At 59.1% G+C, this 50,079-nt stretch carries 49 protein-coding genes and 1 pseudogene; 20 read left to right on the top strand and 30 right to left on the bottom strand.

All coding sequences use genetic code 11. The features are described 5' to 3' along the window. Positions 1-119 precede the first annotated feature (119 nt). The 3 genes and pseudogenes from MHZ97_RS20215 to MHZ97_RS20205 form a co-directional block, all read left to right on the top strand. Positions 120-431, top strand: a pseudogene (locus tag MHZ97_RS20215) (phenolic acid decarboxylase); the annotation flags it as partial. A 599-nt stretch (positions 432-1,030) separates the two neighbouring features. Beyond that, positions 1,031-1,438: a DUF2382 domain-containing protein gene (locus MHZ97_RS20210; protein ID WP_103797008.1), complete on the top strand. Its 408-nt coding sequence runs from the start codon at positions 1,031-1,033 to the stop codon at positions 1,436-1,438. Between the two features lie 24 nt (positions 1,439-1,462). Beyond that, a complete protein-coding gene (locus tag MHZ97_RS20205; RefSeq protein ID WP_239315524.1) occupies positions 1,463-2,440 on the top strand; it encodes a YsnF/AvaK domain-containing protein in 978 nt (325 codons plus the stop codon). 480 nt (positions 2,441-2,920) lie between these two features. Here MHZ97_RS20205 and MHZ97_RS20200 read toward each other — a convergent pair whose 3' ends face one another. Further along, on the bottom strand, positions 2,921-3,478 hold the full coding sequence (locus tag MHZ97_RS20200; RefSeq protein ID WP_239315525.1) for a thioredoxin domain-containing protein: 558 nt from the start codon (positions 3,476-3,478) through the stop codon (positions 2,921-2,923). Positions 3,479-3,764: 286 nt separating this feature from the next. Between MHZ97_RS20200 and MHZ97_RS20195 the strand changes: the two genes are divergently transcribed. The 3 genes from MHZ97_RS20195 (at position 3,765) to MHZ97_RS20185 (ending at position 5,777) form a co-directional block, all read left to right on the top strand. Beyond that, positions 3,765-4,034, top strand: a complete 270-nt coding sequence (locus tag MHZ97_RS20195; protein ID WP_239315526.1) for a hypothetical protein — start codon at positions 3,765-3,767, stop codon at positions 4,032-4,034. 116 nt (positions 4,035-4,150) lie between these two features. Beyond that, on the top strand, positions 4,151-4,732 hold the full coding sequence (locus MHZ97_RS20190) for a flavin reductase family protein (RefSeq protein WP_239315527.1): 582 nt from the start codon (positions 4,151-4,153) through the stop codon (positions 4,730-4,732). Positions 4,733-4,760: 28 nt separating this feature from the next. Beyond that, complete coding sequence (locus tag MHZ97_RS20185; RefSeq protein WP_239315528.1) at positions 4,761-5,777, top strand: NAD(P)-dependent alcohol dehydrogenase; 1,017 nt, start codon at positions 4,761-4,763, stop codon at positions 5,775-5,777. 32 nt (positions 5,778-5,809) lie between these two features. Here MHZ97_RS20185 and gstA read toward each other — a convergent pair whose 3' ends face one another. Next, a complete protein-coding gene (gene gstA, locus MHZ97_RS20180; protein WP_103797014.1) occupies positions 5,810-6,412 on the bottom strand; it encodes a glutathione transferase GstA in 603 nt (200 codons plus the stop codon). A 269-nt stretch (positions 6,413-6,681) separates the two neighbouring features. On the opposite strand from gstA, the gene MHZ97_RS20175 reads away from it, so the two are divergent. After that, positions 6,682-7,215, top strand: coding sequence for a sterol desaturase family protein (locus MHZ97_RS20175; RefSeq protein ID WP_239315529.1), 534 nt, complete (start codon positions 6,682-6,684; stop codon positions 7,213-7,215). Here the strand turns inward: MHZ97_RS20175 and crtB are convergent. From crtB to MHZ97_RS20140, 7 genes are all read right to left on the bottom strand, one after another. Continuing rightward, a complete protein-coding gene (gene crtB, locus MHZ97_RS20170; RefSeq protein WP_103797016.1) occupies positions 7,154-8,083 on the bottom strand; it encodes a 15-cis-phytoene synthase CrtB in 930 nt (309 codons plus the stop codon). The two genes, MHZ97_RS20175 and crtB, sit on opposite strands and share 62 nt — an antisense overlap. Beyond that, positions 8,076-9,557: a phytoene desaturase gene (locus MHZ97_RS20165; protein ID WP_239315530.1), complete on the bottom strand. Its 1,482-nt coding sequence runs from the start codon at positions 9,555-9,557 to the stop codon at positions 8,076-8,078. Before MHZ97_RS20165 ends, crtB begins: the two co-directional genes overlap by 8 nt. Next, entirely contained in the window at positions 9,554-10,717 is a 1,164-nt protein-coding gene (gene crtY / locus MHZ97_RS20160) for a lycopene beta-cyclase CrtY (protein WP_239315531.1), read from the bottom strand. The genes MHZ97_RS20165 and crtY overlap by 4 nt, the downstream gene beginning before the upstream one ends. Continuing rightward, complete coding sequence (locus MHZ97_RS20155; RefSeq protein WP_239315532.1) at positions 10,701-11,990, bottom strand: glycosyltransferase; 1,290 nt, start codon at positions 11,988-11,990, stop codon at positions 10,701-10,703. The genes crtY and MHZ97_RS20155 overlap by 17 nt, the downstream gene beginning before the upstream one ends. Continuing rightward, complete coding sequence (gene fni, locus MHZ97_RS20150) at positions 11,987-13,021, bottom strand: type 2 isopentenyl-diphosphate Delta-isomerase (RefSeq protein ID WP_103797020.1); 1,035 nt, start codon at positions 13,019-13,021, stop codon at positions 11,987-11,989. Before fni ends, MHZ97_RS20155 begins: the two co-directional genes overlap by 4 nt. A gap of 34 nt (positions 13,022-13,055) precedes the next feature. Then, entirely contained in the window at positions 13,056-13,913 is an 858-nt protein-coding gene (locus tag MHZ97_RS20145; protein WP_224481418.1) for a polyprenyl synthetase family protein, read from the bottom strand. Between the two features lie 278 nt (positions 13,914-14,191). Further along, entirely contained in the window at positions 14,192-14,779 is a 588-nt protein-coding gene (locus MHZ97_RS20140) for a YtfJ family protein (protein ID WP_103797022.1), read from the bottom strand. Between the two features lie 184 nt (positions 14,780-14,963). Here MHZ97_RS20140 and MHZ97_RS20135 point away from each other — a divergent pair, with 184 nt between their 5' ends. Further along, positions 14,964-15,176 (top strand): hypothetical protein, encoded by a 213-nt coding sequence (locus MHZ97_RS20135; protein WP_103797067.1) that lies wholly within the window; start codon positions 14,964-14,966, stop codon positions 15,174-15,176. A gap of 33 nt (positions 15,177-15,209) precedes the next feature. Here MHZ97_RS20135 and MHZ97_RS20130 read toward each other — a convergent pair whose 3' ends face one another. The 5 genes from MHZ97_RS20130 to glsB form a co-directional block, all read right to left on the bottom strand. Beyond that, entirely contained in the window at positions 15,210-15,914 is a 705-nt protein-coding gene (locus tag MHZ97_RS20130) for a pirin family protein (protein WP_103797023.1), read from the bottom strand. Positions 15,915-16,309: 395 nt separating this feature from the next. Beyond that, positions 16,310-16,669 (bottom strand): hypothetical protein, encoded by a 360-nt coding sequence (locus MHZ97_RS20125; protein WP_103797024.1) that lies wholly within the window; start codon positions 16,667-16,669, stop codon positions 16,310-16,312. A 396-nt stretch (positions 16,670-17,065) separates the two neighbouring features. Continuing rightward, a complete protein-coding gene (locus MHZ97_RS20120; RefSeq protein ID WP_239315533.1) occupies positions 17,066-18,793 on the bottom strand; it encodes a DUF2534 family protein in 1,728 nt (575 codons plus the stop codon). A 75-nt stretch (positions 18,794-18,868) separates the two neighbouring features. Next, a complete protein-coding gene (locus tag MHZ97_RS20115; RefSeq protein ID WP_239315534.1) occupies positions 18,869-19,288 on the bottom strand; it encodes a DUF2946 domain-containing protein in 420 nt (139 codons plus the stop codon). Positions 19,289-19,409: 121 nt separating this feature from the next. Beyond that, complete coding sequence (gene glsB, locus MHZ97_RS20110) at positions 19,410-20,330, bottom strand: glutaminase B (protein ID WP_103797027.1); 921 nt, start codon at positions 20,328-20,330, stop codon at positions 19,410-19,412. Between the two features lie 113 nt (positions 20,331-20,443). Here glsB and MHZ97_RS20105 point away from each other — a divergent pair, with 113 nt between their 5' ends. Further along, positions 20,444-20,794 carry a cupin domain-containing protein gene (locus MHZ97_RS20105; RefSeq protein ID WP_239315535.1) on the top strand — a complete coding sequence of 117 codons (351 nt, stop codon included), beginning with the start codon at positions 20,444-20,446 and terminating at the stop codon, positions 20,792-20,794. Positions 20,795-20,803: 9 nt separating this feature from the next. On the opposite strand, the gene MHZ97_RS20100 is transcribed toward MHZ97_RS20105, so the two are convergent. Continuing rightward, on the bottom strand, positions 20,804-21,991 hold the full coding sequence (locus MHZ97_RS20100) for an MFS transporter (protein WP_239315536.1): 1,188 nt from the start codon (positions 21,989-21,991) through the stop codon (positions 20,804-20,806). Between the two features lie 458 nt (positions 21,992-22,449). Here MHZ97_RS20100 and MHZ97_RS20095 point away from each other — a divergent pair, with 458 nt between their 5' ends. The 3 genes from MHZ97_RS20095 to MHZ97_RS20085 are packed head-to-tail and all read left to right on the top strand — an operon-like array spanning position 22,450 to position 24,453. Then, on the top strand, positions 22,450-22,926 hold the full coding sequence (locus MHZ97_RS20095) for a ferritin-like domain-containing protein (protein WP_033749031.1): 477 nt from the start codon (positions 22,450-22,452) through the stop codon (positions 22,924-22,926). Between the two features lie 57 nt (positions 22,927-22,983). After that, a complete protein-coding gene (locus tag MHZ97_RS20090) occupies positions 22,984-23,490 on the top strand; it encodes a ferritin-like domain-containing protein (protein WP_199187355.1) in 507 nt (168 codons plus the stop codon). A gap of 60 nt (positions 23,491-23,550) precedes the next feature. Continuing rightward, on the top strand, positions 23,551-24,453 hold the full coding sequence (locus MHZ97_RS20085) for a manganese catalase family protein (protein ID WP_103797031.1): 903 nt from the start codon (positions 23,551-23,553) through the stop codon (positions 24,451-24,453). A gap of 94 nt (positions 24,454-24,547) precedes the next feature. Here the strand turns inward: MHZ97_RS20085 and MHZ97_RS20080 are convergent, their stop codons facing one another. From MHZ97_RS20080 to fucO, 4 genes are all read right to left on the bottom strand, one after another. Continuing rightward, positions 24,548-24,721, bottom strand: coding sequence for a hypothetical protein (locus MHZ97_RS20080; RefSeq protein WP_193390062.1), 174 nt, complete (start codon positions 24,719-24,721; stop codon positions 24,548-24,550). A gap of 138 nt (positions 24,722-24,859) precedes the next feature. Further along, complete coding sequence (locus tag MHZ97_RS20075) at positions 24,860-25,033, bottom strand: GhoT/OrtT family toxin (RefSeq protein WP_239315537.1); 174 nt, start codon at positions 25,031-25,033, stop codon at positions 24,860-24,862. A gap of 218 nt (positions 25,034-25,251) precedes the next feature. After that, positions 25,252-25,764 carry a 5'-3'-deoxyribonucleotidase gene (locus MHZ97_RS20070; protein WP_239315538.1) on the bottom strand — a complete coding sequence of 171 codons (513 nt, stop codon included), beginning with the start codon at positions 25,762-25,764 and terminating at the stop codon, positions 25,252-25,254. 194 nt (positions 25,765-25,958) lie between these two features. Further along, a complete protein-coding gene (gene fucO / locus MHZ97_RS20065; RefSeq protein WP_239315539.1) occupies positions 25,959-27,104 on the bottom strand; it encodes a lactaldehyde reductase in 1,146 nt (381 codons plus the stop codon). Positions 27,105-27,338: 234 nt separating this feature from the next. On the opposite strand from fucO, the gene MHZ97_RS20060 reads away from it, so the two are divergent. Next, positions 27,339-28,373 carry an NADP-dependent oxidoreductase gene (locus MHZ97_RS20060; protein ID WP_239315540.1) on the top strand — a complete coding sequence of 345 codons (1,035 nt, stop codon included), beginning with the start codon at positions 27,339-27,341 and terminating at the stop codon, positions 28,371-28,373. Positions 28,374-28,408: 35 nt separating this feature from the next. Here the strand turns inward: MHZ97_RS20060 and MHZ97_RS20055 are convergent, their stop codons facing one another. Together MHZ97_RS20055 and MHZ97_RS20050 are read right to left on the bottom strand one after the other, a co-directional pair. After that, the gene (locus MHZ97_RS20055) at positions 28,409-29,476 is read right to left on the bottom strand and encodes an SDR family oxidoreductase (protein ID WP_239315541.1); all 1,068 of its coding nucleotides are present in this window, start codon (positions 29,474-29,476) and stop codon (positions 28,409-28,411) included. A gap of 89 nt (positions 29,477-29,565) precedes the next feature. Next, on the bottom strand, positions 29,566-34,158 hold the full coding sequence (locus MHZ97_RS20050) for an ATP-dependent helicase (RefSeq protein ID WP_239315542.1): 4,593 nt from the start codon (positions 34,156-34,158) through the stop codon (positions 29,566-29,568). Positions 34,159-34,347: 189 nt separating this feature from the next. On the opposite strand from MHZ97_RS20050, the gene MHZ97_RS20045 reads away from it, so the two are divergent. Next, positions 34,348-34,905 carry a YbhB/YbcL family Raf kinase inhibitor-like protein gene (locus MHZ97_RS20045; RefSeq protein ID WP_103797038.1) on the top strand — a complete coding sequence of 186 codons (558 nt, stop codon included), beginning with the start codon at positions 34,348-34,350 and terminating at the stop codon, positions 34,903-34,905. 45 nt (positions 34,906-34,950) lie between these two features. On the opposite strand, the gene MHZ97_RS20040 is transcribed toward MHZ97_RS20045, so the two are convergent. From MHZ97_RS20040 to MHZ97_RS20010, 7 genes are all read right to left on the bottom strand, one after another. Continuing rightward, the gene (locus MHZ97_RS20040) at positions 34,951-35,808 is read right to left on the bottom strand and encodes a PfkB family carbohydrate kinase (protein WP_239315543.1); all 858 of its coding nucleotides are present in this window, start codon (positions 35,806-35,808) and stop codon (positions 34,951-34,953) included. 2 nt (positions 35,809-35,810) lie between these two features. Then, on the bottom strand, positions 35,811-36,668 hold the full coding sequence (locus MHZ97_RS20035; RefSeq protein WP_103797040.1) for a MurR/RpiR family transcriptional regulator: 858 nt from the start codon (positions 36,666-36,668) through the stop codon (positions 35,811-35,813). Beyond that, positions 36,668-37,639 (bottom strand): ABC transporter permease, encoded by a 972-nt coding sequence (locus MHZ97_RS20030; RefSeq protein ID WP_239315544.1) that lies wholly within the window; start codon positions 37,637-37,639, stop codon positions 36,668-36,670. Before MHZ97_RS20030 ends, MHZ97_RS20035 begins: the two co-directional genes overlap by 1 nt. A 36-nt stretch (positions 37,640-37,675) precedes the next feature. Further along, positions 37,676-39,175, bottom strand: coding sequence for a sugar ABC transporter ATP-binding protein (locus tag MHZ97_RS20025; protein WP_103797041.1), 1,500 nt, complete (start codon positions 39,173-39,175; stop codon positions 37,676-37,678). A 16-nt stretch (positions 39,176-39,191) separates the two neighbouring features. Beyond that, positions 39,192-40,232 carry a substrate-binding domain-containing protein gene (locus MHZ97_RS20020; RefSeq protein WP_239315545.1) on the bottom strand — a complete coding sequence of 347 codons (1,041 nt, stop codon included), beginning with the start codon at positions 40,230-40,232 and terminating at the stop codon, positions 39,192-39,194. Between the two features lie 56 nt (positions 40,233-40,288). Next, positions 40,289-41,269: a TIM barrel protein gene (locus tag MHZ97_RS20015; protein WP_103797043.1), complete on the bottom strand. Its 981-nt coding sequence runs from the start codon at positions 41,267-41,269 to the stop codon at positions 40,289-40,291. Positions 41,270-41,925: 656 nt separating this feature from the next. Next, positions 41,926-42,111 carry a general stress protein gene (locus MHZ97_RS20010; RefSeq protein WP_103797044.1) on the bottom strand — a complete coding sequence of 62 codons (186 nt, stop codon included), beginning with the start codon at positions 42,109-42,111 and terminating at the stop codon, positions 41,926-41,928. A 420-nt stretch (positions 42,112-42,531) separates the two neighbouring features. On the opposite strand from MHZ97_RS20010, the gene MHZ97_RS20005 reads away from it, so the two are divergent. The 4 genes from MHZ97_RS20005 (at position 42,532) to gap (ending at position 46,894) form a co-directional block, all read left to right on the top strand. After that, positions 42,532-42,711 (top strand): hypothetical protein, encoded by a 180-nt coding sequence (locus MHZ97_RS20005; protein WP_146053854.1) that lies wholly within the window; start codon positions 42,532-42,534, stop codon positions 42,709-42,711. Between the two features lie 607 nt (positions 42,712-43,318). Next, complete coding sequence (locus MHZ97_RS20000; protein ID WP_103797069.1) at positions 43,319-45,244, top strand: methyl-accepting chemotaxis protein; 1,926 nt, start codon at positions 43,319-43,321, stop codon at positions 45,242-45,244. Positions 45,245-45,468: 224 nt separating this feature from the next. Continuing rightward, positions 45,469-45,699 carry a hypothetical protein gene (locus MHZ97_RS19995; RefSeq protein WP_103797045.1) on the top strand — a complete coding sequence of 77 codons (231 nt, stop codon included), beginning with the start codon at positions 45,469-45,471 and terminating at the stop codon, positions 45,697-45,699. A 193-nt stretch (positions 45,700-45,892) separates the two neighbouring features. Further along, a complete protein-coding gene (gap, locus tag MHZ97_RS19990; RefSeq protein ID WP_103797046.1) occupies positions 45,893-46,894 on the top strand; it encodes a type I glyceraldehyde-3-phosphate dehydrogenase in 1,002 nt (333 codons plus the stop codon). 15 nt (positions 46,895-46,909) lie between these two features. Here gap and MHZ97_RS19985 read toward each other — a convergent pair whose 3' ends face one another. Then, complete coding sequence (locus MHZ97_RS19985; RefSeq protein WP_103797047.1) at positions 46,910-47,797, bottom strand: LysR family transcriptional regulator; 888 nt, start codon at positions 47,795-47,797, stop codon at positions 46,910-46,912. 123 nt (positions 47,798-47,920) lie between these two features. Here MHZ97_RS19985 and MHZ97_RS19980 point away from each other — a divergent pair, with 123 nt between their 5' ends. Then, positions 47,921-48,646, top strand: coding sequence for a pirin family protein (locus MHZ97_RS19980; protein WP_103797048.1), 726 nt, complete (start codon positions 47,921-47,923; stop codon positions 48,644-48,646). A 106-nt stretch (positions 48,647-48,752) separates the two neighbouring features. Here MHZ97_RS19980 and MHZ97_RS19975 read toward each other — a convergent pair whose 3' ends face one another. After that, positions 48,753-49,430: a hypothetical protein gene (locus MHZ97_RS19975; RefSeq protein WP_239315685.1), complete on the bottom strand. Its 678-nt coding sequence runs from the start codon at positions 49,428-49,430 to the stop codon at positions 48,753-48,755. 561 nt (positions 49,431-49,991) lie between these two features. Between MHZ97_RS19975 and MHZ97_RS19970 the strand changes: the two genes are divergently transcribed. Continuing rightward, the coding region (locus MHZ97_RS19970) for a hypothetical protein (RefSeq protein WP_239313698.1) at positions 49,992-50,079 on the top strand (88 nt) is incomplete at its 3' end.

The following is a 50,079-nucleotide window of genomic DNA, read 5'->3' as shown; positions in this document are numbered from 1 at the left end:
ATGGTGCGTGCGCTGAATAAAATAACGAAGGCTGGTATGCCAGAAAGCGTGCGTATTGCCTGAAAACCCGGTCAGCTACAGAGTCACTCGTCCTGAAGCTGATTTATTCAACAAAGCCGGTGGACTGGCATGAGCCGACCGGCACCTGCGTTAGCCTGCTGTTTGATTTGAACCGCAAACTGCTGCACGGCACCATCTTCTTTCCGCAGTGGATCGCCGGCGAAGGCCAGCATCCAGAAAAAACCATCTGCTACCAGAATGAGTTTATCGACGATATGCATCGCTTCAGAGATGAAGGCCCGGCCTATCCCTATGTCATCATTCCCGAGTTCGCCGAAGTCACCTATATGAAAAATGAAGGGCCGGATAACGACAGCATTATCAACTGCGCGCCAGGCCAGCTGCCTGAAAATTTCTTTGAAGGGAAATAGTACGTCGATCTGCCGCGATGCGTCGCGGCAGATCGCCTTTAGCCTCTGTCCCTGAGCCAGGCTCTCTTTCACCTCCGCTCCCCCTGCACCCGCTGCTGGCCTGCGATAGCACCGCAAAGGCTCAGCCTCTGGTTTTCACTGGCATAAAATTAGCCGCCTCTTTACGCGGCTGGTCCCAGACGCCTTATTTAAACCCGCGCCTCGACGGGTGATGTGCTGACATAGTTTTACATATTTACCCGCGCACTTTTTTTCATATAAATATGAAACCAATGCATATCAGCGCGTTAAAGATAATAATCCCTGCTGCATAGTTAAATTTAATTTTTTTGCCGCCAGGAATCGTCCTGAATTAACAGTGCGCGCGATTAACAGCAAATCCTTCAATAAGTGACTGGCTGTGCAGGATAAATTCTATTTGTGTAAAGCGGTGAATTTATAACCGCGCGCTTTTCGCATGTTTAATTTTATTTTTTTTCACCGCTTGGCTTGCAACGGCTGTGTTTTGATTCACAATTAAATTTCATTAGTTGTAAATGCTTTTGATTTGATTATATCAGGGTGTTTATTTCAACCGGGCATTTCATTAAGGGTGAAATATGGCTTCTTCTTCAAACAATGACGAACATCCAAATGCAGAAGAGGAAATACTGCATCTGGCTGAAGAAAAGCTGACCGTATCGCGGGAAGAAGTACTGGATGGTTATGTCACCGTAAAACGCCAGACTTCAACTCACAGCGAGCCAGTAAGTCTACTGTTGCGCCGTGAAAACGTCGAGGTAACGCATGTGCCGAAAAATGAGCGCATTGCGTCTATGCCGGATATCAGGGAAGAAGAGGGCGTCCTTATCGTTCCGGTCGTAGAAGAAGAGGTTGAGGTCATTCGCAGGCTGGTTTTGAAAGAGGAGTTGCATATCCGGCGAACGCATGAAGAGGTTCCCTGGGAAGAGACCGTTTCATTACGCAAACAGCATGTCGAGATTAACCGGAAAAAAGATGACACCTAAGCCATCATCACGCAGGAGGAAATCATGGCACACGAAAAGATCGTAACGATGTTCAGTACCCTGGCTCAGGCAGAAGGGGCTAAGCGTAGCCTGATCAAGGCGGGTTTCGCCGAGCATGATATTGATGTGATTTCTGGCGAACGTTTGAAATCTGAAGGACATGAGGCTCGTCATCCCAGCTTCTGGCAGCGCCTGTTCGGCAGTACGCTGGACGAAGAGCAAAGCGGCGTCTATGAAGATGCGATTAACTCAGGCAGCGTGGTGTTAACCCTGCGCGCTGAAGAGGATAAGCTGCCGCGCGCTTACAGCATTCTGGATGCGCATGACACCGGCGAACTGCCGGCTGGCAATACCCTGTCGCAGGATGACGGCTATACCGTCTCTACCGCGCAAAGCACCACCGGCGTAAACAGCGTCGCCGACAGCGGCCTGACGCAGCCGGTTCGCACCTCGCTGACCGGCGACGAAAGCGAAGAGGAAGTGCTGCGCCTTGCCGAAGAGCGTCTGGAAGTGGGTAAACGTCTGGTGAGCGAAGGCACAACGCGCGTCCGCCGTTACACCGTGACCGATCAGGTGTCCGAAGACATTTCCCTGCAGGAACAGCATGCGGATATTTTCCGCCGCTCCACTAACGATCTCGCTGCGACGGATAACGTTGACTGGGAAGATAAAACCATCGAAGTGGCAGAAACCCATGAGCAGCCGGTGATCAACAAAACCGCACATATCAAAGAAGAAGTGGTGGTGCGCACAGATCAGAGCGAGCGGGTAGAAAATATCACCGACTCGGTGCGTCGTCAGGAAGTGGATATCGATCACGCAGATAGCCATCTTGCCGCAGATACCCCGCTGAGCGGCACCGGCAGCGCCACGGCCAAACCGGCAGGCGCGTTTAATACCGCCGGAACCACAACCGGCGTAGACGATGATATCGTTGAGCGAAGCGGCGTTTCAGGCGTTGAGGATAAGGATAAAGTCGATCCTCTGCTGAAGCGTCCATAAGGTTCCCTCAGCCTGGCGCAGACTCGCCGGGCTTGCAGGAGAACTGCTGCAGCGGGGAAGTTGACGCGGTTGCCCTGGTGTTGGCTCGCGGCCAACCTCCCCGACTGCACGCATCAATTTATCGGCATCGCCCCAGTTTTCAGTAGTTTAATATATTGCCAGATGTTACCGAAAAGTTGCAGCGCGCTTCGCCTGATGCCCAATATTGCTAACCCTATGATTGACCAGCCGTTGACGCAGATAAGCGCAACAGGTAACCGGCAAACAGACAGGGTTGCTCCTTTTTTGGCTTAAAGGCGTCTGAAAGCCGCGCCGATGTAGCGATATGCTATGTTTTTCATCGCCCTCCACAGGAGCTTTATGATGTCAGAACGCCCCGATACCGAACCGCTGCCGGATGATGCAGAAATACCTGCTTACGAAGATGACGAGACCGACCAGTAATTCACCTCGCCTGCTTCCTTAGCAGGCGAATTTATATCAGGCCATCAGGCGCTTCGCCCATGCTGTTATCTCATCACCACTGCCCATATCGGCTTGAATCAGGCCGTTGATCATAAAGGTTGGCGAAACGTGTACGCCATTCTGGCGCGCATACTTGCAGTGCCACTTTATTTCATTTTGCAGCTCTGCCCGGTCGAAAGCGGCGCGGGCGTCAACACCGCTATAGCGCTGCAGGCGTGCCAGGATCTCTTCCGGCGTCGTCTGCATATTCGGCCCGCGGCAGTGATCGGTAAATTCGAACTCTTCGCGATGATCGGCCACCGCTTTCAGCACCGCTCTGGCGGCGTGCTTGCCCTCAGGTAAGGTTGAGGCGGCAAGGATATAGCGCACAATCAGCCCTGAATAGAGATGCCACGGCTGCGACTGCAAACGAATTTTAAGCGTCATCTCTTTTTCGCCCACATAGTCCAGCAGCGCGTCGAGCTTATTAAAAGCGCGCACGGAAAAAGGGCAGGTGGGTTCCAGAAAAATTTCGAAAACGCGCGGCCCCTCACCCCAGACCAGCGCATCAGCCGTTATACCTTCTTTCTGCACAGATGCTCTCCTGTTTTATCCTGCACGTCTGATATTAAAAAAAGCGGCCTGTCTCAGTCCCTTACCGAAGGCTGGTAAAACCCTGACAGGTACGCTTTTACCCCACATTAACGGCTTTTTTGAAAACGCTTCCACAGAAATAATTCCGCTATGTAAAAGTCGCCGAAAGCCCGTCAGTCCAGCTATAGTTAATGCCATGTTAATATTATCTCACCCGCGCAGGTTTCGCCTGCGTGGGAAAAGTTATAACAGTTCCGGAGCCGGAAAGCGCTAGAAGAGGTTGATTTTGCTTACTAATCTTTCCTGGAAAACGATCCATGACGTCATCATCAAAACCATCGAAGAGATGCTCGACGAGCAGCAAACGCTGAATGTGCCGACGCTGCGGGCGCGGCTAAAAGAGCTGGCGGAAAGCGAAACCGATGAGGTGATGGTGTTGTGCTACTGGCAGGCGAGCAAAGTGCTGACCAGGCTACCGCCCACTGTTACGGCGGAGCAGCTAATGAGCGCTGCGCGCCATGCTTTTCGCACGCCGCTCAATCACGAACTATTATAAAAGCGGCTCGGCACGCAGCTGCAAATGGCTGTGGACGAAAACGCGTAAAGTAAAACGTTTACAGCAATTTATGACGCGCAAAATAGCGTGCGTCGATTTCCGTAAGGAACCGCTCTATGTCGCATTTCCGCCCGGTAGCGCTGCAACATGCCAGCCGTCTGCTTAACCACGGTCCTACCATTTTGATTACCAGCCAGCATCCGCAAACTCAGCGCCGCAACGTCATGGCCGCCGCCTGGTCGACCCCGGTAGAGTTTACCCCGCCGCGCGTGGCGATCGTGGTCGATAAAGCCACATGGTCGCGCGAGCTGATTGAATCGAGCGGCACCTTTGGCGTCTGCGTACCGGCTGCCGCCTTCGCCGATCTGACCTATGCCGTCGGCAATACGTCAGGACGCGAGAGGGATAAATTCGCCGACTATAATATTCAGGCGATTAAAGGGCCGGAGCTGGGCGTGCCGCTGCTGGAAGAGAGCTGCGTCGCCTGGCTGGAGTGCCGGCTGCTGCCGGCAACAGAAGCGCAGCAAAATTACGACACCCTGTTTGGTGAAGTCGTGGCGGCGGCGGCTGACAGCCGGGTGTTTTATGACGGTCGCTGGCATTTCAGCGACGAAAACCGCGCGCTTCACACGTTGCATCATCTTGGCGGCGGGCAGTTCGTGACGGTTGCGAACAGCTTCAGCGCCAAAATGCTTTAGCGCATTTATAACCTCAGCGAGGAAAAGCATGAAATTCAAAAGTTACGCGGCCATGACGGCCGGAGAAGCGCTTCAACCCTATGAGTACGATCCCGGCCCGCTGGCTGCGGAGGATGTTGAAGTAGAAGTGGATTATTGCGGCGTGTGCCACTCCGATCTCTCGATGATCGACAATGAGTGGGGCATTTCGGCCTATCCGCTTATCGCCGGTCACGAAGTGATTGGTCGCGTGGTCGCGCTGGGCGACAGCGCCAAAAACAAAGGTTTGAGCATGGGCCAGCGCGTCGGCATCGGCTGGACGGCGAAAAGCTGTCACTACTGCGACGCCTGTATTAACGGCGAGCAGGTTAACTGCGTCAACAATAACGTTCCCACCATCAGCAATCACGGCGGCTTCGCCAGCCACCTGCGCGCCAACTGGCAATGGGTTATTCCGCTGCCGGAAAATCTCGACGCGGCTACTGCTGGCCCGCTGCTGTGCGGCGGCATCACCGTCTTCAAACCGCTGCTGATGCATAACATTACCGCCACCAGCCGGGTAGGGGTGATTGGTATCGGCGGTCTTGGCCATATGGCGATTAAACTGCTGCGCGCGCTGGGCGCGGAAGTCACGGCGTTTAGTTCGTCGCCTTCCAAAACTGAAACCATTAAACAGATGGGCGCCGATCATGTGGTTAACAGCCGCGATCCAGAGGCGCTGAACAAGCTGGCCGGCCAGTTTGATCTGATTATCAGCACCGTCGCGGTCGATCTCGACTGGCAGCCCTATTTCCAGGCGCTGGCGGCGAAGGGGCGTTTCCACACCGTTGGGGCGGTAATGAAGCCGTTTGAAGTACCGGCGTTTAGCCTGATCCTTGGCGATCGCGGCGTTACCGGCTCTTCTACCGGCTCGCCTGGCCAGCTGCGCTCGCTGCTTCGCCTGGCGTCGCGCGCAGATGTCGCGCCGACCGTGGAATATTTCCCGATGTCAAAAATCAATGACGCGCTCGATCACCTGCGCGCCGGTAAGGCGCACTATCGCATCGTGCTGAAGGCGGACTTCTGATCGAACAGCGCGCCCTCGGGCGCGCTGTTTTATTACATCAGGCCTTCCGATTTCATCGCGGCGATCACCGACGGACGCTGCGCATGCGTCGCCGCAAAGCGCTGCAGTGCCGGCCAGCGATCCAGGCTGAAATCAACCACGCGGAACCAGCTCAGCACGTTGAACAGATAGGCATCGGCAATGGTGAAGTGGTCAGCGTGCAGATAGCGGTTTTCGCCCAGCGCTTCCGCCAGCCAGTCAAGGCGTTTAGTCAGGGTTGCGGTTGCTGCCGCCTTCCACTCCGGCGTAATGGCCGGGTTGAAAAAGGCACCGATGCCCTTATGCAGTTCAGTTGAAATAAAGTTCATCCACTCCAGCACCGCATAGCGTGCTTCGCCGCTTGCCGGCAGCAAATGACTCTCCGGCTTTAAATCCGCCAGATACTGAGCGATAACCGCGCCCTCGGTCAGCACATGGCCATTATCCAGCTGCAGCGCTGGCACATAGCCTTTGCTGTTGATCGCCAGAAAATCGTCGCCTTCCGCGGTACGTTTGGTTTTTAAATCCACCGCGACGGAGGTATGCGGCAAACCGGTTTCATGCAGAATAATGTGGGTAGTCAGCGAGCAGGCGCCCGCTTTGTAGAACAGCTTCATGTGGTTGTAATCCCTGTTTTTGCTTTGTGCCGCCGCAGTCTACGGCAGCGCGGGCGGCTTGCGCCATTGCCTTTTGTGCTAACGGCTGGAAGGCGCAACATTATTCAGTGGCCTTCAGGTCAGTCAGCGGCTGGAACTTGCCCGATCTTCCGTTTAAACGCTGCGGCGAATTACAGGCTATAGCCTAGACTTAAGGTTCGCCTGCGGCGTGCCGCAGCTGATGATGGCCAGCCTGCGCTGGCTGGCAGGATGCACTGACGGGAGAAGATATGCTGTGGTTGTGGAATGCTGGGATCGTATTACTGACCGTCGTAGCGATGGAGATTACCGCCGCGCTGTCGCATAAATATATTATGCACGGCTGGGGATGGGGCTGGCACCGGTCGCATCATGAACCGCACAGCGGCTGGTTTGAAGTGAACGATCTCTATGCTGTGGTGTTCGCCGGGCTGGCGATTCTGTTGATCTACCTGGGCAGCCGCGGCGTCTGGCCGCTACAGTGGATAGGCGCAGGCATGACGCTTTACGGCCTGCTCTATTTTATTGTGCATGACGGGCTGGTACACCAGCGCTGGCCTTTTAAGTACATACCGCGTCGCGGCTACTTTAAACGACTCTACATGGCGCACCGGCTGCACCATGCGGTGCGCGGCCGGGAAGACTGCGTCTCCTTCGGCTTCCTCTATGCGCCGCCGCTGGAGAAATTACAGGCGACGCTGCGTCAGCGTCACGGACGTCGGCCTAACGCGGACGCTGCCAGAGCTCGGCAGGACGCGGCGGAGAAGCAGCCGCCCGAGACCTGATCGCCTGCGCCGCCCCCGCCGCCAGCAGCAGAAGCTTCTCCTGTTTGCTGGTGGACTGGCGGCGATCCCAGGCCGTTTCCCCCGCGCCGTAGACCTTAACCCCAATGCGGCGATAAACCTCTTTCGCCGTGGCGATCGCCCACGCAGAGCGCAGCGGCAGCCCGGCCAGCCCGGCCGACGCAGAGGCGTAGTAGGGCTCCGCCTCGCTCACCAGCCGCCGCGCCAGATTCGCCAGCGCCGGGCGATGAGCGCGATCGGCAAAGTGAAGACGATCCAGCCCGGCCTCCTCCAGCCAGCTTTCCGGCAAATAGCAGCGGCCGACTCGCGCATCTTCAACGATATCGCGCGCAATATTGGTCAGCTGAAAGGCGAGGCCGAGATCGCAGGCGCGATCCAGCACCGCCTCGTCGCGCACCCCCATAATTTGCGCCATCATTAATCCCACCACGCCCGCCACGTGGTAGCAGTAGCGCAGCGTATCCTGAAAGGTTTCATAACGCGCGCCGCGGACGTCCATTGCAAACCCTTCCAGATGGTCGAAAGCGTAAGCGGGAGAGATATCGTGGGCGATCGCCACCTCCTGAAAGGCGGCGAAGGCGGGTTCATGCATTTGCGCGCCCGCGTAGGCCTGGCGGGTTTTGCGCTCCAGATTTGCCAGACGCTGCTGCGGGGTCTGCGCCGAAGGAACCTCGCCTGGAAAGCCAAGCTGCTGGTCATCGATCACATCATCACAGTGGCGGCACCAGGCGTAGAGCATCAGCACGCTGCGGCGCGTTTTCGCGTCGAACAGCTTTGAGGCGGTGGCGAAACTCTTCGAACCGACTTCCATCGTCTCTACGGCATGGTGCAGCAGCGTCGGATTATGCATGCAGATCCTCCAGCATCAGGCTTGCGGTGGCTTTGGCGGAACCGATCACGCCGGGGATGCCCGCGCCTGGGTGCGTACCCGCGCCGACCAGATAGAGATTGCGGATATGGCTGTCGCGGTTATGGGGCCGGAACCAGGCGCTCTGGCGCAAAATCGGCTCAACGGAAAACGCAGAGCCCTGATAGGCATTAAGCTGGTCGCGGAAATCGAACGGCGTGAAGATGCGGTGAGTGACCAGCTGGCTGCGCAGGCCGGGCATATAGTGCTCTTCGAGATAGGCGAAAATGCGATCGCGCAGGCGCGGCCCCTCAACGTTCCAGTCGAGATCGGCGGTGCCAAGATGGGGAACCGGTGCCAGCACGTAGTAGCTGCCGCAGCCCGGCGGCGCCAGCGAGGGATCGGTCACGCAGGGCGCATGGAGATAAAGCGAGAAATCTTCCGCCAGCCCGTCGCGGTTAAAGATCTCGTCAATCAGCTCACGGTAGCGCGGCCCGAAGCAGACGGTGTGGTGCGCCAGCTGATCGTGATGATGGTTCAGGCCAAAATAGAGCACAAACAGCGAGTTGCTCATGCGCTTGCCTTTCAGCTTTTTGGCCTGTGCGGCGGCGGCGGGGTGCCTGCCGAGCAGATCGCCATAGGTATGCACCACATCGGCGTTAGAGGCGACTGCGCGGGTTTCAAATACCCGACCATCCTCCAGATGCACGGCGGAAATCGCGGCCTCTTTCGCCTCGATATGGCTGACGCGCGCGTTAAGCTCCAGCGCGCCGCCTAAATCCTGGAACAGCTTCAGCATGCCCTGCACCAGCGCGCCGGTGCCGCCACGCGGAAACCAGACGCCCCATTCGCGCTCCAGCGCGTGGATCAGCGTATAGATCGACGAGGTGGCGAAGGGGTTGCCGCCGACCAGCAGCGAGTGAAACGAAAAGGCCTGCCGCAGCTTATCATCCTCGATAAAGCTCGCCACCTTGCTGTAAACGCTGCGCCACGCCTGCAGGCGCGCCAGCTGCGGTGCGGCGCGCAGCATATCGCGGAACGACAAAAAGGGCACGGTGCCGAGCTTCAGGTAGCCTTCGGCGAACACGGCGCGCGAATAGTCGAGGAAGCGCTGATAGCCCGCCACGTCGGCTGGATTAAATTTGCGGATCTCCGCTTCCAGCCGAGCCTGATCGTTATCGTAGTTAAACACCTCGCCCGTCTCCCAGCAGAGCCGGTAAAAAGGGGTCACCGGCAGCAGCTCGACATAGTCGCGCATCGATTTTCCCGCCAGGGCGAACAGCTCTTCAATAGCGGACGGATCGGTGATCACCGTCGGGCCCGCGTCAAAGGTAAAGCCCTGATCCTGATAAACATAGGCGCGGCCGCCCGGCTTGTCGCGCTGCTCCAGCAGCCGCGTTGGAACGCCTGCTGCCTGGAGGCGAATTGCCAGTGCCAGCCCGCCAAATCCTGCGCCAATTACCGTGGTGTGCTTCATCGTGATGCTCTTCGTCCAGAAGGGTGGGTGAGAATAGCCTGCAGCGCCGCCAGCACCGGGACCGGCGGCTTGCCGCTAAGAATGCGCGCGCGGTCGGCCAGCGTCAGCCGTCCGGCGTAAAACCGGGCGATCAGCCCCTCGGGCAGGCCGTAAAAGCGCTGCATTACGCGCCAGCGCCGATCGCCCTCGGCCGCCAGGAACAGCATGCGGTTAAGCATGCGGAAAAAGCCCTGTTTACGCCACGCCGCCTGCGCAAAGCGGTGAATACGCGGCGCGAGCGCCTCAGGGGAGAAGTCCGCCTCTGCGGCGAGCGCGTCCGCCAGCGTCGCCGCCAGCGGCAGGGAGTAGCCGGTCGTGGGGTGAAAAAGCCCGGCGCGCAGGCCGACGCAGGGGGCGCGATGATGCCAAAAGCGGTCGAAATCGCCCGCCAGCGTAATCGGCAGCGCGCCGCGCTCTTCGCGCAGCAGCGTCTCCAGCTGCCAGCCCTGGCGGGTGGCGTAGTCGCAGATATTCTGCCGCGCCTGCGCCGTCGCCAGCGAGGCGTTGTTAATATAGTGGGTATCTTCAATCAGCAGACGCGTCGGCGAGAGCGGCAGGGTATAGACGAAGCGATAGCCCCCCTGCTGATCCACGGCCGCGTCCATCAGAATCGGCCCCTCCAGCTGATGCGGCTGGCTCAGGCGCCACTCCTGACCGACAAAGGACTGAAAGCCAATCTGCAGGGCGGCGTCGGGCTGATAGCCGCGGCCGTCAATGACGGCGCGCGCGCGCAGCACTTCGCCGCTGGCGAGCTGCACGTGATCGGGGCCGCTGCTGGCGACGGTGTGGTTAAGCCGCAGCGCGTCGCCGAGCGTCGCGCGCAGCACCTCGTCAAAGCGCGCGGAAGTGACGCAAAAATAGCCGCTGTTAAGCTGGCGCGTCAGCGCGGGAAAGCGTACCTCGTAGTGCGGCCAGCGGTGCGCCACCAGCGGCGCAATCCACTGATGCTGCGCGGCGCTGAGATCCTCTTCGTGAAAGCACCAGGTGTGATTGCCACCGGCGTGGGCGTGGGCATCAAGCACCAGCACGCGCAGCTGCGGCTGGAGCGCTTTCAGCCGCAGCGCCAGCAGCCCGTTCGCCAGACCGGCGCCGAGCAACAGCAGATCATACTGCGATGTCATAGTACTTCTCCGCGCGCACCGGCTGGCGCGTCAGCAGCGCGCGCTCGGTAATCTCAGCCGCGCGCTCGACGCCGCCGCAGGCGGCCAGCTGCGGCTGCAGGCGCGTCATGCGCTGCTTAACCGCACCATCGTCCAGCAGGCGACGCAGGCGACGCGCAATCTGATGGCTGGTGGAGAAGCGCGACGCGCGCATCCCCAGGCCATGGTGCGCCAGCCGCGCGGCAATGCCGGGCTGATCGAATGCCAGCGGAATCGCCAGCAGCGGCGTGCCATAGGTTACGGCGTCGAGCACCGTATTTAAGCCGCCGTGGGTAATGGCCACGTCCGCCTGCGCCAGCGCGGCGCGCTGATCGACAAAGGCGGCTACCTGCGCCGCCCCGGCGCGCAGCAGTTTACGCGCCTGAAAATCGCTCAGGCCGCCGCAGTGGGCGATCAGCAGCTCCGCCTCCAGTTCGCGGCAGGCTTTCGCCAGCGTTTTAAACAGCCCGTAACGGCCGCCCTGCAGCGTGCCGAGCGAGGCGAAAACGCGCGGCTGGCCGCGGTTACTGAACAGCGGCGCTGCGGCAGCGGCGGGCGGTTCGCGCAGCGGGCCGGTGGCGTGGAAATGGGCCGGCAGCTCGCGGCGCGGAAAGTCGAGGGCGTGCGGCAGCTGGCTGATTTGCGCCAGCGGCGACAGGCACTGGTGCGGCTGACGGCGGTCGGCAAGGCCAAAGGCGTCGGCATGGCGCGCCAGCACGCGATCGTGGCTGCGCATCAGCCAGTCATAAATTTTTTCGCTGGAGGCGAACCGCTCGCGCGCGGCGCTGCTGGTGCCCCACAAAAAAGGCATGACCGGCAATGGAAAATGGGCTTCACGATTGACCGGCAGGGCGCAGGCGACCGAAACGAAGGGCAGCCGCAGCGCCTCCGCCACCAGCCCGCCCGCTGGCGCCATCTGATCGACGATCACGCCATCTACCGCCAGCGCCCGCAGCGCCTCCGGCAGCTCGCGGCACAGCATATCGGTGCTGCTGGCCATATCGCGGATCAGGCGCAGAATGCCCAGGCCGCCGGGATGGGCCGCCAGCGCCAGCGTACGGTCGAGCGTGCCGACAGGATGCGTTTCCAGGCCGATGGCGTGAAAGCCGATAGCGGCGTCGCTGAGCAGGGTGGCAACCTCCGCCTGCTGAATAAAGGTCACCCGATGGCCGCGCGCTATCAGGCTCTGCGCCAGCGCCTGAAGCGCGCGCACGTGGCTGTAAAAGGGAGGGGCGATCGCGGCGAAATGGCTCATAGCGTTTCTCCGGCGCGATGCAGCGGCGCAAGGCGCAGCTGGCGCAGATTAGCGCTGCCGGTGCAGAAACAGGCGACGCGCAGCTGTTCAATCAGCGTGTTAAAGTGCGCGACTACCGCATCCGTAGAGTGCAGGGCGCTGCTGAGCACCGCCGCCGCCTGGCCAACGATATCCGCACCGAGCCGCAGCGCCTTCGCCGCGTCGATGCCGTCGCGGATGCCGCCTGAGGCGATAAGCGGTATGGCAGGCAGTCTGTCGCGCACCGCGCGTAAGGCTTCATCTGTGGGAATACCCCAGCTGGCAAAGGCCATCGCCACCGCGCGCTGCTGCGGGGTGCTGGCGCGTTCGCCCTCTACCGCCGCCCAGCTGGTGCCGCCCGCACCTGCGATATCGATCATGCTTACGCCCGCCTCGGCGAGCCGCTGCGCAACCTCGGCCGAGATACCCGCGCCAACCTCTTTCACCACCACCGGCACCTCCAGCGACTTCACCAGCTGCGCAATCGCCTGCAGCACGCCGCGCCAGTCGCGATCGCCGCCGCGCTGCAGCGCTTCCTGCAGCGGATTAAGATGGACGATCAGCGCATCCGCCTCGATCATGCTTACCGCATTCCGCGCCAGCCTGCGGCCCTGTTCGCCCAGAATCTGCGCCGCGCCGAGGTTCGCCAGCAGCGGAATATCCGGGGCGATACGGCGTAAATCGCGCGTCAGGCCAGAATCGTTGTCGCTTTCCAGCGCCACGCGCTGCGAACCGACCCCCAGCGCAAGACCCAGCGTCTGCGCCGCTTCGGCAAGATGATGATTAATCGAGAGGGCGCGCGCCGCGCCGCCGGTCATTGAGCTAATAAGAAAGGGCGCCTGCATGGGGCGATTGAACAGCCGCGTGCGCAGATCGATCTGATCCAGGTGCAGCTCCGGCAGGGCGCAGTGGGTAAAGTGCCAGCGGGCGAAGCTGCCCGACGCCGGCGCGGTATTACGCAGAACAATGTCCAGATGATCGTTTTTGCGTTTCGTCAGGTCCGTGTCCTTCATTGCTGCTCCATATACTCAGACAGGAAACGCGCGGTCAGCCGACCATAGCGAGTTTTTTATCGAACCAGGCCTGCACGAAGTGCCGGGTGGCGTAGCCGCTGTCGCAGGCCGAAGCGAGGTGGCGATCGGCGCGTCGCAGATGGTCGCGCAGGCGCTTCTCTACCGCTTTGCTGCCCAGCATGTTCACCAGCGTCGATTTCCCCACGTCCTGATGGGCATCTTTTCCCGTGTCGCTCTGGCCGTCGGTCAGGTCGTCCAGCAGCTGAAAGGCCTGGCCGAGATCCCGCGCGAAGCGGTGCAGCTTTTCACGCGACGCCAGCGGCGCGCCGGCGATAATCGCGGCCATCTGCATCGCCGCGCTGAACAGCGCGCTGGTTTTAAAGTGGTTGGTCAGCTGAATGGCGTCGGCGCTGCGCGGCTGGCCGCCTTCGGTCAGATCGAGAAACTGTCCCTGCACCAGCCCCTGAATGCCGACTGAATGGGAAAGCTCCGCCACGGCCTGGGTCTTCGCCTGGCTGCTAATGCCGTCCGCCAGCGCAATTACGCCGAAGGCGCGGCTCAGCAGGGCGACGGCGGCGAGAATCGCCACCGGCTCGCCGAACTGGCGATGGATTGTCGGCCGGCCGCGCCGCAGTTCGGCATCGTCCATGCAGGGAATATCGTCGAGTATCAGCGAGGCGGCATGCACCATCTCGACGGCGCAGGCGAAGTCGAGCAGCCCGCTGAGTTCGTCGCGGTAGCCAAGGTCGTGAGCGGCCAGCATCAGCAGTACCGGCCGGATGCGTTTGCCCGGCGCCAGCGCGCCTTCGCGCATGGCGAGCCCCACGCAGTCGCGTTCGCTTTCTACCGGCAGCAGTCGGTCAAGACGCTGTTCAATAATCGCCAGTAACATCAGGGGATCGCTGTAGATGAGAGTAGAGTCTCTTTCAGCAAAAATGGTCATAATGGCAGTCCTTACTTGCAGGTGAGCGTCGGCCTGTCGTAATTGCAAATGAACAAAGTGGCGCAGAAAGAGCCATCTAATAATTAACGTCGAACCTGTTATTTTTAGCGTCGTCGCAGATCAGCATTGTTGTTTGGTTTTGGCGAGACGGTGAAATAAAGCGTAGTCGAGAATTCGCCTGCTGACGGGCAAAACGGAGATAAGTGATAATAAAATAATAATTTTATTCACGAACTAAGTGCCGGGTCGGATGGCGCCGCGGCAGTGGAAAGCAGCTGGTTAAGCAAAGCAATAGCCTGCCTGACCTCCTGCGGCGTCAGCGCGCCATCTCTGGCGAAGCGCACCACCCCCTGTGCGTCCAGCAGCATCACGGCGGAGCCGTGCGGCGTCAGCTGCCAGCTGTTGCGCGCCACACCGCTGCTGTCGATCACGAAATGCTGCCAGGGCGCGTCGCGCTTGCTCGATTTAATGCTGCGCTCGACAAAAATGGCGCTGCCTGGAATGGCGTCGTCGGTATTGACGATAGTGGTGGTCTGAAAGCGGCTGCGCGGAAAGTTTGCCTGCTGGACGGCGGCGATCAGCGGCGCGTTTTGCTCTTTGGCCGACAGCCGCCCGGCGACGTGGATCACCATGCGGACTTTGCCGGTCAGCGACTGGCTGCTCCAGCGCTGATAGCCCAGCATCTCATGCTGCATCACCAGCTCGCCCTCGTTGGCGATAAAGACCGGCGGAAGAGGTTTTCCCGTTTCAACGCTGTGTGCAGCGGCAAGGAGAGGAAACAGCAGGCTGATAAGCAGCAGTGGGTAAAGTTTCACGCATCCTCGCACGCAGAAGGAAAGAGCCTCAAGCCTGGGTGAAAATCTGCCGCTTCGCCAGTTAAGAAATGATGAATTTTTACGCCTTGCTCAAAATTTAATCACTGGTTCAATGCGCCAGATCAAACAACGCGCGGTGAAAGGAATCGAAGATGCAGTGAATCGCTCGCAAAAGGAGATGGGTATGAAAAGTGAATTGATGACGCTGTCTGATGTTGCGCGCTACCTGGGGGTCTCTCCGCTGAGGCTGGTGCGTGCCTACTGCAATCGCGGATCGCTGGATGGGGTACCACTGCCGGCGCCGCTGCAAAACGTAGCGTTCAGAGAACGCTGCTGGTCGCGCGAAGAGGTACGTCAGTTCCGGCACCGACTACAGCGCGCCCGTCACCACGCCTGATAAAAAAGGGAAGGTGTTCACCTTCCCTTATTATCAACTGCCGCTAACGGTTCCGCTCATTACGCCGGTCGCTTCCGCATCCACCAGAAAACAGATCAGCGTGGCGTCGCGCTCGGCGGTTACCTCTGGCAATGCGTCGGCGTCACCGGCCACGTCCCCTTTATGCAGACGCTGTCCCTCCAGATTCACCACGCCGTCCAGCACCGCCAGCCAGGGCGCGAAGCCGGGCAGCGCGGGCACCGCCAGCGTTTTGCCGCGCTCCAGCCGTACGTCGTAGATATGCACCGCCTGACGCAGCGTCAGCGGCGCGGCACTGCCTTCCGGCCCCGCCAGCCATGTCCAGGCGTTATGGGCGACGCCGTCAGCGCGCTCCAGCAGCTGGGTTTTCGCTTCGCCTCCGGCGCGCGCCGGGCGGATAAACGCCTGCAACAGTTCAGCTTCAATCAGCGGTGCGGACTCTTCATGCCGCAGACCATCACCCGCATTTACCACCATTACCCGTTTAGCCGACAGCGGCGTGCGCTCGCCCTGCGGGTCGGTATGCTGCACCGAGCCGCGCCAGACGTAGCTGAGGATGTCATCGTTCACATGCTCATGCATCGGAATGCGCGCGCCGAGCTTGAGCGTTGTCATATCGACAATCGCCAGCGGCCCAAAGCGTTCGCCGGGGCGAAGACGGCGAATGGTAAAGGGACCATATTCAAACAGCTGGCCGCGATGGGCACGCACAATGTTCATCATCTTCTCCTGTTATGAGCTTACAGAGGGATAATAAACCTGCTGGAAAAGAAGAGAAGGAGGGGGAATTGCTGAGAGAGTTCAGTTTTTTTGAACAAGCCGCCCGCCACGGCGGGCGGGCAGCCTGCGCCTTTACTTACCCTGTTCGTCGCTCTCGCCGGGTAAGTCACCAGCTATTTAATCAATCAAAATTCAGAGGCTTAACGGTGGTACAGCAACGTTATTCTGCATTCGCGCTAAGCATCAAACCACTCTTTACCTCTGCCCGCTGTGTACTTATTTGTTATGGAGGGTGACGTGTGCCCTTTTAGCAAAGCGCTTTCCATGTTGCCAGGCATAAAGCCTGCCGGGCAGTGAGGAAAGTTTTTCAGGCGGTAACGCCTGTGATATGCCGTCTATTCACGATAATAGGGAATATCGACGGGATAGAGATTTTTTAAACTTAATAACCGACAACTGACCAGCCGCTGATGGTCTTCATACCAGTAATAAAAATTTCCAGTTTTATGATTGAAAATCATTTCATCCATATTTGCGAACTGAAATAGCAAAAGAGACCCTTTTCGCGCGTGCCCGCCACCCGTTTCAAAGTGATCCGTGCCCCATGATTCCTGTGTGTGCTCATAACGATGGAGGATGACTTCAATCTGTCCACGCACGGGACAAAGCAGTCTGATATCGGAATTATCGAGGGAGAGAGCCTGTACCTTTGTGGAAGCCAATATAAGAAAAAGTGAGAGCAAAGCATATTTCATCTGGGTGTCCTTTTTTTCCGGCTTTATGGCATTCCGTCAGGCACCTTTCATTGAGTTCGGTCATACCGGCTATTTAACTGATGGCGAAACAGACAACCTGAGATAGCGATCGACCGGATGCGATCTGTCAGGCCTGTTTTGGCAAAACTGATGGAGTAAAAGGCTGGCGCCGCCTGCTGGATTCCTGGGGAGGACTCCCGGTACCAGATTGTGCTGGTGCAGAGGGAATATCCCCGGACATCTGTATCTGTTAATGGCAGGCAGGGGTAAAAGGAGACCGCGCACGGAAGCAAAATGGGCTTTCGGCGCGGTTTTTGTGGTCTGAAAGGGCGACCAGACTTGTTGCTTTATACGCAGCGACTTTTTTAATCAGAAATCATCCTTGATTAACGGGTTTTAATCCCCGCTATCACTGCTCTCGCCGAGGAAGAAATACCACAGCGGAATCGACATCAGGCCGGTAAAGACCGAGGTATAGAGGATCACCATCAACCCCTGGGTGACATACATCAGCAGCGACCAGTCGCTAAAGGCGATCTGATACTGATCTATCACGCCGCTGATAATGGCCTTGCCCATTACCGTGCCGACAATCAGCCACAAAATCACCACGCTGCGCAGGAAATAACGCATCTCTTTCCGCTTTTCAGCGAAGCGTCCGCGCACGATGCCCAACGGCGACTGCTGATCCAGCGGCGCTTCCGGCTGCGGCATGGCGGCGCGCTGCGCCCTGCGCCAGCGCAGCAGATCGAGCGCGACAAACGCCAGCAGGCTGGCGCCCATTACCGGCAGCGCCCAGCCCAGCGCCAGCGCGACCATCAGTGAGACGGCCTGCGCGTAGCGCGGCATCGCCAGCCAGGCGATAACCAGCGTTTGCGCCGGGTTCTGCACCGGCAGCGCCGGACGACGGATCCACCACATGCGGTAGCCGAACGCGATGGTGGCGCACAGGCCAAAGCCAAAAAAGGCCAGCAGCAGCTGATTGGGCCAGCCAAACAGCACGCCCATATGGGCGTCAACGCCCCAGCGGGTCAGCTTCGCCACCAGCGGAAAGTGCGCGAACTCAACGCGGTCGACGATAGCAAACGTCGCCGGATCCACCGAAACGGCATCAACCTGACTCGGCCAGCTGCGATCGATCTCGCTGACCGTCCAGGCCTGGCCGTCCGCTTTCGGCTGGCGCAGCTCCAGTTTTGCGGCGTGAATATCGGCGCGGCGTGCGGCGTTAAGCACGCTGTCCCAGTCAGCGTCCCGGACATTCACGGCGTGAGCCGGTTTGGCTGGCATCGCCATACCGCTCATATCCATGCCGTCCATCTGCGGCATTGCGTGATGGTCGGCATGGGGATCGGCGCTGGCGGCGGGCGCGCTGGCGTCCAGTGCGGTGCGCACCTGCGGCGTCATCCAGCCCAGCTCGCTGCGCATTTTATCAATGTTGCCGCCTGCCCACTGCGACCAGGTCAGGCCGGTGACCGAAAAGAACAGCAGGCCGAGCGACAGCGCCAGGCCAAGGGTAATATGCCAGTGGCGGGCGAAGGCGAAGCCCGACGTGGGCTTTTTCACCTTTCTGCGCGGACGCGTGCCGAGCCACAGCACCAGACCGCCGAGGGCGGCGACCCAAAGCCAGGAGGCAGCCAGTTCGCTGTAGAGGCGGCCAGCGTCGCCCAGCAGCAGACCGCGATGCAGCTGATCCAGCCACATGCGCAGCGGCAGCACGCCGCTGGTGCCGTAAACCGTCATATCGCCCTTAACCTGCAGGGTATAGGGATCGATAAACACCGAGCGCGACTCAGACGGACCGAGATCGCTCTGGCTGAACTGCACGCGGGTCGTATCCTGCGCGCCAGGGGCCGGCCGCACCGCATAAACCCGCGCCGCCTCGCCGATATGACGCCGCGCCGCGGCGACCTGGGCCGAAAGCGGCTGCGCCGTTCCCTGCGGCTCGGTGGTGAGCGCTGAAGCGTAAAGCACATTCTCAATCTGCGGCGTCAGCACGTAGAGGGTGCCGGTCAGCGCAGCAATAAAGATAAAGGGAGCGATAAACAGCCCGATGTAAAAGTGCAGGCGGCGTAAAAAATTGAATAACGCGCCGCGCGGCGGCGCCGTTTCCCGAAGTGATGACATAGCACATCCATTTTTATTCAGTTAAAGACGAACCCGTTTCCGTCGCTTTACAGGGCGGAAAGGCAGGTATTCTGATTAAAAAGCGCAGCGGGAAGGCGGGGCGCGAGGCCGGTAGACGCGGCGTTGGCGTCGGCACGGCGGCGGGTCCGCGCGCTGCGTCGGCGGCGGCGCGCGGGAGATCAGCATCATCAGCCAGAGAAGGGGAACCGCAGCCCAGATCATCAGCGGCACATGCACCAGCAGCTCGCAGTAGCCGCAGGCGATACCCTCTTCCCCCGCCATCATATGACCGGGGGACATCATGGCGTCGTCCATATGATGCATCATCGGCATGGCTTCGGCGCCGTGCGGCATCGACATCATCGGAGCGGCCATTGCGCCAGCATGGCGCGCCATCAGATCCTTCGACACCACGGGCGCGACAAACAGCAGAAGCACCGCCAGGATAGCCAGGCAGGCGCTGAGTCGCTGTTGCAACGGGGTGAAAAAGGTCATTAAAACATCACTGGCTGGTAAACGTCAGGCGCTATTTTACCGCGTTACGGCGATAAACGGGGCTAATTCCGTAAAAATTCTTAGGCTTTGCCTGTATCGTCTGAGCACCACGCCGTACCCGCTAGAAAACAGAGCTGCCGAGACGCTCGCTGAGCAGCTCCAGCGCAGCGGTGCCCGCCAGCGAATTGCCGATGGCGTCCAGGCCCGGCGACCAGACCGCAATGCTCATTTTACTGGGAATAATGGCGATGATGCCGCCGCCGACGCCCGACTTCGCCGGCATGCCGACGCGCCAGGCGAACTCGCCCGCGCCGTCATACATGCCGCTGGTGATCATCAGCGCGTTAATCTGTCTCGCCTGACGCGGGGTGATAATCTGCGCGCCGTCGGCCGTTTTGCCCTGGTTTGCCAGATAGACAAAGCTGCGCGCCAGCTCGACGCAGTTCATCGACAGCGAGCAGTAGTGGAAGTAGGTCTGCATCACCTTGCTGACGTCGTTATGAAAATTGCCGAACGACTTCATCAGCCAGGCGATAGCGGCGTTGCGCGCCGAGTGCTCATACTCGGAGCGGGCGACGTGGCGATCGTAATGAATATCGGGCTGGCCGCTCAGCTGACGCACAATCTCCAGCATGCGCTGGCGCGGCGCGGTCAGGCGCGTTTCCAGCATATCGCATATCACCAGCGCCCCGGCGTTGATAAAGGGATTGCGCGGCTTGCCGTGCTCCAGCTCCAGCTGTACCAGCGAGTTAAACGGCTGGCCAGAGGGCTCTTTACCGACGCGCTGCCAGATTTCATCATCGGAGTAGCGGGTGAGCGCTACGCTTAGCGACAGCACTTTAGAGATGGACTGGATAGAGAAGCGCTCCTGCGCGTCGCCTGCCTGCCAGTACTGACCGTCCGGCGTCGCCACGGCGATGCCGAGCGCATGCGCGGGCGCTTCGGCCAGCGCGGGAATATAGCTGGCGACGCTGCCGCGCGCGGTAAGCGGGCGCACCTGCTCCAGAATCTCTTCCAGTAGCGCGTTGCTGAGTTCGGTCACGAGTGAATCTCCTTTTCTGAGGCGTCTGGCGCCGGATAATGAACGCGAGTCGCCGCTGAATCAATGCAGCGCGTGTAAAATATGTGAACTCTCACCGCGACCCCGAGGCCGCTATGTTAACCAGTCTGTTTGACGCTTTTCCGCAGGCCGCCGAGCGCGGCGAACAAGAGACCTTTGAGGCGCTGCTGCGCCGACCCGATCTTTGCATCGAACGGATTATCTCGACCGGTCAGGCGAGCCCGCCCGGCTTCTGGTATTGCCAGCCGCAGGGCGAATGGGTGCTGGTGGTGCAGGGCGCGGCGGGCGTGCAGCTGGAGCATGAAGCCGAGGAGCGGGTGCTGCGCGCGGGCGATTTCATCAATCTGCCCGCGCAGACGCGCCATCGCGTGAACTGGACCAGCCGCGATGAACCGACGATCTGGCTGGCGGTCCATTACGCGCTGCCGCCAGAGAAAAAGGATTGATGGCTTAGCTCATATCTGTCTGCTGCTGCCGGCCAGCGGTGCCAGCAGCATCTGCGCAAAGCTCAGCACCGCCAGCAGGGTGAGCGGCAGCGTCCAGCCGCCGCTCTGCTGGTGCAAAACGCCGAAAGCGAGCGGGCCGAGCGCCGCCAGCGCATAGCCTACACACTGCGCCATCCCGGAAAGCTGCGACGCCTGACGGTGATCGCGGGCGCGCAGGTTGAACAGCGACAGACAGAGCACCAGCGAGGCGCCCGCGCCCGACCCGGCGATAACGAGCCACAGCGCCGCCAGCTGCGGCAGCAGCAGCAGACCGAGCATGCCGCAGAAAATAGCGGCGGAAGAGACCAGGGCGGTCAGGCGCGCGTCGCGCAGCCGTTTGAGCGCCACCATACAGCCGAGGTTGGCAACAATGGCCACCGCCTGGTAGAGAAACAGCAGCCAGCCTGCTTCCGCCTGAGTGTAGCCAGTGCTCTGCGCGTAGGGCGTAAACCAGTCGATCAGGGTGTAAAACGCCAGCGACTGCAGCGCCATAAACAGCGAAACCTGCCAGCCGATGATCGATCGCCAGGGCGTGACGCTCGCGGAGAGGGAAGAGGGCGCACCTGACGGGCCTGCTGCGCGCGGCATCCGCAGCAGCGGCAGCCAGGCGAGCAGCGCGACAACCCCCGGCAGCGCCCAGACGCCGAGCGACAGCCGCCAGTCCGCCTCGGACAGGGCAGCAAGCGGCACGGCGATCCCCGACGCCAGACTGGCGGTCAGCGACATGGTCGCGGCATAGAGCCCGATATATTTCGCGGTATGCTGGGTAAAGTCGCGTTTAATAAGCGGCGGCAGCAGCACGTTGGCGGCGGCGATCCCCGCGCTGAGCAGCGCCGTGCCGCTCCAGAGGGCAGCCTCGGCCGGCAGCCAGCGCAGGATTGAACCCAGCGTAATCAGCAGCAGCGCCGCCCAGAGGCTGCGCTCCAGACCAAAGCGGTTGCCCAGCATGGCGGCGAACGGCGCCAGCGCGGCGAACATCATCAGCGGAATAAAGTTGAAAAAGCCCGCGGCGGCGGCGCTCAGGCCGAAGGCGTGGCGAATGTTTTCCAGCACCGGGCCGACAGCGGTTATGGGCGCGCGCAGGTTAGCCGCGGTCAGCAGTAACACCAGCAGGAAAAAACCAGGTTGGGTAAGACGGGAAGCCCGTAGAGGAGTCATGAAATCCGCATCACAAAGCACGGCAGAGCCGCTGTGGTGCGTTGGTTGACGTTAACGCTTACGCATCAGGCGCTGGTCCCGATGTCTGGGCGCTACTTTAAAGGCTGCCGCCGTTGCTGTAAAGCTGACCCGCCGCCGCCCCGCATATATTTTGCTAAGCAATACCAGACAAAATGATAATAAAAGCGCTGGCTTATTCTGGGTTGTCAGATGCTACCCGTGCTAAATAAGCGGAGCGATAATCAAAAGGTGTTTTTCAAATAGCGGGCGCCACCTGTTCGCTATTTAACTGAAGCGGCATCTCAGACAAAAATAAGAATATTCCTTAGTAATCAACCCATTTTTACCCCACGCTTCGCTTTTATTAAATTTGCGCAATTGTGCTTAGCAACTATTATTAATTTCTGTAGCGTCCTGGCCAGGAAAGCAATCACCTGATTTGATAAGAGGAACTTGTAATGGCGATTAAAACACTGGTGGATCTTTTTATTCATGACCTTTCTGATGTTTACAGCGCAGAAAAACAGATTACGCGTGCGCTGCCAAAAATGGCACGCGCAGCCACTGACGCCTCGCTGAAAGCAGCGTTTGAAGCCCACCTTGAAGAGACGCGCGGACAAATTGAACGTCTGGACCAAATTGTTGAAAAGACTGAAGAACTGCGCATCCGCCGTATGAAATGTCATGCGCTGGAGGGCCTGGTAGAAGAGGCTCAGGAGATTATCGACTCCGTTGAAGCCGGTCCGGTGCGCGACGCTGGCTTAATTGGCGCCGCCCAGAAAGTTGAACACTACGAAATTGCTACCTACGGCACGCTCACTGCAATGGCAAAAAGATTAGGCTTTGACGAAGCGGCAAAATTACTGGCCGAAACGCTGCAGGAAGAAAAAGCCACAGATGAAAAGCTGAATGTAATTGCTGAGAAAACCAGTTAATTACCCCCTGGTAGACGATTTATTTTCGCAGCGCTAACGTTTTTAAAGAGGTGAATTATGTCACATCAAGAGAATTATCTGGCCTGGCTGAAAGATGCGCACGCTATGGAAAAGCAGGCGGAAAGCATGCTGGAAAAAATGGCCGCTCGTCTCGAACATTATCCTGATTTAAAAGCGCGCATTCAGCAACATATTGAAGAAACGCGTCAGCAGCAGAGCTTATTACAGTCGGTGATCGATCGTAATGATACCTCCAACTCAGCCTTTAAAGATGCGCTGGGCAAACTCTCCGCGATGGGTCAGGCGATGGGCGGCATGTTTGCCGACGACGAAGTGGTGAAGGGTGCAATCAGCGGCTATGTCTTTGAGCAGTTTGAGATCGCCAACTACACCTCGTTAATCGCTGCGGCGGAACTGGTGGGCGACCACGAAGGCGTGCGTATCTTCGAACAGATTCGTGAGCAGGAGATTGCGATGGCGGAGTGGTGCCTGACGCATCTGCCGGACGTAACGCAGCAGTTTATGACGCGCGATGCGGCTGAAGGCGTTGAAGCGAAAAAATAATAACGCCACGGCCAGGCTCTCTGCAAAGAGAGCTTAAATCCAACTTGAAAGGAATGAGCAATGTTCAGACACGTAAAGAAACTGCAGTATACGGTCCGTGTTGAAAAGCCCAATCCTGGACTGGCTAATCTGCTGCTGGAGCAGTTTGGCGGTCCTCAGGGCGAACTCGCCGCGGCATGTCGCTACTTTACCCAGGGACTGGGCGATGACGATCCGGGCCGTAAAGATATGCTGATGGATATCGCCACGGAAGAGCTGAGCCACCTGGAAATTATCGGTTCGCTGGTAGGGATGCTGAACAAAGGCGCGAAAGGTCAGCTGGCTGAAGGCACAGAGGAAGAGGGCGAGATTTATCGCAACATAACCGGTGCCGGCAACGACAGCCATTTGACCTCGCTGCTTTACGGCGGTGGGCCGCCGCTCACCAACTCAGCTGGCGTACCCTGGACTGCGGCCTATGTCGATACCATCGGCGAAGTCACCGCCGACCTGCGTTCGAATATTGCCGCCGAGGCACGCGCGAAAATCCTCTATGAGCGTCTGATCAATATGACCGACGACGTCGGCGTTAAAGATGCGCTGGGCTTTTTGATGACGCGTGAAGTGGCGCACCAGATCTCGTTTGAAAAAGCGCTTTACTCGATTCGCAATAACTTCCCGCCGGGTAAACTGCCGCCGATTGAGCAATATTCCAACGTCTACTACAACATGTCGTCAGGCGAAGGTGATATGCGCGGCAGCTGGAACTCTGACGAGAACTTTGAGTTTGTGGCCGATCCGGCGCCGGCCGTTGACGGCGGCGACGGCAGCGCGTCAGTGACCCTGCCGTCCGATCAGGCGACCGACCTGGCTAATATGGCCAGCCGCACCGCCTCCGATCCCAGCCTGAACCCTACCACGGGTGCTGAACTTGGCTCGACGCTGGGCGAAGCCAATCAGATCTCGGATAAACCCCGCTCGTAACCGCCTCTCGCGTCAGTCAAACTGCTGACTGACGCGATATCCCCCTCTCCTAAATGCGACCGCACTGGCTTAACGCGGGCTGCGCGCTGACTGATTAGTGAAATTCCGGTTCAGGAAAATGGCCGCAGTCGTTCTGACTGGCGGTGGTGCCAGGCTGACAGGTCTGCTGCCGCGTTTCCGCGGAAGGTACCGGTTTTTCCGGCGCCATGGGACCTGACCGACAGGCGCTAAGCAGAGTGATAAACAGGGCAAAGGCAACAAAACGCATATCCGCTCCTTGTGATGATAAAAAGTAAGCAAACAAACGTCGTTGGTCATCAGCGTGACCAGAGGCGTAGTGATAAGTGTAGCTGGCGGCAGGAAAAGGTCGAAAAATCAGCATGAAGCCGCAGGGCGGCTTACGGGATCAGAACAGGGCGAACATCAGGGCGACGGGAAAGCTCATCGGCCAGGTAGAGCCGACCAGAAAGGCGCTTAACGCCCGAATCGACAGCTTATCCTTTGCGATAAAAAAGGTGATAAGCGTGGCGATCGAAGCCATAACCGCATAGAACACCAGCATATGTTGATAGAGGCTCATCATTACTCCGCATCGTTATAGTGGTTTTGCTGCGCACTATGCGGAAAATAGTGATCCAGATCAAGTAAAAAGCCTTATCGGAAATTAAAGAAATTGATTTGGCTTCGGAGAAGCAGTGGATGCCAGCGATTTCAGGCTGAAATTGAGCTGAGAAAACGCGCCGAATCCTTCTGGCGCGGGGGCTGCACGCGCAGAAGCGCGTGGCGAAGTCAGTTTAGTCAGAGAAAGCGCTGTTCAATATCGCGCCAGCTGTCGACGCGGGCGTAGCCGGTTTCCTGCTGGTTTTGCGCCGTGCTGAACAGGACGCCTTCCCCTGTGAACTGGGCGAGGTTTTGCGGACGGGTATCGATCAAATAGTCCGCGTTGAGAATGCCTTTGCTGCTGCAGCAAATGATATTCATCGGGCTGATAAACGGAAAACTGGCTTTCAGCCATTCGAGTTTTGCCGCAAGCGAGCGTGGGAACTCCACCGCCGCGGTGGTGATAAAAATTTCATACTCCTGTGAAAGACGTTCAATCACGCGCTGCGCGTCAGGCAATGGAGGCAGGCCGACGTAAAAACTCTCTTCGCCGATCAGCTCTTCAATCTCCTGAAACAGCGCCGGGCGCGACTGCTGTGGTTTTGCTGCATCCAGTGGACCTGTCTGCGCCTCAGGTGAGGCAGCGTCAGGGCTTAATTTGTGGTTCAAGTCGATAATGACTTCATCCATCTCAATGGCGATACGTTTCATGGTTTCCCCTGGTTAATCTTGATGCCAGACGGGCTAGGATATCAGCCGCGCGGCTCCGCTTGTAGTCTAAGATAAACGCCAGACAAACAGGCCAGTAAAACAGCAATTGAAGCGGGTAAATTCGACAATGTCTGTGAGGTGCGCCAGAAGAGGAAAAAAGAGGGGAGAATGCCGCCCAAAAGGCGGCATGCGGCTTAACCTTGCCGATAGAGCGCCTTGATATCCTCCAGCGTCGCTTCGCGCGGGTTGCCGCCGGTGCAGACATCCTCCAGCGCCGCCTGGGCCAGCGCCGGAATATCATCGGGGTTCAGACCGACGTCACGCAGCGAGGGCGGAATGCCGACGTCGCGGCAGAGCTGTTTTACCGCCTCGACTGCCGCCTGGCGCGCCTCTGCCAGTGACAGGGTGTCGGTTTTTACTCCCATCGCGCGCGCGATAGCGCGATATTTCTCACCGGTGTAGTCTGCATTCCACGCCATGACTCTGGGCAGCAGGATCGCATTGGCAACGCCGTGCGGCACGTTATAAAAGGCCCCTAACGGATGCGCCATGCCGTGTACCAGGCCCAGCCCGACATTGGAAAATCCCATGCCCGCGACGTACTGACCCAGCGCCATCTGTTCCAGCGCCTGCATATCGCCCTCTACCGCATCGCGCAGTGACTGGCTGATAATCTCAATAGCGTTAAGATGCAGCATATCGGTCAGTTTCCATGCGCCACGCGTTACATAACCCTCAATGGCGTGCGTCAGCGCGTCGATACCGGTCGCGGCTTTCAGCGACGGCGGCATGCTGGCCATCATCTCTGCATCAACGATCGCCACCCTGGGAATATCATGCGGATCGATGCAGACGAATTTACGGCGTTTCTCTTCATCGGTAATAACGTAGCTAATGGTGACTTCCGCCGCGGTGCCGGCGGTGGTGGGTATCGCGATCAACGTGACGCAGGGATTAGGCGTTGGGGCAAAGCCCTCAAGGCTGCGCACGTCCGCGAACTCGGGGTTGTTGATAATAATGCCGATCGCTTTGCTGGTATCCTGCGGTGAGCCGCCGCCGATGGCAATAAGATAGTCCGCCTCCGCCCGCTTAAAGATCTCGACGCCGCGCTGCACCACGGCGATGGTGGGATTCGGCACCACCTCGTCATAGAGCGCCCAGTGGAGCTGATGCGCATCCATCAGATCGGTTACGCGCTTCACCGCGCCAGCGGCGACCAGCGCTTTATCGCTCACGATCAGCGCCTTCGCCAGGCCGCGTCGCCTGACCTCATCAGGCAAGTTGCGGATCGCGCCTGCACCAAAAAAAGCAGTCTCATTCAAAATCATACGCTGGGTCATTTTCTCATCCTTGTTTAACAACATTCCCTCTACCTTCCTGCTTAACCGCCCAGGGGATCTGTTGAAATCGTCACATTCCTGACGGAGCACAATTGATAAAAATCAATAGATTAGATGTTGTCTGCCGTCGACGCCTTTTTTCCAGAGGCGGGTAAAGCCATTCCTGCCAGGCAACTTTCTCATCCTCTGTTAGCCTCAATGGGAGTATTAAGGTTTTAACCAACGGAGGAAATGATGGCGAAACCGCAAAATCACGGCTGGAAACTGGCCTCGCGCCCGCACGGTAAACCGGTACAGGAGAACTTCGAGTTCGGCGAAATCCCCCTGCCTGCGCTCGAAGAGGGCGATCTGCTGCTGCGTACCATCTACCTGTCGCTCGATCCCTATATGCGCGGCCGGATGAGCGACGCGAAATCCTATGCTGAACCGGTGAAGCTGGGCGACGTCATGGTGGGTGGCACCGTCAGCCGCGTCGTCGAGTCGCGCCATGCCGATTTCCAGGCCGGCGACTGGGTGCTGTCAGGCGGCGGCTGGCAGGCCTATTCGGTCGCGCCCGCATCCGAGGTGAGGAAGCTGGGCAACGATCTGGCTAACCCCTCCTGGGCGCTGGGCGTGCTGGGCATGCCGGGCTTTACCGCCTATATGGGTCTGCTGGATATCGGCGAGCCGCAGCCTGGCGAAACCCTGGTGGTGGCGGCGGCGACCGGGCCGGTGGGCGCGACGGTGGGGCAGATCGGCAAGAAGAAAGGCTGCCGCGTGGTCGGTATCGCGGGCGGCGAAGAGAAATGCCGCCATGCCGTTGAGGTGCTGGGGTTCGACCTCTGTCTGGATCACCATCAGGATGACCTGGCGGCGCAGCTGGAACAGGCCTGCCCGGACGGCATTGATATTTATTATGAAAACGTCGGCGGTAAGGTGTTCGATGCGGTGCTGCCGCTGCTGAATACCAAAGCGCGTATTCCGGTATGCGGACTGGTTTCCGGCTACAGCGCAACCGATCTGCCGGACGGCCCGGATCGCCTGTCGCTGCTGATGGGCGATATTCTGAAGAAGCGCCTGCGCGTGCAGGGCTTTATCATTTTCGATGATTATGGCCATCGCTACGGCGAATTCCTTGAGGCGATGGAGCCCTGGGTTGAGAAGGGTGAAATCCGCTATCGCGAGCATATCATTGACGGATTACAGAATGCGCCGGCGGCGTTTTTTGACATGCTGGAGGGGAAAAACTTCGGCAAAACCGTGGTGCGCGTGGCGCAGGACGAAGAGTAAGAATTCTGGTCCCGCCCGCAGGCGGGACCCTTTTTTTATGCCGGGATCAGCTTTTCCTGCTTCAGACGATCGAACAGCGCGAAGAGATCGTCGCGCGTGCTGTGATAGCCGGTAAAGCCCGCCTTGCGACTTTTGCTCATATCGGTAAAGACCTCCATCGGGCGGCCCAGATCGGCGTCGGTATGCCACCAGGAGACCAGGCGGTTAATATCCGCCTCGCGCAGCTGATAGTGCTGCGCCACCGCTTTCCACTGCGCTTCCGCATCATCCATGCGCGTCTCCAGCGGCTGCGTTTCATCCGGCATCGGCTGCGCCTCTATGCCAAAGTAGCTGGCAATCTCGCCCCACATCCACTTCCAGCGGAATACGTCGCCGTTGACGGTGTTGAAGTCTTCATTCTGCGCGCCAGGGGCGCTGGTGGCCCACTCCAGCTGCTCCGCCACCAGCGATGCGCTGCTCATGTCAGTCACGCCGTGCCACTGCGCGGCCGAGCCGGGGAAGATAAACGGCAGATTGTGGAACTTGCACAGGGAGGCGTAGACCGCCAGCGTCTGTCCCATATTCATCGCGTTGCCCAGCGCAAAACCGATAATGGTGTGCGGGCGATGGACGCTCCAGCGATAGCCATATTTTTCCGCGCCGGCAAAGAGTTCATCTTCCTGCGCGTAGTAGAAGTTATCGACCGGCTGACGACCCTGCTCTTCACGGAACGGCGTCATCGGCACCGCGCCTTTGCCGTAGGCGTCAAACGGACCGAGATAGTGTTTCAGGCCGGTTACCAGCGCAACATGGCTGCCGTTAAGACGCTCACCCAGCGCCTCTATCACGTTGCGCACCATTCCGCCGTTGACGCGAATATTCTCTTTTTCCGTTTCCTGGCGCGCCCAGACGCTGAAGAAAAGCGCGTCAGGCTGGAGATCTTTCAGCGCCTCTTTGACCGACTCCGGCGAGGTCAAATCGGCGGTAAGGGCATGGCAGCCCTCCGGCACCGGCGTGCGTCCGCGCGACAGTCCATAGACTTCCCAGCCGTCCGCCAGCAGACGCTCCGCCGTCGCAGTGCCGATTACGCCGCTGATCCCGGCGATAAGTGCTCTCTTTGACATGCTTTCTCCCTTGGGTCTTACAACAAGACAAAAGGGGAGTGTAGACCGGGATCGGCAGTTAAGCCTGGCATGGCGCCGCTATTCTTCCCTTATCCATACCAGCCATACCCTTTTGGCTCGCGTGAAAAACCGGCGCGGCGCAGGGCGTCGATCAGCGGCGACTGGCCTGCGGGCTTGCCGTCAATGACCTCCAGCGTAAAGCCAGAGGCTCTCTCCCGACGTAGCGCAACCGCCATGGCGGCAACCGCCGCCGCGTGCCAGCCTGGCTCGCCATAGCTCAGCAGCTCTTTACCGCCCTGTGCCAGATAAAGCGCCAGCTGCCCGTGACAGATCACCACCAGCGCACCGCTGCGCCGAACCGGACGGGTGGCGGCGCTATGCGCTGGCCAGCGCAGCGTAACGCCAAAGGGAGAGGCGGGATCGACGGCGGAGATTGCCACCGCCAGCGGCTCGCGTGCGCTGCGCTCGGCGATAATGCGCAGCCGTTCAATCGTGGCGTTCTCTGCAAACTGCGCGCCGCCCAGCCCGGCGACAAAGCGGCCGCGCAGCACCCGTCCGGCATCCTCCAGTCCGCGCATCACCGGCTGCAGCGCCGGAAAACCGCCCGGCACCTGCTCCGCCATTGCCGCGCCGCGCGTTACTACTCCCCAGCGGTCGAGCATATTCTCGGCAATCGCCAGCGCGAGCTGAGCCGGCGGCGCGGCGGCACGCGAAAGGCGCGACCAGCGTCCAGGCAGGGCAGGCGTAGCGGGGCGGCCTGGCGGCAGGCTAATGCGGCCGCGCCGCGTGCGCAGCGAACGGGTCGGTTTTGCCCGCGCGCTGTTCGCCATGCCGGTGAGCTGGCGCAGCGCCGCCCAGGTATCGGAGGTGACATAGCCGGCCCACGCCAGCTCCCACAGCGCGCTCTGGATCTGCGCCTCATCGACCGGCTGCCCGACGGCGACCGCGGCGGCAATCTGGTGCGCGAACCATGCGCCGCCCTCATCCAGCCGCGCCAGAATAGCCTCATGCAGCGGTGTCAGGCGCAGCGCGTCGTTACTCTGTGGCAGCGGCAGCAGAGTTTCCGCCGCGAACTCGCGCAGGTGCAGCGAGACCAGGCCGTCGTTATGGCCGAGCGAACGTTCGCCCACCCAGATCACCTCGCCGGCTGAAAGCAGCTCGTCCAGCATCGCGGGCTGATAGTCGCGCACGCGCGGCGGCAGGATCTGCGACTGCCAGACTGAAGCGGGCAGCGCCAGTCCGGCCAGCTGCTCCACCACGCGCGCGACGCCGTTCACCCCTTCGTAACGCCCCTGCGCAACAGGCGACTGCGGCGTTTCGCCGGTTAACCCCTGCCGTTCCAGCAGCAGCGATACCCATGCTTCCGGCGGCACGGGACGCGTCGCCTCGCGCGCCGCCTGCAGAGAGCGAATGCGCAGGCGTTTAAAAACCTCTTCGGCCACCCACTGATCGCCCCAGCCGGCGGTCTCCTGCTCAACGTGCAGGCCAAAATCGCCCTTAAGCAGTTTGCCCTGCGCCCGCATGCGCTCCAGCGTGTCGCTGACCACCGCCGGGCCGAGCCCGAAATGACGGGCCAGCTCACCGGTAGTAAAGGGGGTATGGGTACGGGCGTAGCGGCCGATCAGATCGCGCAGCGGATCGGCCACCGGCTGTAAAAAAACGGCGGGAATATCTGGCGGCAGCGTGACCCCCAGCGCGTCACGCAGACGCGCGGCATCTTCAATCGCCGCCCAGCGCGGTTCCCCGGCAATGGTCACGCCGATAGCGCGGTGCGCCTCCGCCAGCTCAGCGATCGCCCGCCCGGACCCGTCGCCCTCTACGCGCGCGGCCAGCGCCGCTGCGCTCAGCGGCCCCAGCTCGCGCAGCAGATCGGCGACGCCCTCTTTGTCGCTGGCTTTATAGCGCGCGGCGAGGCGCTGCAGCTCTTGCGCTACCTGCGCCGTCACCCCGGCGTCCAGCAGCTCGCGCATATCGACCTGGCCGAGCAGTTCGCTCAGCAGACCGCTGTCGAGCGCCAGCAGCGAGGCGCGCCGTTCCGCCAGCGGCGCATCGGTGGCGTAGATAAATTCCGCTACGTAACCGAACAGCAGCGGGGCGGCGAAAGGCGACGGCGCCTCGGTGGTCACCTCGGCAAACTGCACGCTGCCGTTCTGAATGCGCATCATCAGCTGATGCAGCGCAGGCAGATCGTACACATCCTGCAGGCACTCGCGCGCCGTCTCAATCAATACGGGGAAGTCGGCATAGTCGCGCGCCACCGCCAGCAGCTCTCCGGCGCGCAGCCGCTGCTGCCACAGCGGCGATCGCTTGCCGGGATTGCGGCGCGGCAGCAGCAGGGCGCGCGCCGCGCATTCGCGAAAGCGCGCGGCAAACAGCGCTGAATGCCCGATGGCTTCGGCGACCACGCGCTGCAGGGCATCGGCATCGAACTGAAACAGCTCGGCACCCGGCACGCGTCCCTCCATATCGGGAAAGCGCGCGACGATGCCGTCATCGCTCGCCACGATAGCGGGATCCAGCCCCATCCTGCGGCGTATGCGCTCCGCGACCGCCAGCGCCCAGGGCGCATGTACGCGCTGGCCCCACGGCGAATGGAGGATCACGCGCCAGTCGCCGGTTTCATCGCGGCAGCGCTCAATCAGCAGGGTGGTGTCGGTTGGCAGCAGCCCGGTCGCCTCGCGCTGCTCCGCAACAAGCGCCTGAAGATTGTGCTGCGCGCTGGCGTCGAGCCCCGCTATTTGACAAACCTCGCCGGCTGTTTGCTCTGCCTCCAGCGTGCGCAGAAAGCGGCCGATGCTTTCGCCCAGCAGCGCCGATCGCCCCAGCCCGTCGCCGCGCCAGAAGGGAAGGCGCGCTGAGCGGCCAGGGGCGGGCACCACCACGACCTGATCGTGGGTGATCTGCTGGATGCGCCAGGAGGTGGCGCCGAGCGTGATAATGTCGTTTACCCGCGATTCATAGACCATCTCTTCATCCAGCTCGCCCACCCGGCGCGATCCCGCCTGCTCTTCGCCCTCCGGCAGCATCACGCTGAAGGCGCCGCGATCGGGAATGGTGCCGCCGCTGGTCACGGCGAGATGCTGCGCGCCAGGGCGGGGAGAGAGCAGATTTGCTTCCCGATCCCATATCAGGCGCGGGCGAAACTGAGCAAACTCGTCAGAGGGGTATTTGCCTGCCAGCATATCCAGCGTGGCGTCAAACAGGCTGCGCGGCAGGTGGCGAAAGGGATCGGCGCGGCGCACCAGGGTGAACCACGCATCCACCGAAAGGGTATCCATCGCCACGGCGGCCACCGTCTGCTGCGCCAGCACGTCGAGCGGATTCTGCGGCGGCGTAACCGGCTCCAGCTCGCCGCTTAGCATGCACTGCACAATCACGGCGGCATCGAGCAGATCGCGCCGGGTGCGCGGAAAGACGATGCCGCTGGAGACGCCGCCAACCTGATGGCTGGCGCGGCCGACGCGCTGCAGGGCGCTGGCGACCGAGGGCGGCGCGCCGACCTGGATCACCAGATCGACCGTTCCCATATCGATGCCCAGCTCCAGGCTGGAGGTGGCGACGACGCAGCGCAGTTCGCCCGCCTTAAGGGCGTCTTCGATTTCACGTCGCTGCTCTTTTGAGACCGAGCCGTGATGCGAACGGGCGATGGAGGCCGTTGCGCCGTCGCTGCGTTTCTCCGTGCCGCCGTTAAAAGAGTCCCAGGCGTGAGCGGGCTGCGCCAGCGCGTCTTCAGTGCCAACGCGGGCGGCGTAGCGTTCGTTAAGCCGCGCCGTCAGCTTCTCCGCCAGCCCGCGAGAATTGGCAAAGACGATGGTGGCCCGGCGCGCCAGTACCAGCTCAAGAATGCGCTGTTCGATATGGGGCCAGAGCGAGCCTGCCGCGCTGCCGGCGTCGGGCGCACCGCTGGCGTCCGTGCCGCCAGGGATATCGGTCATATCCTCCACCGGCACGGCGATGCGCATCTCCAGCGCGCGCGAGGTGGGCGGGTTAACGATAAGGGTCTCCTGCGTGCCGCCGAGAAACTGCGCGACGCGCTCGACTGGCCTTACCGTAGCCGAGAGGCCGATGCGCTGCGCCGGCTGCGGCAGCAGCGCATCCAGCCGCTCCAGGCTCAGCGCCAGCTGGGCGCCGCGTTTGCTGCCCGCCACCGCGTGTACCTCATCCAGAATCAGCGTCGTCACGCCGCGCAGCGCCTCGCGGGCGCGCGACGTCAGCATCAGAAACAGCGACTCCGGCGTGGTGATCAGGATATCGGGCGGCGTGCGCTGAAGCCTTGCTCGTTCGTTGCCGGGGGTATCGCCTGAACGCATGCCGACCGTTAGCGTAATCGCCTTTTCGCCGCGCGCCTGACGCTGCTGGTAAACCCCCTCCAGCGGCAGCTGCAGATTGCGCTGCACGTCCGCCGCCAGCGCTTTTACCGGCGAGATATAGAGAATGCGCGTGCGCGTGGCTTTATCCGGTATCTCCTGCGCCTCGCGCTCGCGGAACAGCGCATCGATAGCGTGCAGAAACGCCGCGAGGGTTTTGCCCGATCCGGTCGGGGCGATGACCAGCGCAGGGTTGCCGCTGGCGATGGCATCCCAGGCCGCCGACTGCACCGGCGTGGGCGCGGCGAAGGTGAGCTGGAACCAGCGTTGCGTGGCAGGAGAGAAGCGTGAGAGCGCAGCAGCCTTAGCGGACATAAAAGAGTGAAATCACCGTATTAGCAGGGAATGCCTAAGCGTAGACCCTGACGCTAAGCGCTGCGTGGTGAAAAAGGGCAGACTTACAGCGATTAACCCCCTGGCCGCAGAGATGGATCACTTTCCCGTGCTGATTCCCGCTGCGCCTTCCATACTTAGGTTCCAGCCACCTGAACGGAGACAGAGGTTATGAGATTAGCAAGCGCCTTTCTGCTGGCGGCACTGCCTGCGGCGAGTTTCGCTGCCGCGCCGCTCTTTACGCTGCAATCGCAGGATTTTACGGATAACGCCTTTTTATCGAAGTCATTCGCCGGCAATAACAAAAACAGCCCCGCCTGTACCGGCGACAACGTCTCGCCCGCGCTGAGCTGGTCTGACGCGCCGCAGGGCACCAGGAGCTTCGCGCTGCTGGTTACCGATCCTGTCGGCGGCAAAGGCCTCGGCGTAACCCATATGGTGGCCTACAACATTCCCGCCACTACCACCGCTTTTGCCCAGGGCGATCTCACCCAGGGCAAAGGCTACACCGGCGGCAAAAATTCCCCAGGTACCACCGCCTGGTATGGGCCGTGCCCGCCGGTCGGCAGCGGTATACATCACTATAACTTTGTGGTGATCGCTACCGATTTACCGCCTGAACAGCTAAAGCCAGGCCTGACCCATGAAGAGCTGGTGAAGGAGCTGAAGGGCCACGCGCTGGGCGCCGCCTCGCTGGTGGGACGGTTTAGCAACGATCCGCAGGGTTAACAGAGAAGGGCGCGCAGGCAGGTTTGCTCTGCGCGCCGGGCGGGCTTACCCGCCGGAGACGTGCTTCGCCGCCGCCGCGTTGGCCAGGCGAACAGCGCTGGCGAGACTCTGCTGTGCCGCCAGCGCGTGACAGAGCACGCCGGTAAAGCAGTCGCCCGCGCCGTGGGTGCTGACCAGCCGGATTTTTTCTGCGGGTTGGCTCAGGGCCGCCGCGCCCTGCTGGCAGAAGGCAACGCCGTGCTCGCCAGCGGTTATCACCACCTGACGAAAGCGCTGGGCGAGCGTCTCGGCGGCGACCCTGGCCGAGGCGAGATCCTCGACCGTGACGCCGCACATATCGCGCGCCTCTACGGCGTTAACCACCAGCAGATCGATACAGGCAATCAGCGCCGGCTCCAGCTCCCGCGCGGGTGCCGCATTGATGCAGACGGGAATGCCGCGCGCCTGCGCCGCCGTCGCCGCCAGAAGAGTGGTTTCGGCGGCGATTTCATTCTGCAGGATTAGCATCGCGGCGTCGCGCCACAGCGGTTCGCCGCGCAGCGCGTCTGGCGCGATATGCTGGTTAGCCCCCGATACCACCACCGCGCCGTAGTCGCCTTCCGCGTCGCTGATCGCCACGCTCATGCCCGACGCGATGCCGTCCACCACCTGCACGCCGTCAATGTTGACGCCGCCCGCCTGCAGGGCGGAGAGCAGAAACCGGCCCGGCTCGTCCGCTCCCACCGCGCCGATAAAATATACCTCTGCGCCAGCACGCGCGGCCGCCAGCGCCTGATTGCCGCCTTTACCGCCAAATTTATAGCGGCAGGCGGTGCCCATCACCGTCTCGCCTTTTTCCGGGCGATGGGGCGCGTCCAGCATAATGTCGTAATGCAGGCTACCGACGACGACAATTTTACTCATGGTTAGAATTCCCGAAGATCCTGAACCGCATGCTGAGTTTTCATTAAATTCCGCTCCGCGCGCTTGAGGTCTTTTTTGGCGATCGCCACAAATAAGGCATCAAGAATATTTAGCTGCGCAATACGCGAAGCGGCGTTTTCCCCGAGCAGATGCGATCCCTGAGAGGTTGAATTAAGCACCACATGCGCGTTGCGCGCCACGGGCGACTCGGCGTAGTTGGTGATAGCAATGACCTTAGCGCCGTTGCGCGCCGCCAGTTTTACCGGGTCGTTTACGGCGCGCGTGGAGCCGGTATGGCTGATAGCGATAACAACGTCGTCGTCAGACAATACTGCTGCGGACATCAGCATAATATGGGCGTCGTCGTAGGCGGTGGACTTGATGCCGATCTTCAGCATCTTGTGCGAGAGATCGCGCGCCACCGTCGCCGATCCGCCGACCGCATAGAGATCGATATGACGCGCCTTAAAAATAATATCCGCCGCGCGATTAAACTCAGAGATATCGAGAATCGACATCGTCTCTTCTATCGCCTGAATAGAGGTTCTGAATACCTTCGCCAGTAATTGTTCGGACGAGTCGTCTGGTTCAATTTCCGCGTGCAGACCGGCCACTTCAGATTCGTTGTAATAAATTAAACCGCTTCTGAAATCCCGGAATCCGGAGAAGTTAAGCTTTTTAGCGATCTTGACTACCATCGCCTCGGAAACATTATTTTCCTGCGCGATCTCTTTTAATGAGGTGCGCTCGCTAATGTCCGTGCGTGCAAGGATCGCTTCTACCACGCGCCGCTCAAGCGGCGTCAGCTGTGGAATGCGCATCCGGATTTGAGCGCCAATGGCTCGCGGATCTAGCTTCATTAATTGCCTCGGGTCGCTCTGTCGATCAACATCGCTATGATAATAATCAGGCCGGTGGCAAGCAATTGATAAAAAGCCTGAATATTAAGCAGCGTCAGACCGTTACGCAGCGCGCCGAGAATAATGACGCCGATCAGGGTGCCGAAGATGCTCCCTTTACCGCCCATCAGCGAGGCGCCGCCGATCGCCGCCGCCGCGATAGCGTCCAGCTCCCAGAGGTTGCCGATGGTCGGCTCGGCCGCGCCCAGACGGCCAATCAGGATCAGCGCGGCCAGCGACGCCAGCGCGCCGGAGACCACGTAAACAGTGACCTTGGTGCGCTTGACCGGCACGCCCGCGACGCGCGCCGCCTCTTCATTGCCGCCGATAGCGAGGATATATTCCCCCAGCGGCGTTTTATTCATTACCACCCACAGCAGCAGCGAGATAACCGCGACGATAAGAATCGGCCCCGGAATGCCGAACAGCGTGCTGTTAATCAGGCTGCGAAACGACAGCGGAATGCCAAATACCGGGTTGCCGCCGGTGTAGATCAGCGCAATGGCGCGGAACAGCGACAGGCCGCCGAGCGTAACGATAAAGGGCTGAAGACCCGCATAGGCGATCAGCGAACCGCTGAAAACGCCGCACAGCGCGCCGATGCCCAGCGTCGCGAAGATCGCCAGCGGTACCGGCACGCCCGAGATCATCAGGGTGGCGCCCAGCACCGCCGAGAGCGCCGCCGTCGGCCCAACGGAGAGGTCGATGCCGCCGGAAATAATCACCAGCGTCATGCCCAGCGCAATTAAGGCGTTAATCGACGACTGCTGCAAAATATTCAGCAGGTTCGGCACGGAAAAAAAGACCGGCGAAAGAAATGAGAAGGTAATAATAATTATCAGCAGTCCGATTAAGGTGCCTGCGTCGCGCAGATTAAACTTTAACAGCGACGAAACCGGCGTCGTCGCGCGATGGGGAAGTTGCGTCATCATAGTCAGGGCCTTTTTTAAACTCAGCAGGGAGAAACGTTAAGCAGATTCCAGATCGTTAATCGCGTAGCGGGCGATGTTCTCTTCGGTAATGGCGTCACCGGTTAATTCCCGGGTGATTTTGCCTTCGCGCATCACCAGCACGCGGTCGGAGATGCGGATAATTTCGGTCATCTCCGACGACACCACGACGATCGCTTTTCCGGCCTGCGCCAGCTTTTCAATCAGGTTATAGATTTCCGACTTGGCGCCGATATCGATGCCGCGCGTCGGCTCATCAAATAAAAAGACATTGGCGTCCGCCGCGACCCAGCGTCCGATAATCACTTTCTGCTGATTGCCGCCGCTCAGGGTGCCAATGGTTTTCTCAATATCGAGCGGACGCAGTTTCAAATCGCTCATCACCTCCTGCGCCGCGCGGTTCAGCTTCTCTGTGCTGACGAGGCCTGCGCGGGTGAACTGGCGCAGAGAAGGCAGCGCCATATTCATCTTCACCGCGCGCGCTTTGATAATGCCCTCTTTTTTGCGGTCCTCCGGCACCAGGCCGATGCCGGCGCGGATCGCCGCGCTGACGTCGTGGTTGCGCACCGGCTGCCCGTTAACCCACACGCTGCCGCCGCTGCGCTTGTCCAGCCCGGCAATCAGCTTCAGCAGCTCGGTGCGTCCCGCGCCGACCAGCCCGGCGATGCCTAACACTTCGCCGGCCCGCACGCTGAAGCTGGCGGGGGAGATCTCACTGCCGCGCGCCAGATTCTCTACCCTCAGCACCTCCCGATCGGTCACCCAGGCGTTGTGGGCAAGCTTCTCGATTTTGCGCCCGACCATGCGGGCGACGATGCTCTCTTCGTTTTCGTCACAGATATTCACCACCCCGACCTGGCGGCCGTCGCGCATAATAGTGGCGCGATCGCAGACGCGGAAAATTTCATTCATCTTGTGCGAGACGTAGATCAGCGAGACGCCCATCGCTTTCAGGTCGCCGATCAGCTCGGCGAGGCGATCGAACTCGCGCGGCGTCAGGCTTGAGGTCGGCTCATCCATGGCGATAACTTTGGCGTCATCCAGCAGGGCGCGGGCGATTTCCACGATCTGCTGCTGCGAGACCTTGAGGCTTTTGATCGGCGCGGCGGGATCGATAGTGGGATCGAGCTGTTTGAGCAGCAGCGCCGCGCGCGCCAGCTGCGCCTGCTTGTCGACCCACAGGCCGCCGGCGCGGGTGATCGGCCTGCCAAGAAACATATTCTGCGCCACGGAGAGCTCCGGCACGTGCTGTAGCTCCTGATGGATCATCGCGATGCCGGCCTGGCGTGCGCTGAGCGGATTTTTCATCTGCACCGCTGTGCCGTTGACGCTGATTTCGCCGCTATCCGCCAGCCGCACGCCGGAGAGGATGTTGAGCAGCGTTGACTTACCCGCGCCGTTCTCGCCAATTAGCGCGTGTACTTCACCCGGCTTCACGGAAAAGTCGACATTCTGTAAAGCGGCGGCACTACCGTAGGTTTTGCTGATGCCGCGCATCGTTAAGCGAAACTCTTCCATATCCCCTCCGCCTGCACTATTGCTGGGCTAACAGCTGGCGCAGCTTGTTGTTGTCTTTGGTGGAAAACGCCTCGACGTTCTCTTTGGTGATCAGCGCCTGCGGCGTTGAAATCACGCGTGACAGTTTCTGACCGTTGATCAGCCGCAGCATAACGTCCATCGCTACTTCGCCGGTCAGCACCGGGAAGCTGTCGACGGTGCCGGTCAGCTCGCCGCGCTTGATCGAAGCGTAGGCGTCGGAGATGCCGTCGGTGCCGAAAATTTTGGTCTGGTCGGCTTTGTTCAGCGAGCGCACCGCCTCTACCACGCCAAGCGCCATGGTGTCGTTGTTGGCATAGAAACCGATAAGATCGGGATGCTGCTGCAGGATGGTGGAAGCGGCGTTAAAGGCCTGTTCACGGCTCCAGTTGGCGGGCACGCTGGCAACGATGTTGAACTTGCCGTTCGCCTGTAGCGTCTCTTTAAAGCCGCGCGTGCGCTGGCCTGCGGCATAGACGCCGGGCTGACCTTCGATCACCGCGACCTTGCCGCCCTGCGGATAGTGCTGAATAAACCATTTGGCGACGCGCACGCCGTTATCTTTCTGCACGTTGCCGACGTAATAGCGGGCGTTCGGCATCACCGCGTCGTTAACGTTGACCACCGGAATATTTTTGGCGTTGGCGCTCTCCAGCGCGGGTTCAAGGTTGATGTCGGTTTGCGGCGACACCAGCAGCCCGTTGAACCCTTGTGAAATAAGCGTCTCAGCGATAGAGAGCTGGCCAAGCTGATCGTCTTCGTTGGCGGCGGCCTGATAGGCGACGGTGAAGCCATATTTTTTCGCAACGTTCTGGTAGCCCTCGCCGAGGGAGCGCCAGTACTCATTGGTCAGGGTTTTCGACACGCCGCCAATCTTCAGCTTGCTGTCGACTTTCGGCAGCGCGCCATATTTGCTGTCGAGCTGCGTCCAGTCGGTGCGATCGGGCTCGGTGTCGGACTGCAGCGGCGTAAGCTCGGCGGCGTACAGGCTGCTGCAGAACAGCGAAGAGGCGAGTACAGAGAGTAAGAGTTTTTTCATTTTATTATCCTGCGTTCTCGTTGTAGGGGGGGGGCCTGGTGCAAGCGCGACAGTGGTTATCTGGCAAGCATAATGTCGTTTACGATCTGCTGAGAAGTCACCGCATCCTGACGCCCGATGGCGTCGAACAGTGCGGCGTTATCATTGAGCTGTTCGCACAGCCTCAGCAGACGGGTGACCGTGGCAATATTGGTTTCGGCTTCGCGCACCGGGTCGAGCCCGCTGGCGTCCGGGAAGGTGTCGAAGTAGTAGGCGCCCTGATAGCCGTCGCGCTGCATCTGCCAGAGAAACTCCAGCGTGGCGCGCGGATTGACCGATCCCGCCATCAGGCCGTCGTCGCGTTTGCCCCAGCCGTCGTTAAGATCCAGCCCCAGCAGGCGAGAGCGGCGCGCCACCATCGCCGCCGCATAGGCGGGGATCTCGTTGGCGAACAGCACATGGGCGAAATCCAGCGTAATGCCGAGGTTAGGACTTCCCGCCTCTTCTACCGCCAGCAGGCAGGTGGTGACGTTAGGAAAGATACTGTAGGCGCGCGGCTCGTTGGGCTTGTACTCAATGCTGACGTCGATATCGGGCGCATAGTCGGCAACTTCACGCACTGCGCTTACCGCGTCTTCCCACATTTTTTTGTAATCGGCCTGAAAGCAGTAGTCGAAGCCATCCTGACCCATCCACAGCGTCATCAGGCTGGCACCAAATTCGCGCCCGGCGTCGATGCCGCGCTTGGTTAATTCGATCGCCTCGCGGCGAATAGCGGCGTCGGGATGGGTAAAGGCACCGATTTTGAACTGCGGCGCGTCCCAGCGCATCTGCATACCGTTGACCGCCAGCCCGGCGTCTTCGATTGCCTGACGCATCGTTGGAATAGCCTGGGTGATATGTTGCGGGTAGTTCAGGTCGAGGTGTGTCAGACCTTTAACGGTTCCGGCGCGCGCGATCATCTGCAGCACCGAAGGCTTGCCCTTTAGATCTGGCCAGTAGCGGTGTGCGCCGGAGGCAAAGGAGTTCAGGCGTGTTGCGAATTTGAGTTGCGACATGTGAGGTTCCTAAACCAGTTGTGAAGTACTTTCTGTTTTCACAAAAATGTGTGAAGTGATATTTTTTATACGCCTGCGATTTTTTTACACAAGAGGGGCGGCGCGACAAAAGTGCGTTTTGCGAGGGCGCTCACGAAAGTACAGATTGCGAACGCGTTGTGCGTTCGAATAGAGGCGGGGCAAAGAGAGGTAAAAATAATAAAAAAAAGCCTGTGCTTAAACAGGCTTAAAAAACTGAGCGATCGGTTAAGTTTAATTTTTTCTCCGCCTTCTGAACGAAAGAGAGGAGATAGCGGGCATACAGGCGCGCCTTTTATCAGACCCCGACAAGATCTTAAGCGTGACCTGATGCCTTTCCCGGGCGTGGCAAAAAAGGGCTGGCAATATTAAGTGAGATAAGCCGGTTAATAATGACCCAGAAGCATGGAAAAACCTCTCCTGCTTTTTTACTTTCTGCATGCTTCAGGCTGCTGCAGTGACTGACAACTTGCTGGATTACGACTTAGGGATTTCTGCAGGGATTTATTCACACCCCGTGATTTCTGGGTCGGATGGCAGGCTGCGGTTTCATCGCCTGGCCTGCGCTCTTTCAGCGTGCAGCCCGGCGCGTAAGCTGTTTGCAGCGGCTGCTCACCCGTTCAGGCAGGGCAGCACGCTTAATGCGCCGTTTTTTCGCATGAGGGGCGTCGACTGATTTTGCCGCCGGTTCGTTCGGCCTCCACCGTACGTTCGCGGCCGTTTTTAAATATGCTGCCGCTAATCTGGCCGCCTTTGCGTCCCGCTTCACGCGCTCTTTCCGGGTTTTCCGCAGAATTACCCGCACCACTGCGTCGTTGAAACATACCGTCACCTCACCCAGAGAGAAAATCTCTATATAGCTGAACTATGAAATCAGAAAGGCAATATTTCAATATTGAGCTGCAGAGCTAAAATTTAATTCGTGAAAAGGATTAATTACTTATTCAGCATCAGGCTGGCTAATTAGTTAATAGTTAATCAACTAAACGGCATTCCTGTACAATTTATTATCTCTGGTACACCTTTACTGAAAGCGTTAATTCGTGAAGGGAATCACAGAGTAACCAGGCTGCCTGTCAGCCGGTTGCGCCCGGCTTAGCAGGCATTCTGCCGGTGCTCGCAGGCAAAGGCAAAAAGGGTATCCCGCCGTATAGCCCGGCGTTTGCTGGACAGCGCAGCGCGGCGGCCAGCGGCAATGGTCTATACTCTGGTTAAACGAAGCGGGAAACAGCGAGAAAAATAACGTGACGATGAGTGAAGAGGCTGAGCGCCAGCAGTTTGAACGCTGGATCCGCAGCGATGAGTCTTTTGAAGAGCGGTGGCTCAGGCGCGACGATTCCACAGGCTATCGCTACCATCTGGTGGAAAATCGCTGGAAGGCATGGCTCGCGCGCAGCAAACTTAACGATAACGCTCAGCCCTGACAGGACTGTTGTGCGTTAAAGATCACCCTCACTAAACATCTCCGCGCGGGTCGGTGACTTTTGCCGCTTTTTTTCAGTCAATTTCCTCTGTTTCCGCACGCCCTGAAACAGGCACCTCATTGCGAAGAAAAATTAAACAGTCAATTATTTGCAGCGCTGACCCTTACGCCATTATGTAGCAAGATTAACCCGGTTATTTATTTTTTGGGAATCATGTTTAATCGTGGAAAAACGCTGGGCTCGGTGTATCGGCATCGGTCGGGTAAACTTTAGCTTTAGATAGTAATAAAAAATTATCCTCCATGATCGCTTACGATAAGCTGGTGCTTCGCACCGACAGGATTTTACAACCCATTGTAATGTATGGTTATTTTTAAATTTGGCTTAGTTTGAATAACCAGTAAATATTGCCTGTACTCTGGGTGGTAAATCACCGTTAGCAACCTATAATCCATTTCTGCCGCATATTTTTGCCGTGCTTTTTATGAACAACTGCGCCTGAGACTATTAGCAGCAACGCCCCGGCTATCTATTAAAGATATTAGCCAGGCTTATTTTTGCGCTTATTGCCGAATGCCACCAGACAGTCTTACCAGGATGAAAAATGATGAAAAACCTGCTTGATAAAATTAACCTGCCCGTCAAATTTCTTATTCTGGGCATATTCGCCCTGATTTTGTTTGTTTTACCTACAACGCTGTTTATTCAGACGGGAAATCAGGCTATCGATGCTAAACAACAGGAGCTGGGCGGCATTCCGGTAGAAAAACATATGCTGAAGCTGCTGAATCTGCTGCAGCGTCACCGTGCAGAAACCGCCATCGCTATCGCGCTGAAAAAGCCTGATAACCCGCCGCGCATGGCGCTGGTAGACGAAATTAACCAGCAGACCGACCTTATTCAGACGGAGCTGAAGCAGCAGGACCCCAGCGCACAACCGCTTCAGCGTCTGGATAAAATGGCGCAGGCCTGGGTGAAGCTGCAGAGCGATATCAACGGCGGCGCGCTTACCTTCGCGGACAGCCTGACCGAGCACGCCCACCTTATTCAAATTATGCTGAGCGCGAATCTTGACGTGCTGGACTACTACGGTATGTCTCTCGACAGCGATTTGAATACTTACCAGCTGATTAACAGCATTTTTATTCGGCTGCCGCAGCTCACTGAGACGCTGGGACAGATCCGAGCCGGCGGCACCTCGCTGATCGCCTCCGGCACTATCTCCGAGAGCGACTTCAGCCGCATGAGCTATCAGATAGAGGCAGGGAAAGCGGCGCTGGATCAGTTTAACGCCAATCTGGAAAAGGTGTATGCCATTGAGCCGGCGCTGGCAGCGGACTTCAGCGCCGCCGCGCAGGAGGCGAATCGTCAGGCCCTGGCCGCGCTGCAGCTGGCCGACCATATTTTCGTCAGCAAAAGCGCCAGCGTCGCGCCGGTGGAATATGTTCAAATCTTTACTAAGGCAATCAATGAGTTCAGCGCCATTGGCGAGCAGAACGGCGAGCGTCTGGCTCAGATGATGCAGAAGCAGATCGATACCCGTCGTCATGGGCAGTATACGCTGCTGGCCGGTTTGCTGGCGGTCGCGCTGGTGGCGATTTTTATGGCGCTGATGATCAGCCGTTCGGTTACGCGCCCGCTGCAGGATGCGGTTCGCCTCGCCAGTAAAGTTGCTGAAGGCGATTTGACCTCGACGCTGCATATCGGCGGCAGCAATGAGATGGCTGCGCTGCTGAACGCGCTGATGAAGATGCAGCAGCATCTTGCCCGGCTGGTTTCCGATATTAAGAGCCACGCCGCTACCATCGCCAGCTCTTCTGAAGAGATAGCGCAGGGCAATGGCGATCTCTCTTCCCGCACCGAAGAGCAGGCAGCCTCGCTGGCGCAAACGGCAGCCAGCATGGAGCAGCTGGCCTCGATTATTCAGCAGAACGCTGACAATACCCGCTTCGCGTCGGACAAAGCGGTATCCGCCACTCAGGCGGCCCAGATGAGCGGCGAGGCGATGGCGTCCGTAATGGCGTCGATGCAGAAGATCCGCGGCAGCTCAAGCCAGATTGAAGAGATTACCTCTGTTATCGACAGCATCGCGTTCCAGACCAATATCCTGGCGCTTAACGCCGCGGTAGAAGCTGCCCGCGCCGGCGAATCAGGCAAGGGCTTCGCGGTGGTCGCCACAGAAGTGCGCGCGCTGGCGCAGCGTTCCGCCCGCGCCGCGAAGGAGATTAAAAGTTTGATTGAACATTCGGTCGGCCAGGCTCAGGAAGGGATCAGCATGGCGCAAAGCGCCGGCGATAAGGTTAAGCAGAGCCTGAGCGCCATCGAGCAGACCTCGCAGCTGATCCGTGATATCTCCTCTTCTTCGGCGGAGCAGAGCAGCGGCATTTCGCAGGTTAATATCGCGGTGAATCAGATGGACCAGGTGACCCAGCAGAATGCGGTGCTGGTGGAGCAGTCAGCGGTCTCGGCGGACAATCTGGCCGAGCGCGCCGGGCAGCTGCGCCATATGGTTGCGGTATTCCGTACCCTCTGAGGCGGCAACAGGGCCGATCCGGCCCTTTACCTTCGCTGCCCGTTTGTCAGCAAAAGCGGCGGTAATTTTATACCGCTTTTGCGTAACGCATACGGCTTAAACCGCTATGCTTATGGGTCAGGCCAGAAAGAGCAGAGGTATATTTGTATATAACAGAGGTCGATATTGACCATTACGCGCTGGAATTAAGGCGCATTGCAGCAGGGTATCAGACAGGCGAAAAATTGCCGGATGTGAAGAAGAAGGTCGACGGGCTTATCGATACGCTTAAAAGCTCCCTCGCCAGCGACGCGCAGCTTCAGGTGCAAGCCTGGAGCGAGCTGGCGGAGGCGTTAAGCCACTATATGAAAAACACCGCCGATCCCGACTGGACCACCATCATGGCCTACGCCAGACGAAAGGTGAACCGCAGTAAACAGAACGCCATGTTCAGGCGTAAACGCTTCAAGGATTAAACCGCCAGCGGCGGTTTTTTTCTGCCTGTTCCTCTTTTTTTCGCGCCTCTTGCTGACAAATCTCCCCAACCCGCTCGGGCTATACTCTGCTGCTTCACCGCAGTGCAACGTTGTTATGCAGTAATGATCTGATGCGCAGATTTACCCGTTATTCACCTTAAACACGCCGTGTTACCGGAAGTGGGAGATCACCATGAAGAAGATTGGCATCAACGGTTTTGGACGTATTGGCCGTCTGGTTTTAAGACGAATTCTGGAACAGCAGGAAGCGGTGGAGGTGGTGGCGATCAACGATCTCACCTCGCCGGAGATGCTCGCCTACCTGCTGAAGTATGACTCCAACTACGGTGCCTTCCATGGCGACGTCGGCGTGGATGGCAATGCATTGCTGGTCAACGGCAAAAAAATTACGGTTTTCGCCGAGAAAGAGGCGAAGAATATTCCGTGGGGATCGCTGGGCGTTGACGTGGTTATCGAATGTACCGGTTTCTATACCTCGGCGGAAAAAGCGCAGGCGCATCTTGATGCCGGCGCGGGCAAGGTGCTGATCTCCGCGCCAGCCGGCGAGATGAAAACCATCGTCTACAACGTCAACCACGACACCATCAGCGCGGAAGATAAAATTATCTCTGTCGCCTCCTGCACCACCAACTGCCTGGCGCCGATGGCGAAAGCGCTGCACGATAACTTCGGCATCAAGGTCGGCACCATGACCACTATCCACGCCTATACCGGCACCCAGGCGCTGGTAGACGGGCCGCGCGGCAAAGATTTCCGCTCTTCGCGCGCCGCGGCGGAAAATATTATCCCGCACACTACCGGCGCGGCGAAGGCGATCGGCCTGGTGATCCCGGCGCTGACCGGCAAGCTGAAGGGCCACGCGCAGCGCGTGCCGACCAAAACCGGTTCGGTCACTGAGCTGGTGTCGGTTCTGGATAAGAAAGTCACGGTTGACGAGATTAACGCGGCGCTGAAGCGCGCCTGCGAGAACAATGAATCTTTTAAATATACCGAGGATCAGATCGTCTCTACCGACGTCATCGGCGTGCCTTACGGCTCTGTCTTCGACGCGACCCAGACGGAGATCAGCGAAGCGGGCGACCTGCAGCTGGTGAAAACCGTCTCCTGGTACGATAACGAATATGGCTTCGTCACCCAGCTGGTGCGCGTGCTGCATCTTTACGTATCGCTGTGATCTCAGGCGGGCTACTCAGCCCGCTTTCCCTCCGAGCTGCGCCTGTAAAAAGTTCAGCAGCACGCGATTGACCTCGCTGCGCTGGCGATGCTGCGGGTAGACCGCATTCAGGCAGAGCGGCGCGGGCTGATACGGCTCCAGCACGCTCACCAGCTCGCCGCGCTTTAGCGCCGGCTCGACAATAAATCCCGGCAGCAGAACCAGCCCCAGTCCGGCGACCGCCGCGTCGCGCAGCACCTCGCCGTTATTGCTTAACATCGGGCCCTGCACCATCACGCTTTTGCTTTTTCCCGCCAGCTGCAGTTCCCAGCCGCTAAGGGCTTCTCGTCCGTAGCGCAGACAGGCGTGCTGAGCGAGATCCTCCGGCGTCTCCGGCGTACCCGCGCGCGCCAGATAGGCGGGGCTGGCGCAGATCAGACGCCGCTGCTCGCCAAGGCGGCGTGCAATCAGCGTTGAATCCGCCAGCGCGCCGATGCGAATCGCCATATCGAAGCCTTCGCCGATCATATCGACATAGCGATCTGCCAGCTCGATGTGAAACTGCAGCGCGGGATGCTGCGCCAGGAACTGCGCGATCAGCGGTGACAGATGACTCATGCCGAACGACATCGGCATGCTGATGCGAAAGGTGCCGTGCAGCTCCTGTCGCCGCGTCGACATCGCCTGCTCCGCCTCGTGGATATCATCAAGAATGCGCTGCGCATGGGTCAGAAACAGCATACCCGCCTCGGTCACTGATAGTTTTCGCGTGTTGCGGATCAGCAGCTGCGAGCCGAGCGACGCTTCCAGCGCGGCCATTCGGCGGCTAACGTACTGCTTGGAGAGCATCAGCTGTTCCGCAGCGGCGGTAAAGTTGCCCGCATGGATCACAGCGACGTAAATACGAAGATCTTCAGTCTGCATATTGTCCACTTATTTGTGACAGTGATTGCCATTTCAGCCGATTTTTAAGGATTTTAGTTTACGGTATTGTCTGTTCCATCGGAAGGGCAAAAGCGCTTCCCCCTTACAACACAGGAGCAGACCATGATTGAGCAACGACTGTCAGAGCAACGCGGCCATGGCGACCACGGCTGGCTGAACTCACGCCACACCTTTTCGTTTGCGAATTACTGGGATCCGAAACAGAGCGGTTTTTCCGACCTGCTGGTGATCAACGACGACCGGGTTGCGGCTTCACGCGGTTTCGGCGCGCATCCGCACTCCAATATGGAGATCCTCTCTTACGTGCTGGAAGGGGCGCTGGAGCATAAAGATTCCATGGGCACCGGTTCGGTTATCGTTCCCGGCGACGTGCAGCTGATGAGCGCGGGCAGCGGCGTGACCCACAGCGAATTCAACCATTCGAAAAGCGAAGGCGTACACTTTCTGCAGATCTGGATTGTGCCGGCTGAAAAAGGAACGCCGCCCGGCTATCAGCAGATTTCGGTGCCGGAAAGCGAAAAACGCGGACAGCTGCGTCTGATCGTCTCGCCTGAGGGTGAAGATAGTGCCTTGTCGGTGCGTCAGGATATGCGCCTCTACGCCGGTCTGTTTGATGGCGACGAGCAGCAGACCTTTCCGCTGGACGAGACGCGCTACGCCTATATCCACGTTGCGCGCGGCAGCGTGACGGTAAACGGCATGCGTTTTAATGCGGGCGACGGCGCGCGCGTGCGCAACGAGAGCAGCCTGACTTTTAGCGAAGGCGACAATGCCGAAGTACTGCTGTTCGACCTGCGTCCGATCGAGGTAAACCATCCGAGCCGCTGATCGCTGACTCAAGCGCGTCACTGAAGGTGTCAGAACCTGACTGAAGTCACGCTGGCACCTTATTAACCCAAGCAGCACGCCGCATTTGCGGCGTGCTGCTTTGCGCTTACTTCTCGTTGCGCTCTTCCTCTTTCTCCAGCCCGAGCGGCACTTCATGATCCAGACGGTGCGGCTTCAGCAGCTGAATATCCAGGATCACATAGGTCATCGTGGTGATAAACAGCGAGATCACGCTGCCGATCACGCCGCTGGTGGTAAAGGTAAAGAAGTTATACATCACCACCCAGGTCACGCAGATAAACAGCGCCAGCGCGACGTTAATCGCGGAAAACGAATAGTGGGTCGTGCGCGCGCCGAGATCCATGATCTGCTTATACAGATTGCCGCCGGCGTACTTCTCCAGCAGCATGATAGCGCGCTCCCAGTTTTGCAGCCGACGGGCGCTGCTGCGGGTGACAAACAGAAACAGCAGCGACAGGAAAAAGCCGGAGAAGGCGATCAGCACCGGCACCGCCTGCAGCGCGTAGTCGAGGCTTTTATGACCGGTGCTATGCGAAAGATCCAGCGTCAGCGAGGCGCCCAGCGCGCCATAGAGAAACACGAACAGCGCGAGGAAAAGCGCGTTGCGCTTCCAGTCGCTCTCGACTTCAACCATCCGCTGCGCCCGCGCGCTGTACAGCGCCTGCCGTATTGATTCCGCCTGTGCGGAATCAGGCTCGAGCTTCTCTACCGGTTCGCCGAAAAAGGTGTGCAGAAACGGCTCATCCGCTTTTTCAATTATCATTTCTTTTATCCATACAGGTGATACGCGATGGGCACAGTGTAATGGAGGGGTGCCGCATGGCAAAGCGCGGCTTTCAATCTGGGGCAGAGTGCGGTGGCGCGTTCTGAAAAGGTTTTTACCCTCTGCTAAGTCTGCGCCGTTGAAGGTAACTTAAATGGGTGGGCGAATCGGCGTATCTTAAATTCTTTAGCCGGTTGAGGCTGTATAAGTGCAGCGCCGCTCAGTGAGCGAAACACTATTGCTGAGAGGTGCGCCGATCGAGGCACGACAACGAAAAAGACCCGCAAAGCGAGCCTTTAATTTATCAGGTGCTGATATTTATTTGCTTGAAAAAATAAAAGACAGAACGACATGAGATATTTTTGTTGCGCTATAGAAAGTTAACATCATGACTAGCGGTTTAGACAGCCTTTCTGGCGCAGTAAACCAACAATTGAACGCCACATTTGCACCGCTCAGCAATGAGGCCGCTATCAATATACCCAAACCAGTCGATATGCCTTTTATTAACTTTGGGTTAACTTTCATTGGCTTTGTTGAATAAATCGAACTTTTGCTGAGTTGAAGGATCAGATCACGCATCCTCCCGACAACACAGACCGTTCCGTGGCAAAGCAAAAATTCAAAATCACCAACTGGCCCACCTACA

Origin of the sequence: Pantoea sp. ACRSC (genome assembly GCF_022346785.1) — a bacterium.
GTDB lineage: Bacteria > Pseudomonadota > Gammaproteobacteria > Enterobacterales > Enterobacteriaceae > Pantoea > Pantoea alvi.
This window is presented reverse-complemented; position numbering and strand designations above follow the sequence as displayed.

Bases quoted from the DNA above. Each gene is read 5' to 3' on its own strand.
- MHZ97_RS20210 (WP_103797008.1), top strand. From the start codon at position 1,031: ATGGCTTCTTCTTCAAACAATGACGAACATCCAAATGCAGAAGAGGAA.
- MHZ97_RS20205 (WP_239315524.1), top strand. From the start codon at position 1,463: ATGGCACACGAAAAGATCGTAACGATGTTCAGTACCCTGGCTCAGGCA.
- MHZ97_RS20190 (WP_239315527.1), top strand. From the start codon at position 4,151: ATGTCGCATTTCCGCCCGGTAGCGCTGCAACATGCCAGCCGTCTGCTT.
- MHZ97_RS20185 (WP_239315528.1), top strand. From the start codon at position 4,761: ATGAAATTCAAAAGTTACGCGGCCATGACGGCCGGAGAAGCGCTTCAA.
- gstA (WP_103797014.1), bottom strand. From the start codon at position 6,412: ATGAAGCTGTTCTACAAAGCGGGCGCCTGCTCGCTGACTACCCACATT.
- MHZ97_RS20175 (WP_239315529.1), top strand. From the start codon at position 6,682: ATGCTGTGGTTGTGGAATGCTGGGATCGTATTACTGACCGTCGTAGCG.
- crtB (WP_103797016.1), bottom strand. From the start codon at position 8,083: ATGCATAATCCGACGCTGCTGCACCATGCCGTAGAGACGATGGAAGTC.
- MHZ97_RS20165 (WP_239315530.1), bottom strand. From the start codon at position 9,557: ATGAAGCACACCACGGTAATTGGCGCAGGATTTGGCGGGCTGGCACTG.
- crtY (WP_239315531.1), bottom strand. From the start codon at position 10,717: ATGACATCGCAGTATGATCTGCTGTTGCTCGGCGCCGGTCTGGCGAAC.
- MHZ97_RS20155 (WP_239315532.1), bottom strand. From the start codon at position 11,990: ATGAGCCATTTCGCCGCGATCGCCCCTCCCTTTTACAGCCACGTGCGC.
- fni (WP_103797020.1), bottom strand. From the start codon at position 13,021: ATGAAGGACACGGACCTGACGAAACGCAAAAACGATCATCTGGACATT.
- MHZ97_RS20145 (WP_224481418.1), bottom strand. From the start codon at position 13,913: ATGTTACTGGCGATTATTGAACAGCGTCTTGACCGACTGCTGCCGGTA.
- MHZ97_RS20135 (WP_103797067.1), top strand. From the start codon at position 14,964: ATGAAAAGTGAATTGATGACGCTGTCTGATGTTGCGCGCTACCTGGGG.
- MHZ97_RS20130 (WP_103797023.1), bottom strand. From the start codon at position 15,914: ATGAACATTGTGCGTGCCCATCGCGGCCAGCTGTTTGAATATGGTCCC.
- MHZ97_RS20125 (WP_103797024.1), bottom strand. From the start codon at position 16,669: ATGAAATATGCTTTGCTCTCACTTTTTCTTATATTGGCTTCCACAAAG.
- MHZ97_RS20120 (WP_239315533.1), bottom strand. From the start codon at position 18,793: ATGTCATCACTTCGGGAAACGGCGCCGCCGCGCGGCGCGTTATTCAAT.
- MHZ97_RS20115 (WP_239315534.1), bottom strand. From the start codon at position 19,288: ATGACCTTTTTCACCCCGTTGCAACAGCGACTCAGCGCCTGCCTGGCT.
- MHZ97_RS20105 (WP_239315535.1), top strand. From the start codon at position 20,444: ATGTTAACCAGTCTGTTTGACGCTTTTCCGCAGGCCGCCGAGCGCGGC.
- MHZ97_RS20100 (WP_239315536.1), bottom strand. From the start codon at position 21,991: ATGACTCCTCTACGGGCTTCCCGTCTTACCCAACCTGGTTTTTTCCTG.
- MHZ97_RS20095 (WP_033749031.1), top strand. From the start codon at position 22,450: ATGGCGATTAAAACACTGGTGGATCTTTTTATTCATGACCTTTCTGAT.
- MHZ97_RS20090 (WP_199187355.1), top strand. From the start codon at position 22,984: ATGTCACATCAAGAGAATTATCTGGCCTGGCTGAAAGATGCGCACGCT.
- MHZ97_RS20085 (WP_103797031.1), top strand. From the start codon at position 23,551: ATGTTCAGACACGTAAAGAAACTGCAGTATACGGTCCGTGTTGAAAAG.
- MHZ97_RS20080 (WP_193390062.1), bottom strand. From the start codon at position 24,721: ATGCGTTTTGTTGCCTTTGCCCTGTTTATCACTCTGCTTAGCGCCTGT.
- MHZ97_RS20075 (WP_239315537.1), bottom strand. From the start codon at position 25,033: ATGAGCCTCTATCAACATATGCTGGTGTTCTATGCGGTTATGGCTTCG.
- MHZ97_RS20070 (WP_239315538.1), bottom strand. From the start codon at position 25,764: ATGAAACGTATCGCCATTGAGATGGATGAAGTCATTATCGACTTGAAC.
- fucO (WP_239315539.1), bottom strand. From the start codon at position 27,104: ATGACCCAGCGTATGATTTTGAATGAGACTGCTTTTTTTGGTGCAGGC.
- MHZ97_RS20060 (WP_239315540.1), top strand. From the start codon at position 27,339: ATGGCGAAACCGCAAAATCACGGCTGGAAACTGGCCTCGCGCCCGCAC.
- MHZ97_RS20055 (WP_239315541.1), bottom strand. From the start codon at position 29,476: ATGTCAAAGAGAGCACTTATCGCCGGGATCAGCGGCGTAATCGGCACT.
- MHZ97_RS20050 (WP_239315542.1), bottom strand. From the start codon at position 34,158: ATGTCCGCTAAGGCTGCTGCGCTCTCACGCTTCTCTCCTGCCACGCAA.
- MHZ97_RS20045 (WP_103797038.1), top strand. From the start codon at position 34,348: ATGAGATTAGCAAGCGCCTTTCTGCTGGCGGCACTGCCTGCGGCGAGT.
- MHZ97_RS20040 (WP_239315543.1), bottom strand. From the start codon at position 35,808: ATGAGTAAAATTGTCGTCGTCGGTAGCCTGCATTACGACATTATGCTG.
- MHZ97_RS20035 (WP_103797040.1), bottom strand. From the start codon at position 36,668: ATGAAGCTAGATCCGCGAGCCATTGGCGCTCAAATCCGGATGCGCATT.
- MHZ97_RS20030 (WP_239315544.1), bottom strand. From the start codon at position 37,639: ATGATGACGCAACTTCCCCATCGCGCGACGACGCCGGTTTCGTCGCTG.
- MHZ97_RS20025 (WP_103797041.1), bottom strand. From the start codon at position 39,175: ATGGAAGAGTTTCGCTTAACGATGCGCGGCATCAGCAAAACCTACGGT.
- MHZ97_RS20020 (WP_239315545.1), bottom strand. From the start codon at position 40,232: ATGAAAAAACTCTTACTCTCTGTACTCGCCTCTTCGCTGTTCTGCAGC.
- MHZ97_RS20015 (WP_103797043.1), bottom strand. From the start codon at position 41,269: ATGTCGCAACTCAAATTCGCAACACGCCTGAACTCCTTTGCCTCCGGC.
- MHZ97_RS20010 (WP_103797044.1), bottom strand. From the start codon at position 42,111: ATGTTTCAACGACGCAGTGGTGCGGGTAATTCTGCGGAAAACCCGGAA.
- MHZ97_RS20000 (WP_103797069.1), top strand. From the start codon at position 43,319: ATGAAAAACCTGCTTGATAAAATTAACCTGCCCGTCAAATTTCTTATT.
- gap (WP_103797046.1), top strand. From the start codon at position 45,893: ATGAAGAAGATTGGCATCAACGGTTTTGGACGTATTGGCCGTCTGGTT.
- MHZ97_RS19985 (WP_103797047.1), bottom strand. From the start codon at position 47,797: ATGCAGACTGAAGATCTTCGTATTTACGTCGCTGTGATCCATGCGGGC.
- MHZ97_RS19980 (WP_103797048.1), top strand. From the start codon at position 47,921: ATGATTGAGCAACGACTGTCAGAGCAACGCGGCCATGGCGACCACGGC.
- MHZ97_RS19975 (WP_239315685.1), bottom strand. From the start codon at position 49,430: ATGATAATTGAAAAAGCGGATGAGCCGTTTCTGCACACCTTTTTCGGC.